The organism is Acinetobacter sp. CWB-G5, from assembly GCF_019209785.1.
Classification (GTDB): Bacteria; Pseudomonadota; Gammaproteobacteria; order Pseudomonadales; family Moraxellaceae; genus Acinetobacter; species Acinetobacter johnsonii.
Map to the genome: position 1 here is coordinate 346028 of NZ_JAHUTF010000003.1, position 57671 is coordinate 403698.

Consider the following 57671-nt stretch of genomic DNA (forward strand, 5'->3'; position numbering starts at 1 on the left):
TTTTAAAAGCAAAACAATCTAAAGCCTCTTAATGATGTCCAACCATAAAAAAGCCTGACATATGTCAGGCTTTTTTATGGCAATTGTTAAATTTTAAGTTGCTTCTGCGCAATCAAATGTTGCTGCGCACTATACCTTTGCTCTGGATCGGTACAGGCCACTTTAAGCCAATGACCATCGGCTTGTAGCTCCCAAGCATTCAAACAATCATTTAAGTAACTGATTAATCCGTCTTTATAAATCTGCTTTTTCAAAACGCGATCTAATATTGGAAAGCAGGTTTCAACACGCGAAAATAAATTACGTCCCATCCAGTCTGCGCTGGCACAGTACAGCTTTTTCTCACCGCCATGCTCAAAACAATACACACGGGTATGTTCCAGAAAACGGCCCACAATCGAACGCACACGAATATTCTCAGACATACCTTGGACCTGTGGAATCAAACAGCAGATCGAACGGATAACCAGATCAACCTGTACCCCCGCTTGTGACGCACGATACAGTGCAGCAATTAACTGAGGCTCTGTCAAAGCATTGACTTTGATGATGATACGCGCCTTTTGACCGACTTGCGCAAACTGAATTTCTTGCTCAATCAGTTTTAAAAGTTCACTGTGTAACGTAAAAGGCGCATGTAACAACGCCTTCAACTTGGCCATTTTGCCCATCCCCGTCAGTTCTTGGAACATACGGTGTACATCTTCACAAATATCAGGTTGTGTGGTCATCAACCCATAATCTGTATACATACGCGCATTACCCGCATGATAATTGCCTGTGCCCAGATGGGCATAACGGACCAACTGAGCATTTTCACGGCGTACGATCAAAATCATTTTGGCATGGGTTTTATAACCAACAATGCCATACACCACCACCGCTCCAGCTTCTTGCAAAATATTGGCCACGGTAATGTTCGACTCTTCATCAAAACGCGCACGCAACTCAATCACGGCTGTGACTTCCTTGCCATTTCGTGCTGCTTCTGCCAAGACCTGTACAATTTCCGAGTCAGGTCCACTGCGGTAGAGCGTTTGTTTAATTGCCAGCACATTTGGGTCTTTCGCTGCTTCTTTTAATAAACCAATCACAGGCTGAAAAGAATCAAAAGGATGATGCAGCAACACATCCTGTGCTTTTAAGGTATCAAAGGTACTTTTTTGTTTACGCAAAATTTTGGGAATAACGGGAATAAAAACTGGATGCTTTAATTCAGGTCGGTCACAACTGGTACTGAGACGTGAAAGATTGATTGGCCCATCAATGCGATAAAGCTCCTGCTCAGTTAAATCAAATTCCTTGAGCAAATAATCAATCACCGCTTCGGGACAGTCATCTTCGATTTCTAAACGCACCGCACGACCAAAACGGCGTGAAGACAGCTCATCTTTGAGTGCAACCGCCAAATCATCAACATCTTCCGACAAAATCAGATCGGCATTACGCGTCACACGAAAAGCATAACAACCTGTGGCTTTCATCCCCGGAAATAGATCACTGATGTGCTGCTGAATCATTGCGGTTAAAAAAATCTGCGTGTCGATATTGCCTGCCACGTTTTTCGGCATCTGAATTAAACGCGGTAATGAGCGCGGTGCAGGGACTATCGCCATCTCAATGCTCCGTCCAAAAGCATCTTTACCTTGTAAACTCACAATGAAATTCAGACTTTTATTCACGAGGCGAGGAAAAGGGTGTGACGGATCTAAGCTGATGGGGGTCAAAACGGGTTGAATTTCTTTGGCAAAATATTCTGCAATCCACGCTTTATGTTTTTCTAAAATATCTTGGAACTGGATGAACTGAATACCTTGCGCTTGTAACTCAGGCAAAATCGAATGATTTAACACTTCAAACTGTTTTTTGACGGCACGATGAATGGATTGGGACAGGTCTTCTAATATCACTTCAGTGGGAACAGCATCAGGGGTTCGTGCTATCACATTCATATCGCGTTGTTTCATCAAGCCCGCAATACGAATTTCAAAAAACTCATCTAAATTACGTGAAAAAATAATTAAAAAAGTTAAACGCTCCAGCACTGGCAAACTCGGATCTAATGCTTGTGCTAAAACCCGCTGATGAAACTCAAATAACGATAGCTCTCGGTTAAAATACGTCGCCGATGAATGCTGAAAATTATCCATACCCTCTCAATGCTGTTTGCAACAGTCTGTTATGAAGTGTTTGGCAGGGATGTTAGGTAGTCTTTATGACAGTTTAGTTACAACCTCATGCCAAATAGAAAATTCATCCTGACTTTATGCTTAAAGCTGCAACAGCGTACAGTATTCAAACCGACATATGTTCCTTTTCACTTTTTTCCTTGGCTGTAGCGTCTGCTTTCGCGGCCCAATAGCTGGCTATAATTGGCCCTGAAATGTTATGCCACAAACTAAAGATTGCGCTGGGTACCGCCGTAATTGGCGAAGCGGCAAAATGCACAGCAGCCAAAGCCACGCCTAGTCCTGAGTTTTGCATACCGACCTCAATCGAGACCGCTTTACAGTCTGCATGTGGCAAGTGAAACATTCGTGCTGCTCCAAAGCCAAGTAAATAACCAATCGCGTTATGTAACGCCACCACAGCTAAAATCAATAAGCCTGATTCTAAAATTTGTGCTTTTGAGCCGCCAATAATCGCTGCCACAATCAGCACAATTGCGACCACTGAAATTAAGGGCATCACCAAAATATAACTTTCGACTTTATGTTTCAGCACGGCGCGTATCACCAGCCCTAAAATAATCGGGAACAGAACCACCTGTAAAATTGAACTCAGCATCGACCATGCATTAATTTCAATCCATTGGCTGGCCAACAGATAGAAAATCGCGGGAGTCAGAACAGGTGCCAATAAGGTCGATACCGTAGTACATGCGACAGACGAAGCAGTATTGCCTTTCGCCATATAAGTAATCACATTGGATGCCGTGCCACCCGGACAGCAACCCACCAAAATCACCCCGATCGCAATTTCAGTCGGCAAGCGAAACAATAAACACAACAGATAAGCCACGCTTGGCATCACCACAAACTGAGCCACTACCCCAATTGCAACCGCTTTAGGGCTTTGCATCACCCCTTTAAAATCATCCAATGTCATGGTCATGCCCATACCAAACATGATTAGACCCAACATCCACGTGATATAAGCTTTCATCCAAACAAAAGTTTCAGGGCTCAGGAGCGCAATGCCTGCAAATAACACCACCCACAGGGCAAAGGTTTTTTGAATCCAAGCGGTAAATTTTAAAAAAGTGCCCATGACCTTTCCCTACTGCATGTTTTTATAATATCGATATTGGTGATTGAGGTGAGCCGATTGGATCAGCGCATCAATTCTCGGCATATTGTTGCACAATATCTTTGCAATACAGACGTTTCACACCATGGGCCAGCATCTCTTGCCATGCATGTTGTAAAGAGCCGTGTAAATCAATGCCTTTGGTCGCATCGGCAATCACATAGGTTTGAAAACCGAGTTTACAGGCATCTATTGCCGTCCATGCCACACAAAAGTCAGTTGCAATCCCAACAATAAACACGGTATCAATCCCACGCTCTCTTAAATAGCCTGCGAGTCCCGTCTGGGTTTTATGATCGGCTTCTAAAAAAGCAGAATAACTATCAATGTGCGCATGACATCCTTTACGAAGGATCAACTGCGCTTTGGCAAGGTCAAGATCGGGATGCAGTTCAGCATCCTGTGTGCCTTGTACACAGTGACGTGGCCAGAGTACTTGTGTGCCGTAGTCCAATTCAATGGTTTGAAAGGCTTGTTGATCGGGGTGATTGTCTGCAAAAGAAATATGATTTTCAGGATGCCAATCTTGAGTGAGTACAATAGTGTCAAAATAATCGCCAAGCTGATTAATTTTAGGAATAATTTGATCTGATCCTGCTACCGCCAAATTTCCACCAGGCGTAAAACCATTTTGTACATCCACCACAATCAATGCCATATTCTTCTGCATTCTTCTCTGTCCTTTTTGTTCTGCGCTCGAAGGCCAAGCTTAGCTTAATTTATAAAAACAGTATTCATCCTTGCGGGTCAAAATTAAATGACCGCAGCCTTGAGTGCAATGGGTATTGTGGCAAATTGAAGCGAAGATAGAATATAGAACAAAATACTGGGCATTGATCTATAACGTTAAAAGGACATGTCATCGCTGTTTAGAGAAAGTGTGTAAGCGTTAAAAGTGCTTCAATCCTGAACTTTATATCCAGATATTCAGTTTAATTGACTTCTAAGCCTCGATTGAGATGAAGAATCTCCTTTCTTTAAATACCTCAATCCATGGCCATAGGTTATGCAAAACGCCCTTTTCAGATGCAAAATGAAAAGCATTTCTTTGTCTACCATTTGAACAAGCTGTATTTTTGTAGCGAAAGATAAAGTTTTTATACACTTTGACTAAAGCATATTGTTCTTCATGTTGTGTTCGTTCATAATTTGCATAAGCATTATTCAATGCATCAGCGCTTTGAAAATGCTATAAATTAAAATACGCACCCATCCAATCTTATGTTTTTCTGGCCTAACTGGATGGACAAATAGGATATTTTTTTAAAATGACTCAGCAAGCACAGACCATCCAAGGCTCAATTGTCGCAATCGTCACCCCTATGTTTGAAGATGGCAGCGTAGATTGGAAGGGTCTAGAGAAGCTCGTTGAGTGGCACATCGCACAAGGCACAAATAGCATTGTTGCTGTCGGTACAACGGGTGAAGCGTCTACTCTAAGCATGAAAGAGCATACACAAGTGATTAAAGAAATCATTCGTGTCGCGAACAAACGCATCCCTATTATTGCGGGGACTGGCGCGAATTCAACGCGTGAAGCCATCGAGTTGACTAAAGAAGCCAAAGAACTCGGTGCAGATGCTGCTCTTCTGGTTACCCCTTATTATAATAAACCGACTCAAGAAGGCTTATATCAACACTATAAAGCTATTGCTGAAGCTGTTGATCTTCCTCAAATTCTGTATAACGTACCTGGTCGTACAGGTGTCGATATGGCGAATGAAACGGTCATTCGTTTGGCCGATATTCCTCAAATTGTGGGCATTAAAGATGCCACAGGTGATGTCCCTCGTGGCCAAGCACTGCTCGAAGGCCTTGCTGGCAAAGCGATGACCGTCTATTCAGGTGATGATGCAACGGCTTATCAACTGATTCTGTCGGGAGCAAAAGGTAATATTTCTGTGACTGCGAACGTTGCCCCAAAAGAAATGAGCGATGTTTGTGCGGCAGCACTGGCAGGCGAAGCTGAACAAGCTGAAAACCTAAATACCCAAGTTGCAAATTTACACGAAATTCTATTTTGCGAATCAAACCCAATTCCTGTGAAATGGGCACTTCATGAAATGGAGTTAATCGAAACGGGTATTCGTTTACCATTAACACCACTTGCAGAACAATATCGCACACCGCTCCGTGAAGCACTCACAACAGCGGGTGTCATTAAATAAAGAGCACATCAATATGCAGTTACGTTTAGGTCTTACTCTCGCACTTTCAGTTGTCAGTTTAGCGGGTTGTAGTTCCCTTGCAGTCAATAACGGTAGTTTGGACTATAAAGAAACAGCAACCTTAGAACCTCTTAAGTACCCTGAAGGCTCTATGGTTCGACCTGCAACGCCGTTGTATCCAGCTCCAACGGTTGAAGCACTCGCTCTTGAACACGCGCCTATACTTGAAAACAAGCGCGGAAACCGTTTTGCAATGCCGCGCCCTCAAGCTGCTCAAGTCATGTCGAATGCAGAATCAACGGAAACAGTTGATACAGCTGTGAGCCGCCCTCAATTGATTATTGACGGAAATAAGAATCCGCTGCTCAAAATTGAGGGAAATTCTGCTACAATTTGGCAATATACGCTTGCCACCCTCAGCAGCCTCAACCATCAAATTGTTGGTCAAAGCAAAAATGGTTATGAAGCAACCATTAAAATCGATCAACAGGTCTATGTGTTAAGACTAACCGCGGTCGGCAGCAGCAATAACCTCGCTGTGTTCAATGCCGATAACAGTTTTGCAGCGCCTGAAAAAGCCACAGAATTGTTAACCCAGATTTACCAAAATTGGCCAGCCTAGTCGTACTAGGCATTTTTTTTTGAAAAAGGTTCCCTCATGTTAAAACAAACCTTGCTCTATACTGGTAAAGCGAAATCTGTCTATGAAACAGACAGTGCAGACCACCTGATTTTAGTCTTTCGTGATGATGCTTCGGCATTCAATGGTGAAAAGATCGAACAACTAGATCGTAAAGGTAAGGTGAACAACCGTTTTAACGCCTTTATCATGGATAAATTGGCTGCGGCTGGCATTGAGACTCACTTTGAAAAACTTCTTTCTCCAACTGAAGTTCTAGTGAAAAAACTCAGCATGATCCCTGTTGAATGTGTAATTCGTAATTATGCAGCAGGTTCTTTATGCCGTCGCTTAGGTGTAGAAGAAGGTAAGGAATTAACCCCGCCGACTTTTGAATTATTTTTCAAAGATGATGCGCTTGGTGACCCAATGGTCAATGAGTCTCAAGCAATTGCTTTAGGTTGGGCAACTGCCGAGCAACTTGAGCAAATGAAAGTCCTCACTTACCAAGTAAACGAAGTGCTTAAAAACTTATTTGACCAAGGTGGCATGCTACTTGTGGACTTCAAACTTGAGTTTGGTGTATTCCACGACCGAATTGTTCTTGGTGATGAGTTCTCTCCAGACGGTTGTCGTCTATGGGACAAAGAAACCAAGAAAAAGCTCGACAAAGACCGTTTCCGCCAAGGTTTAGGCGGTGTGGTTGAAGCTTATGAAGAAGTTGCTGCACGTTTAGGTATCGACCTTTCTGATATCTAATCTGTTACAGATTCAAAAACCGAGCTTAATCGCTCGGTTTTTTTATGTTTCACATTTTAGATCAATGCCTTGTTATAACTGCAATACAAGCCTATAAGTTCTTTTTTAATCCCCCCTATACAACATAAATATTAAAGTTTCATGAAATTTTATTTATTTTTTTGTAAAATAGTCATTTCAATCACATGAAATGTCACATTTCTAATGATGCTTTTCTTGTATATCTCCTGATAGAAGGCCCTATGATTTATCAATTAGATGAACTGCAATGTATCGGACAAGGCTGTTCAAAAATGGTGTTTCAGCATCCTGAGGATGAAAACAAAATCATCAAAGTCATGAATCCAAATCGAGTGGATGAAGATGGTGGCTGGAAAGGACATGGCAAACTTAAACGTAGAATGTCGCAAGGCGTTTATCGCCAATTCCGCCGTGAATTATTGCAATATCTACAGCTATGTAAAAATCATTATAAAAATAATATCTTTAGCTTTCCTGTCGAAATGCCTTATGGTTTTGTGAAAACTTCTGTAGGCTTGGGTTTTGTGACTGAAAAAATTGTCTGCCCAAGTGGTGAAGGTATGACTTTATTTGAGTTATGCAAATCACATCAATTTGAGGAAAAACACGCCAAAGCTCTAGATGACTTTTTTCAGCTTTGCTGCGACTTACACATTATCTTCGGTGAGGTAAACATCGCAGGAATTATGTATACAGAGCAGCGAAATAATAAGCCCGAATTTGTCTTGGTCGATGGTATGGGTGAGAAATTATTTATTCCAATCCGGGCTATGAGCAAAAGAATTAATGCACATAATGTACGAAAAACTGAGCGAAAAATTCGCGCCCAAATGCAGCAAATGCTGAACTTAAAAGATGAGCTTCTTCCTCTAAGCTAATACCACTCCTTTAAGTTGCGTCATTCAAAAAGCCGAGCTTAAACGTTCGGTTTTTTTGTTTTCAGATCCAGTGCTATTGCAGTACTTCAGCTTACTTATAAGCTATTCAGCACTGAAAAATAGTCTTGTAAGACATTGATCCACTGTTAAAAAATCATCAATTCTGTACGCCATAGCGCACAAGACTTCAGGTATATTTCAACTATGTCTCACCTTCATTTTTTCATATGATAAAAACATATGAACAGGACGTTCTCAGATAAAAATTATTCCAACCGAAAAAATACCCTTATTTCCTCATCTCTCATGGCGACAAGATCCATCGATCCCCTAAGAGCCGAAAGCTGGTATAGATGTTGCTTTTATTCAAAAGTACTCAGTAGGGTAAGTTCTATCTTCGTCTTATTTCTTAGATTTGTTTTTTTACGGATGGCTATATTTAAAATGAAAAACTGGCAAAAAAAATTACTACTTTCCACTACATTCGTAGCCGTAGCACTGAGCAGTACTGTCCAAGCAAAAGAATGGAAAACCATTCGTTTTGGCACAGAATCCGCATATGCACCTTTTGAATATAAAACACCAGACAATAAGCTGGTCGGTTTTGACATCGACTTGGGCAATGCCATTTGTGCCAAATTAAAAGCCAAATGTGTATGGGTAGAAAACTCCTTTGATGGGATGATTCCTGCGCTCAAAGCGAAAAAGTTCGACGGTATTTTGTCTTCAATGACGGTTACTACGGATCGAGCAAAACAAATCGCCTTTAGTAATAAAATTTACAACACGCCTACCCGCATGGTTGCAAAGAAAGGCTCTCCTTTGCTCCCTACACCAACCTCTTTAAAAGGCAAACGTGTGGGTGTACAACAAGGCACCATTCAAGAAGGCTATGCAAAAGCCTATTGGGCGCCTAAGGGTGTAAATGTGATTCCTTATCCAAACCAAGACGTGCTTTACCAAGACATGGTTTCGGGACGTCTAGATGCAACATTACAAGATGCGATTATGGTCGATGCAGGTTTCCTAAAATCAGCGAAAGGCAAAGGCTTTGCTTTTGCAGGCAATAATGTGGTCGATGCCAAAACACTCGGTGTAGGTGCTGCAATCGGCTTACGTAAAGAAGATGTCGATCTTAAAAAGAATATTGATAAAGCGTTAGCTGAAATTATTGCCGACGGCACCTATAAGAAACTCGAGAAAAAATACTTCTCCTTCAGCATTTATTAATTTATAGGGTGTCGATTAAATACCGACACCCTATATATATTGCTGATTTATAAAATATTATATTTTTACTCGGAGAAACTGAGTATGTTTCTGTCTGGCTATGGTCCCGTATTACTCAGTGGCACTTGGATGACCATACAGCTTGCTTTGTTATCACTGGTACTTTCGATCATTATTGGATTGTTTGGGGCAAGTGCCAAACTTTCTCGTATTCAAATCTTACGTCATGTTGCAACCCTCTATACCACGCTCATTCGTAGTGTTCCTGATCTGGTGATCATGTTGTTGTTGTTCTATAGCCTGCAACTTGGATTGAACTCGATTACCGAATCGATTCATATGGAGCAGATTGACATCAATCCCTTTGTGGCAGGGGTGATTACCTTGGCCTTTATTTATGGCGCCTATTTTACTGAAACTTTCCGTGGCGCATTTCAAGCCGTCCCCAAAGGTCAACTTGAAGCTGCATATGCCTATGGCATGACCCCATTTCAAGTCTTCAGGCGTGTCCTCTTTCCACAAATGATGCGTTTTGCCTTACCAGGAATTGGCAATAACTGGCAAGTCCTGATTAAAGCCACCGCCTTGGTGTCCTTAATTGGTTTGACCGACATCGTCAAAATCACTCAGGATGCGGGTCGAAGCAGCATGCAAGTGTTCTATTTCAGTATCGTTGCAGCCGTCATTTATCTGGCCATTACCACCCTTTCGAATTTGATTCTCATGTGGCTAGAACGTCGTTATTCTGCTGGTGTGAAAAAGGGACAACTATGATTGAGATTATTCAACAATACTGGCAGTCCTACCTGTGGACCGATGGTTTTCAAATGACTGGAGTCGCCATGACCGCATGGTTATTGGTGCTTTCTATTGCAATTGGTTTTGTTCTGGCTGTGCCTTTGTCAATTGCTCGAGTTTCTGAGCATGCTTTTGTACGTGGACCTGTTTGGTTTTTTACTTATATTTTCCGTGGTACACCCTTATATGTGCAGCTACTGATTATTTATACTGGGATTTATAGTCTCGAATTTGTCCATGCCCATGAACGGCTCGATGAATTCTTTAGAGAAGGGCTTAATTGCACCATTTTAGCGTTTGCACTCAATACAGCAGCTTATACCACTGAAATTTTTGCAGGAGCGATACGTTCGATTCCCTACGGCGAAATTGAGGCTGCAAAAGCTTTTGGAATGTCGCCTTGGAAACGCTATACCCGCATTATTATTCCGTCGATGCTACGTCGAGCATTGCCGTTTTATGGTAATGAAGTCATTTTGATGCTGCACGCAACCACCATTGCCTTCACTGCAACCGTGCCTGATATTCTCAAAATTGCACGAGATGTCAATGCTGCCACTTATGCCACATTTGATGCCTTTGGCATTGCCGCTGTGCTATATGCCTGTCTGGCATTTATCCTCATTTGGATCTTTCGTAAATTGGAACAACGCTGGTTGGCGTTTTTAAAACCATCGAATCATTAGGAGAAACAATGGAAAATTCAGCAAAACTGGTGATTCGAGACCTTTGTAAAAGTTTTGGCGATCATGAAGTCTTAAAAGGGGTTTCCCTTGAGGCACATGCAGGTGATGTGATTAGCATTATTGGTTCCTCGGGTTCGGGTAAAAGTACCTTTCTTCGTTGCATCAATTTTCTAGAGCAACCGAGCCAAGGCAGCATTCAGCTCAATGGTGAACATTTAGAGACCACTTTAGATAAAAATGGTGATCTCAAAGCGACAAACTCTAAACAACTGCAAAAAATGCGTACCCAACTGATGATGGTCTTTCAACATTTCAATTTATGGTCGCATATGACGGTATTAGAAAATATTATTGAAGGACCCATTCATGTCTTGGGGCTAAAGCGGAGTGAGGCGGAAGAGCGTGCACGAAAATATTTAAGAAAAGTTGGGCTTACTGAAAGTGTCGAAAAGAAATATCCGTCTTTTTTGTCAGGAGGACAACAACAGCGTGTTGCAATTGCCCGTGCCTTAGCGATGGAACCTGAAGTGATGTTGTTTGATGAACCGACCAGTGCTCTAGACCCTGAACTGGTGGGTGAGGTGTTGAAAGTGATGCAAAGTTTGGCTGAAGAAGGCCGAACCATGATTGTGGTCACCCATGAAATGGGCTTCGCACGCCATGTGTCCAACCATGTCATTTTCTTAGATCAAGGCAAAATTGAAGAACAAGGTAATCCAAAAGAAGTTTTGATTCACCCTAAAAGTGAACGCCTGCAACAGTTTTTAGAGGGTAACTTTAAATAATTGAATAGCTTTCAAGAGCTTGTCTCAGCAATGATTCAACATTCAATGCTCTGTTGAAAAGATAAAGCGCCTCGTTTGATCTGATTCCGCGAAACTATATGCATTCAGATAAAAAACCGAGCAGTTTCGCTCGGTTTTTTAACTTCCCACCTAAGCATTTATAGATTGGTGTATCGATTTTTAGTGGTATCCATCACCAAAAAACTGGTGATCGAGCTAATGGATGGAATCGTTCCCAAAACATCAGTATGAAACTTTTTATAAGACTTGATGTCTGCCACTTCAACCCTGAGTAAATACTCGACCGAGCCTGTAATGGTATGACACTCTGTGACTTCATCCGTTGCAGTGATCACATCCTCAAACTGACTCAAGCTTTCTTTTGAGTGACAAGACAGCCCAATAGTCACATAAACCGTTAAACCAACACCCAAAAGCGAACGGTCAATCACGGCTTTATAGCCTCGGATCACACCAATTCTTTCTAACTCTTGCACGCGTCGTAAACAGGCCGATGGTGACAAACCCACGCGTTCTGCCAGTTTAATATTGGTTAAATGTGCATCGCGCTCAAGTTCACACAATATTTTTCGGTCTAATCGATCTAATTCAATCATTTGTTGCATAAAACTCAGTATTAACGATCAATATACAACCAAATTGTGATAAATCAACAATAAAATGATACTTATTTGATTACTCCATCCCCTTTATGAACGCTTCACTGTTTGTCTCTTATCTGCTGTTCTGTGTCGTAATGACCTGCACCCCTGGGCCCAATAATGCACTGGTCATGCTGTCTGGTGCACGATTTGGTATCCGTAAAACTCTACCTCTGGTTTTAGGTATTGCCTTTGGTGTGGCTGTGCAACTCTTCGCCATTGGCATCGGGTTAAATCAGGTGTTTCTGGCCCTGCCCCAGCTCCAAATTATTTTAAGTTTAATCGGCACAGCTTATATTCTGTGGCTCGCATGGAAAATTGCGTCCAGTGGGCCACTCAACATCGAATTAGAACAAAAACCATCGATGGGTTTTCTACAAGGGGCTCTTTTTCAGTGGGTCAATCCCAAAGCGTGGATGATCTCCATCAGCACCATTGCCACTTATTTTGCTTTAAACCATCATGTCAGTGATATTATTTATGCGGCCCTGATTTTAATGGTGGTTTCCATTCCATGTGTCGGGGTTTGGGCTGTCGGTGGTCTTTTTTTACGCAAATATCTGATGAAACCGCGCTTTGCCTTGAGCTTTAACATCACGATGGCAATCACCTTATTAGCCGCGGTGCTACCTGCGGCATTAAAATTGATGAATACGCACATCGGAACATAAAAACGCTACAGTGCTTAAAGAAAAAACTGCTCAATGAATGTGACTAAATCCTAAGCCCCAAAAACAAAAAAGCCTGATTTGTGCATCAGGCTTTTTTACTACTGCTGCTGTTGCTGTTCTTGTTGCCAACGGCGCTGCTGTAAACGCTCACCTTCAACCTCACGCTTATTGCGTGCCGACTCATACAGCTTGGCGCCTTTGAGCTCAGGGGGTAAATATTCTTGCATCACAAAATGCTCTGGATAGTTGTGCGGATATAAGTAGTCGACGCCATAGCCCTGCTCTTTCATCAACTTGGTCGGTGCATTTCTTAAATGCAGCGGCACAGGTAAATTCGCTGTTTTCTCGGCCAAATCCAACGCTTTGTTGATCGCAAGATAAGTACTGTTACTTTTGGCACTGGTCGCCAAATACACCGCACACTGCCCAAGAATAATTCGACACTCTGGCATACCCACCGCTTGAACAGAACGGAAGCATTCTCCAGCAAGCAGCAGTGCATTGGGGTTTGAGTTACCAATGTCCTCAGAGGCTGCAATCAACATCCGACGGGCAATAAAAACAGGATCTTCACCGCCTTTGAGCATACGTGCCATCCAATACAAAGTAGCATCAGGATCACTCCCTCGAATCGACTTAATAAAAGCCGATACCAAATCATAATGCTGCTCACCCGATTTGTCATAACGGGCGATATTTTGCTGTGCAACTTTGACCACTATTGCATTGGTCACGATATTTTCAACGTCAGGTTCGAAGGTGCCTGCAATCAGTTCAATTAAATTCAAGGCTTTGCGGGCATCACCTGCGGCAAACTGCACCAGTGCTTCAAATTCTTCAATCTGAATGTAACGCTCTTTTAAAAACGGATCGTTCTTAATCGCTTGCAGTAATAAAGTTTGAATCGCATCGGCATCGAGCGCATTTAAGGTATAGACCTGACAACGCGACAACAATGCACTGTTGACTTCAAAAGAAGGATTTTCGGTGGTGGCACCAATGAGGGTAATTTTGCCTTTCTCCACAGCATTCAGTAGGGCATCTTGCTGCGATTTGTTAAAGCGATGAATTTCATCAATAAACACCACAGGTGGCATTAAATCTCCGCCATCAGCAATGATCTCACGGAGCTCTTTGACCCCCGTATTAAGTGCAGATAAGCTGACAAAAGGTCGGTCGATCGCTTGTGCCAACAGTAAAGCAATCGTGGTTTTCCCCACGCCTGGCGGCCCCCAAAAAATGATCGATGGCAAATGCCCTTGATCGATCATTTGGCGGAGCGGTGCCTGCTCACCCAATAAGTGATCCTGCCCAATAATTTCAGATAAATCACGCGGGCGTAAACGTTCAGGCAGTGGAATATTGCTATCGGACATAGGGCTAGGACTTATCATGCGTTCATCGAATGCTTATGTTATGGCAAATTCAGGCGAATGACACAAGCTTTTCATGCAATTTGATGGTGCTTTTATCGACTAGCGAACCCAACGCACAATATAGTCTTCGATGTCATCATCCTGAATCTCTTCTTCAGAAATACAGCGTCCTGCCGCAGACTTTTTCGCTTTCAGAATACTTTGACGTGAGCCCGTGTTCAGATAGTGCCATCTGGGCAAATTTTTACCTTCATGCAGACGACGGTAAGCACAGCTCGGTGGTAACCAATGAATCGTGTCTAAAAGTTCGGGCGTGAGCTGGATACAATCGGGCACATGCTGCTTTCGGTTCGGATAATCCCGACAACTGGCCGTTTGACAGTCCAGCAGTTTACAGGCCACTTTGGTATAGGCGACTTCTTGGCTTTCTTCATCTTCAAGTTTCACCAGACAGCATAGACCACAACCATCACACAACGCTTCCCACTCTGCTGAACGTAGCTCAGTGAGCGCATAATGCTTCCAAAACTCTGGTCTTAATTCGTTGGACATAACCACTGCCAATAAAACTGAATGCACTATTATAACCTATAGTCACATGGCTTTCAGAGCTATCTAAAGTGTCAATATTTACATCATATTCATAAACTTAAAATACAAACAGAACACTTTTTAAACAAAAGCAACACAGTGTGTTCGAACCTTGTTTCTATACTAATAGAGTAATAAATAAGAACATCTATGGAGAAAAATTATGTTTCGTTGGGCGATTATCTTCGCAGTGATTGCACTGATTGCAAGTTTACTTGGTTTTGGCGGCGTAGCAGGTTTATCCAAAGACTTTGCGATTATTTTATTGGTGATTGCTGTGATTCTTGCGATTGTCGGATTTTTATCCCGTGGCAAAGTCTAAAGCACACCACTCTTAACGACAAAAAAGAAGGATTCAGATCCTTCTTTTTTTATATGTGCCTTTAAAAATAATTTCTCACATTTCTCATGTACATCGGAATATTTTTCAAATCCTTGTAAAAGTTTTTATGCTTTAATCAGAACAGATCATCTATCAGGATTTGAGCATGACAATCAGTATTCAAACTCGAGAAATTCAATATAACGCCGCCGATGGACAACGCTTAGTCGGTTATTTTGCAGCACCAAGCTCTCAAACACCGCATGCAGGTATCATCGTTGCACCCGAATGGTGGGGCCGAAATGAATATACTGAACAACGTGCTCGCGAACTGGCTGAACACGGTTATGCCGCACTGGCGATTGATATATACGGCGACAAAAATGTCACCACAGATGCGAAACAAGCCTATGAATGGATGATGCAAACTTTTGCCGATGCAGACACCATCGTCAACCGTGCGCAAGCAGGTTTAGATACGCTTGCAGCCCAGCCTGAAGTGAAGTCCACTCAACTGGCGGCGATTGGTTTTTGTTATGGCGGTAAAGTGGTTTTAGACTTAGCTCGCTCAGGTGCACCGCTTAAAGCAGTGGCGACTTTCCACGCGACATTGGCACCGAAAGCCCCCGCGGTCGAAGGTCAAATTCAGGGTGAAATTTTAGTTTTACATGGTGAGTTAGACAGCATGGTCACTTTGGATGATGTTGCCAGCTTCCGTGAAGAAATGCATGCTGCAAAAGTGGACCATGAAGTCATCATTTTTGAAGATGCGAAGCACGGTTTTAGCAATGCATTGGCCGATGAGCGTGCCAAAGCCAATGGCGTAGACTTGGGCTATAACCCAGAAGCAGAAAGACAAGGGCTAGATGCAATGTATGACTTGCTAGAACGCAATCTCAGTGCTTAACTAGAGCTGAGAATTCAAATATTTGATTTTTCAGATCCAACAGGATACATAATTAGATTTTAGAGGAGATAACAATGACTGAGACCCACTGCCAATATTGTAATTTTGATGAATATGACGTGCTTGATAAAAATGACTTTGGGGTAATTTTGCCCGAACCCAATGCATTGTCTAAAGGTCACTGTGTCATTATCCCTCTACGTCATGTGAGCTCATTTTTTGACATTACCGACAAAGAACGTAAAAGCTTAATGTCTTTGCTGGAACTGGCACGCAATGAACTGCAATTGCGTCATCAACCTTCAGGTTTTCATATTGGTTTTAATGATGGTGAAATATTTGGGAATGTGTCTGAACACTTACATATCCATATTATTCCACGCTACAAAGACCAAGAGCTAAAACTCGATGCACGTTGGGGCATGACGAAAGACTAAGTTTTTATGGTTTTAAATGGCGCGTAAGCGCCATTTTTTATGCGCAAAAAATCAGGCTCAGAAAAGACATTCAGTTATACTAAGCCGAATTTCTTGCTTGTGCCTCAGATGTCTCCTTTCTCTTTTTCAGATGCGTTACTAACTTGGTTCGATGTTCATGGTCGACATGACCTGCCATGGCAAGTGGCCGATGATCCCTACAAAGTCTGGGTGTCTGAAATTATGCTGCAACAGACCCAAGTCAAAACCGTGCTGCAATACTTCGAGCGTTTTATCGAACGCTTCCCAACGGTTGCAGCTTTAGGGACAGCATCATGGGATGAGGTCGCACCCTACTGGGCGGGTCTGGGCTACTATGCCCGTGCACGTAATCTACATAAAGCCGCAGGGGTTGTGGCACGTCAGGGGCACTTTCCTCAAACTTTAGAGGACTGGATTGAACTGCCAGGCATTGGTCCATCTACCGCAGGTGCGCTGATGTCTTTAGGTTTACGTCAGTACGGCGTCATTATGGATGGCAACGTAAAACGTGTGCTCGCGCGTTTTTTTGCCATTGAGGATGATCTAAGCAAACCTGTGCATGAACGCAGCATGTGGCAACTGGCCACTGAACTCTGTCCAACTGAACGTAACCACGACTATACCCAAGCCATCATGGATTTGGGGGCAACCGTCTGTACCCCTAAAAAACCGCTGTGTTTATACTGCCCAATGCAGCAACACTGTAAGGCCCATGCACAAGGGCTAGAAACTGAACTGCCTTTTAAGAAGCCCAAGAAAGCTGTACCTGTGAAGTCTGCCCAAGTTTTGGTGCTGCGTCATCACAATCAATGGCTGTGGCAACAGCGTCCCAATAGTGGACTGTGGGGCGGTTTATGGTGTTTACCTATTTTTGAAAATCGTGATGAACTCATGCAACTGTGCCAAAGTCTAGGACTGAAACAAGTCTCGCAACGCGCTGAAATTTCGCATAGTTTTACCCATTTCACTTGGCAACTGGAAGCGCTTTGCTTTGAAGTCGATGCCGATAAGCTCGAACATTTAAGTATAGAATTGGCCAGCACATGGCTAGACATACAAAACGTCACAGAAATGGGCATCCCAACTGCGATGAAAAAATTGATCTCGGCAATTCAACTGTGACATAGTTGGGTGATCGATTGGGTTCACCCTGAGACTCTAAAATTAGATCACTGAAATAATAAAGGATTGTTCGTGCGTAATTGTTTGCCCCGCCTTTCTGCGCTTGCCAGTTTAAGTTTTGTGATTCTGTTACTCGCAGCTTGCCGTACCACGCCGCCTGCGCCGAGTGGAAGCCAATTACCTGCCTCACAGGTCCAACAGCTTAAAAACATGCGTTTAGCTCAGCAGCTGCCTGTACCCGTTCAAGGTATTAAACGTCATGGACTCACAGATACTTGGGGTGCATCCCGCAGTAGCGGACGGACGCATGAAGGCATCGACATTCTGGCTCCACGTGGAACAAAAGTTTTTTCTGCCACAGAAGGTCTCGTTGCAGACTTACGCAATAACAATTTGGGTGGTAAAGTGGTTTGGATTATGGGGCCAGCAGGCACTTGGCATTACTACGCTCATCTTGATGACCATAAACGTGGCTTAAGTGTCGGCGACTATGTCAAAAAAGGCGACCTGATTGGCTATGTCGGCAATACCGGCAATGCTCGGCACACAGCCCCACATTTGCATTATGGACTTTATTTACAAGGTAAAGGCCGTGGTGCAGTAAATCCCTATCCTTATTTACGTTAACTTTAGGAATTTTTCATGTCAGAAGCGTTGATCAACCGTCTGGTCGAATTTGCTGAATCAGGCAATCAACAAAAAATCATCTTGGCTGGACAAAACCACCAAGGTTGGATCATGGAAATTACCGAAGATGCACTTTTAATCAGCACTGGATTTGCTGAAAAAACAGGAAAAGATGTTTGGATTAACTTTTCCGACCTCGAACACGCCCAATTGTTTTATTGGGACAATCAACACGACCAATGGGCACCCTTTACCCTATAAAAAGATCAGGAGCATGTTCATGACCACTCAACGCTGCGGATGGTGCTCCTCAGACCCACTTTACATCGACTACCATGATCATGAGTGGGGTAAACCGCTACATGATGAAAAGCAGTTATTTGCAATGCTCTGCCTCGAAGGTCAACAAGCGGGGCTGTCATGGATTACTGTCCTGAAAAAGCGTGAACATTATCATCGCCAGTTTTTTCAATATTCCATTGAACAGATTGCGGCTTTAAGTGATACAGACTTAGCCGAAAAAGTCCAAGATATCGGCTTAATTCGCCATATCGGGAAGCTGACCGCCATTCGTGACAATGCGATTGCATGGCAAGCCCTGAAACAACAAGGCATTAACCCCGTTGAGTGGCTCTGGAACTTTGTCGAGCAACACGCCATCAACAATGATGTCCCTGACTACCGTACAGCACCTGCACAGACATCTCAAAGCCAAAATATGTCTAAAACCCTAAAAAAACAGGGCTTTAAATTTGTCGGACCCACCACCTGCTATGCCTTTATGCAAGCGGTTGGCATGGTCAATGATCACGAAAACAGCTGTCATTTTAAGTAAAAGTACATAAAAAACAGGAAAATAAGGATATAGAATATGACGGATAATACCATTCGTGCCTATGCGGCAATGCAAGCAGGCGCAGCGTTACAACCCTATCAATTCGATGCGGGTGAACTGCAACCACATCAGGTCGAAGTCCAAGTCGAATATTGTGGATTGTGCCATTCCGATGTTTCGGTCATTAACAATGAATGGAACTCTTCGGTCTATCCCGTTGTCGCTGGTCATGAAATTATTGGCACCATCAGTCGCCTAGGCTCCGAAGCCAAAGGGCTTAAACTTGGACAGCGCGTCGGTATTGGCTGGACGGCAGAAAGCTGCCAACACTGTGACCCCTGTGTATCGGGTCAACAAGTACTCTGTACAGGTGGGTCAACAGCAACCATCGTCGGTCATGCAGGTGGCTTTGCCGATAAAGTTCGCGCCGGTTGGCAGTGGATTATTCCTTTACCTGAAGAGCTAGATCCTGAGTCAGCGGGTCCTTTATTGTGTGGCGGTATTACCGTTTTTGATCCAATTTTAAAACACCAAATTCAAGCCATTCACCATGTTGGCGTGATTGGCATCGGTGGTTTAGGGCATATGGCTATTAAGTTACTTCGAGGATGGGGCTGTGAAATTACGGCGTTTACCTCGAACCTCGACAAAACGGAAGAACTCAAGGCCATGGGTGCAGATCATGTGGTGAATAGCCGTGATGTGGATGCGCTTAAAACCCAGCGAGGCAAATTCGATCTATTGCTCAGTACGGTGAATGTCACGCTCAATTGGCCTGCCTATATCAGTACGTTGGCACCGAATGGCACGATCCATCTGCTAGGCTTGCCTCTGGAGCCCATCAAATTAAATGCAGGTAGCCTAATTGGTGGAGCAAAGTCTATCACGGGTTCACCCACTGGCTCACCTGCGGCATTACGTCAGCTACTCAAATTCGCTGCACGTAAAAACATTGCGCCACAAATTGAACTGTATCCTATGTCGCAGTTGAATGAAGCACTGGAACGGTTACATTCTGGAAAAGCCCGTTATCGTATCGTTCTCAAAGCCGATTTTTAATCCATAAGCGCCTCAAAACAGGCGCTTATTATACCGCTTGTTTGACCAATGTCGAACTACTGAGTTGCGCTTTCACCCAATCGGCCAACAAGGTGACTGTCGCGCGAATATCTGTTGAAATTTCATGACCTGCATTGAGGCGGATACAGTTTTTATAACGCTGCCCTTCACCAAAGACTTCTCCTGGCACTATATTGATGCCATGCTGCTGAGCAAAATAGTACATATCTAAACCGTCAATACACTCTGGCAGCTGTAACCACAGTGCATAGCCGCCTAAGGGCTGGTTGATACGCAACTCAACTCCGATAAAGGCATGCTGAATCATGTGTCGGTATTGCTCAACTTGCTGTTTCAAAATCGGCTTTAACTGCTGTAAATGCTCCCGATAAGCACGACTATAAATGAGATCGGCCAGGGCCAACTGCAAGGGTGTATTCACTGTGATATTTTGCATCAATAACGTAGCCTTCAAATGCGCTAAGCGCTGCGGAATACAGAACCAACCTACCCGATACGCAGTTGAAAGTGATTTGGAAACCGAACCACAGAAAATCACATAACCGTGCTGATCCCAATACTTAATCGGCAGCGGACGACTCGAGCTGAAACTACATTCACCATAAATATCATCCTCAATTACATAACATTGATAGCGCGCCGCCAGTTGTGCAATTTTTTCTTTTTCTGCATTGCTTAAGCAAAACCCCAAGGGATTTTGATAATTGGCCGTGAGTAAGCACGCTTTTGCGCCTGAACTTTGCATGACCTGCTCTAAACGTTCAAGATCAAAGCCTTGAGTATCGGCTGGAATTTCAATAATTTTTCGCTTTAACCCCGCCAGCATTTGCAACTGACCATTAAAATTTGGGGTCGGTACAATTACGCTGTCGCCTTCCTTGCTGAGGTGTTGGATCATCACCGACAACGCAGGCATACAGCCATTGCTGATGTAGATATCATCCTGCGAAATATAGAAACCATCTTCAGCCCAATGCTCAGACAAGGCCTGCCGCAAGCGAATATGACCTTGCTTATCGCTATATAAAAAATCTTCAGGTTGACTGTGTTTTAAAGCACGTTGAATGGAGCGGCGGAGTGCTTCTACAGGCACATGTTTTGGCGAAAGCTGAATCGCTCCCAAATGGATGAGACGGCTATTAATGGAAGACTGTTGAATTTCCAACTGTAGCTCTAAGTTAGAAATATCACGGGCTTGAGACTGAAAATCAGGATGCTGCGGTACAGGAATAGATGGGCTGGTATTTTTTTGATAACTGACAAAATAGCCAGACTTATTTTTCACATGAATATACCCCTGCGACTCGAGTAGTTCATAACAGCTCTTGGCCGTATTCAAGCTGACCTTTTGTAAGTTGGCAAATTGGCGTAACGACAACAGCTTTTGCCCTGCGGGTAATTCAGCATTTTGAATTTTTTCAAGCAACTGTGCAGCCAAGCTTTGATACTGAAATGCCATTCATCTGTACCTATTTTTTTAACTTTTATGTATCTGTATCCATTATGCCAACAGAATTATGCTTCTGTCATTCGTTCACAACCATAAATAGGCACTTTTATGAAAAAAATAATCATATCTCTCTTTTGCTTATTGAGCTTATCGGCTTGCCAACCGCCACATGTTTCACAGCAGGTACAACAGCAGCATTTTATTTGTAAAGCCCTGATTGAAGGGTTTCTGAAAACGCAAAATTTAACTGATTATCAGTTTTTAAGTTTAGCGCCGAGCTTGACTGAAACCTCGACCCAACGAACCTATCAATATCGGTTGAACAATGAACGTGAAATGCAGATGAACTTGCCCCGCCAGAAAAATTTACAGTTTCAATGTGACCAAAGCAGTGCTGAAAACTTCAAGATCTCACTCGCTGGTGAAGGAAATGCCATGCTCAGTTTAATTCAGTTAGACCTGCCTCAAGCTTCAACCTTAGAGCTGCTGAACGCTTATCAACAGCCTTAAGTTTTAAAACATAAAAAAGCCTGCATTACAGGCTTCTTCGTCTTTAAAATTAACGTAAGGCAGCTGGTAAATGGGCAGGAGTATCTTCTTGTTCCTGCAATTGATTTTTCATTTTTTGCAGCATTTGATAGGGTTGTTGTTGGACAAACATATTCACAAACTTCAGTGGTATCGATCCCTCAGGGTTGGCATAACCTGAGGTCGAAACCTTGACTTTATTTGGTCCCAGTTTCTGAAAGGTCCAATCGCCCTCATAATGATTGAGGCGCACATAATCTGGGTTTTTAAGAATGTTTTTATCAATCGCTTTATTTTTAATGCTAATGATGCCCTGATTGTCCTTGGTCATTTTCCCCTGCACCACCAAGTCGCGGTCTTTTAAAGGAAAAGGAAAATCGAGAACCATATACAGTTGAAACTCGCCTTTTTTATCATCGCGCGACAAGACTTTCACACTACCCATATACGGCACCCATTTCACCGCATGGTCAACATCTAAGATCAGTGATACTGCTTTTTCAATCGGCACATCAAACGTGGTTTCTGCCTTATATAAAAAGACTGGGTTTTGCGCATTTTGATAGGTCCAAACTTTAATATTATTTTTATGAATACTGAGTTTGGCTTGATCCATAGGTTTGGCCTGTGCTGTTGTCATCACGGCAACAACACAAGCCATATACATGACTTTTTTCATTCTATTCTTCGTCTTATTTTAGTTTTTTATCTTGTTTTTATGGCGAATGAAACAGGTTTTTAAACTTGAATGTCGTTAAAACCCAGTACATCTTTCATGTCATATTTACGTGCTTCACGTCCTACCACCCAAGCCGCAGCACGTACCGCACCCGAGGCAAAGTTCATACGGTTAGTCGCTTTATGGGTAATTTCAACACGCTCACCATCGGCAATAAACATAGCCGTATGTTCACCGACAATATCGCCGCCACGAATGGTTTGGAAACCAATACTTTGACGCTCACGAGGTCCTGTATGACCTTCACGGCAATACACTGCATCAGTTTTCAAGTCACGCCCTAAAGCACCCGCAATAGCCTCACCCATCATCAATGCGGTGCCTGATGGTGCATCGACTTTATGACGGTGATGCGCTTCAATCACTTCAATATCCACTGTGTCACCAAAGACTTTAGAAGCCAATTCCAACAGTTTAATCGAAACATTAACCCCCACAGAATAGTTCGCTGCATAGACCACAGGAGTCTGTGTAGCCGAGTCATCCAAATAAGCTTTTTGTTCGTCATTCATACCCGTGGTCCCAATGACAATGGCAACCCCAGCTTCACGACAAATTTTTAAATGCTGAACGGTCGCTACTGGTGCAGTGAAATCAATGATCACATCACAATCTTTCACTACCGCTTCCAGACTACCCACCACCTTCACGCCGAGGCTGCCAATACCTGCAAGCTCACCTGCATCTGTACCAACCAGTGAGCTTTCAGGGCGTTCCACTGCCGCAGCCAGTTGATAGCCTGCTTCGTGTACCGCTTGAATAAGGATGCGACCCATACGACCGCCGGCACCTAAGACACCAATGCGTGGAGCTGCTGACATAACATATTCCTAATCTAGCTTCAAAATTGCTCTTACTATAGCAAAACTGATTGCCCAGACTAAGGTTTGTTGGCCATTTTCATCGAAAAAATCGCTTTATTTTCAAACATGATTTCTCAAGCTTTTCACAAATTTGCAATCAATCTTACGCAGACTAGGTTCGCGTTTAAAAACAACTTTAAAATGAGGAAAGTAGAATGAAAGCAAAGGTACTTTTTCTAGCGATGGCGTTTGGGGGCAGTTGGGCACAGGTTCAGGCTGAACCCGCTGTTCAAGCAGGCGACACCTTAGAAAGTTTGTCACAGGTCAAGATCACTACTAGCACACATCCCAAAGCACAGGCCGAGCAACAAGTACCAACTGCTGCACCTATGGCTGAAGAAATGGTGTCGGTTGAAGAGATCGATCAACCTGAGCTGCCAACAGAAGCGCAATAACATAAAAAGAGCGGGAAAATATTCCCGCTCTTTTCAACACCAATTCAGACGTGCCGTATTCAATTAATCAAACAGTCGGTCAAAGAAAGACTTCTTCTTCGGTGAAGATTTGTGATCATCTCCATCTAAAGTTTCTTGCAACTCTTTTAACAGTTCACGTTGACGTGCTGTTAAGTTGACTGGCGTTTCAATCACGATACGGCAGAGTAAGTCACCTTGCATACTGGTACGTACAGGTTTAACCCCTTTGCCACGTAAACGGAACATTTTACCCGTTTGTGTGCCTTCAGGAATTTTCAAACTCACACGACCTTCGAGTGTCGGGATTTCAATTTCTTTACCCAAAGCAGCATCGGCAATGCTCACAGGGACATCCATATACAGGTCTGCACCATCACGTTGGAAGATTTCGTGCTCACGCACTACTACTTCTACGTACAAGTCGCCTGACTGACCATCACGAATCGCTTCGCCTTTGCCCGTTAAACGAACGCGGTCACCGTTGTCGACGCCCGCAGGAATCGTCACTTCTAAGGTTTGTTGACGGTCTTTAACACCTGAACCATGACAGGTATTACATGGGTTCTTAATGATCTTACCTTGACCACGACAGGTACTACAGGTCTGCTGTACAGAGAAGAAACCTTGCTGCATGCGAACCTGACCTGCTCCATGACAAGTTTTACAGGTTTCAACATCGTTCGGGTTTTTAGAGCCTTTACCGTCACAGGTTTCACACGGTGCTGGTGCAGTAAAGGTAATGGTTTTTTTCACCCCTCTTACTGCTTCTTCCAATGTCAGTTCCATTACATAACGTAAGTCAGAACCACGACGTGCACGCTGTTGACCACGACCACCGCCGCCACCAAAAGCGCCACCGAAAATGTCACCGAATTGACTGAAAATGTCTTCTGCGCTGAAACCACCACCGAAGCCGCCTCCGCCGCCCATACCACCTTCAAAGGCTTGATGCCCCATACGGTCATACATGCTGCGCTTTTCGCTATCCGATAAAATTTCATAAGCTTCAGCCGCTTCTTTAAATTTCTCTTCAGCTTCAGCATTGTCAGGGTTGCGGTCCGGATGATATTTCATCGCCAACTTACGGTAGGCTTTTTTAATTTCATCATCACTAGCGGTTTTAGCAACACCTAAAACCTCATAATAATCACGTTTAGCCATGTCTGGCGATGCTCCTCACGGAATTTATTTAATACTCAACTGTGGTCTGAAATTGGGTTCAAACCAAGTTTTACAAGGGGGTGTTTGAAAAAAAATCAGTAGAATTAGAAAACTGCTTTATTTTTCAAAAATTTAGATAGGCCTTTAAACCATGCATTTAGAAGGAAGAGAAATGCAATACAGCTAAAAACCACACCTGCAACCGTGCATCCAGTCACCCACAATGCACTGTCCCAAGTGAAGAAAATAAGAGGAATAAACCACAACGCTGCAAATAACGCCAAAATGCTATAAATCACAATATTGCGCATGACCCAAAGTGCTTGCGCTTGTAACCACACTTCGGCATGATCAATTTGCGTGACTTTTCGGGCATACCAATAGGAAAATGCGCCACTAATCACAGTAAACAAAGCCAAAAACATGAAGACATAAGAAATCGCGATAGAGCGGCGATACTTGGTTACATTGTCTTGCATCATGCGTTTAACCCCATTTGCCACATCGTTGGTTTTTTAATGTGTAGCAAAAAACTGCTTTATAAAAATGCCATAAATTTCAGGTGCTACTATATTGAAATTTTCAACGTTTCGCACCTGATATTGGCATAAATTTACAGCTTATGGCTAATTTTTTTTACTTTAAACCACTGCGCGTACAAGGCAGGTAAAAAGAACAGGGTTAATAGCGTCGCCACAATTAGTCCGCCCATGATCGCAACGGCCATAGGTCCAAAGAAAATACTTCTAGACAATGGGATCATCGCCAGAACAGCTGCCAATGCCGTCAGCACAATTGGACGACAACGTCGCACCGTCGCATCGATGATCGCATCCCATGATTCATGCCCCGCTTGAATGTCTTGCTCAATCTGATCAATCAAGATCAGCGAGTTACGCATGATCATGCCCGACAAGGCAATGGTGCCCAACATCGCAACAAAGCCAAAAGGTTTATTGAACAGTAGCAGGAACAACACCACGCCGATTAAACCTAAAGGTGCAGTGAGCAAGACAATCGTGGCACGAGACATACTGCGCAGTTGAATCATCAGCAAAGTCATGACTACGGCCAAGAACAAAGGCATACCCGCTGCAACCGATTTACCCCCACGCGCAGACTCTTCCACTGTGCCGCCGACTTCAACCAAATAGCCATTCGGCAGTTCCGCACGCAGCTGATTCATCTGCTCAGCCATTTCATCCACCACGGTGGCAGGCTGTAACTTGGTCCGAATATCTGCGCGTACCGTAATGGTCGGTAGGCGGTTACGATGCCAAATCAAACCTTCTTCAAAGCTATAATCAATTTTGGCAATTTGTGCCAACGGTACTGTTCCACCATTTGAGGTTGGAACGGCAAGGCTCGCCAATGATGCCACTTCAACCCGCTCGGCTTGATCGCCACGTAAACGGATTTCAATCAGTTCACGTTTCTCACGGTATTGGTTAATGGTGGCACCCGAAATTGAGCTGTTCAAGAAATTAGCCAAATCTAAACTCGATACCCCCATTTGGCGGGCACGGTCTTGATCAATCTCTAAATTGATCATCTTACTTGGTTCACCCCAGTCCAAATGTACATTTGTGGTGTTGGGGTTAGCACTCAGCATCGCTGCGACTTTATCCGCCCAAGCACGCACTTGAGTTAAGTCTTCACCCGACACGCGATATTGAAGTGGATAACCGACAGGTGGGCCATTTTCAAGTAAAGAGACGCGAGTACGCACATCGGGCAATAACTGGCGGATTTGGGTATCTAAGGATTTACGAATTTCATTGCGATCATCCAGTGAAGAGGCCAAGACCACAAACTGAGCAAAGCTGGCTTGCGGTAGCTGCTGATCGAGCGGTAAATAAAAACGTGGCGAGCCTGTGCCCACATATGCCACATAATTATCTATGCCTTCTTGCTTCGATAGGAACTGTTCAACTTTTTTCACTGCATTTTCAGTTGCCGTTAAAGATGCACCTTCTTCAAGTTTTAGGTCGACCAAAATCTCGGCACGATTTGAAGGCGGGAAAAACTGCTGTGGTACTAACTTAAACAGCAACACCGAGAGCACAAAAATAGCCACCGTCGTTGCAATGACCGTTTTGCGATAGGTCACACACAGATCGACCCAACGGCGAAAACCTTGATAGAACTTGGTTTGATAAGGATCATGATGCTCACCTGCATGATGCACCATCGGCTGAGGTTCTGGCTGTTTGCGCAAACGTGCCCACAGACGGCTATACCACGGCGCTTTTTGAATCAGCTCTTTATTAAAATCGGGCAGGAGTTTGTCACCCAAATAAGGTACAAAAAGCACCGCCGCAAACCATGACACAATTAAGGCAATGGTCACCACTTGGAAAATAGAACGAGTATATTCACCTGTACTGGACGCTGCCGTAGCAATCGGTAAGAAGCCCGCAGCGGTAATCAAAGTTCCCGTCAACATTGGGAAAGCCGTCGTTCGCCATGCATGCCCTGCTGCTTGTAGTCGGCTGTAGCCTTGTTCCATTTTGATCGCCATCATTTCCACGGCAATAATGGCGTCATCGACCAAGAGTCCGAGCGCCAGAATCAGCGCACCCAAAGAAATTTTATGCAGTCCAACATCAAAAATGTTCATGCCCGCAAAGGTCATGGCCAAAACCAGTGGAATAGATAATGCCACCACCAGTCCAGTACGGAAACCCAGCGAGAAAAAACTGACCAGCAAGACAATAATCACCGCTTCAGCCAAAACTTTCATGAACTCGTTGACACTACGCTTTACAGCAACAGGCTGATCTGAAACTTTTTTCAGCTCCATACCTAAAGGTAAGGTTTTTTGCAGCTTGGAAAACTCAGTTTCTAAGTTTTTACCCAAAGCCAAGATGTCGCCGCCTTTACGCATCGACACCGCAATACCAATGCCATTTTCCCCCATAAAGCGCATACGGGGTTGAGCAGGCTCACTAAAGCCACGATAGACATCAGCCACATCGCTCAGCTGGATAGTTTTTCCATTCACCAATAAAGGCATACGTTGCAGTTCTTCAACGCTCTTAATTTGCCCTGTGACTCGGAGTTGAATACGATCCGATTCTGTTTCAAAAAAGCCTGCACTGGCCATGGTATTTTGCTGTTGCAAAGCTTGTTGTACCGCTGTCACAGGAATGCCTAACTGCGCCGACTTGGTGTTGGAAATTTCAATCCAAATCTTTTGATCTTGCAGTCCGACCAAGTTGACCTTGGCGACATCTTTGACGCGTTGCAGTTGTAACTGTAAACGGTCGGCATATTCTTTCATCAGCGCATAATCGAAGTCTTTACCCGTCAGTACATAAATGTTGCCGAAAGTATCGCCGAATTCATCATTAAAGAATGGCCCTTGTACCCCATTTGGGAGCTGATGTTTGATGTCTCCAACCTTCTTGCGTACGTCATACCACACATCAGGTATCTCACTGGAGCGCATAGCATCTCGTGCCACGAAAGTCACCATCGACTCGCCAGGTCTGGAGTAGGCCATAATGCGCTCATACTTACCCGTGGTCATCAGCTCTTTTTCAATACGGTCGGTCACTTGTTCAGACACTTCACGCGCCGTTGCACCCGGCCAATAGGTCTGTACCACCATCACTTTAAAGGTAAAAGGTGGGTCTTCGCTTTGTGCAAGTTTGGAATAAGACACCACACCCACGATGCCCAGTAACAACATCAAATAAAGGACCAAGCCCTTATTCTTTAAGGCCCATTCCGACAGGTTATAGTTCATGCTTAACTCCCTGTCGCAATCTTGACCGTTTTATTGTCACGGCTAATCGGTTGAATTTTTTGTTTTTCACGCAGTAAATGCACCCCACCCACCACGACATAGTCCTTTGGCTGTAAACCTGAACGAATGGTAACGCTGTCTCGACCATACTCCCCCACACTGACAGGGACTTTACGAATGCTGTTATCAGCATTCACCACCCAGACATAGGCATTTTTGCCCGCAGCGGAAACACTGGCTAACGGTACACTCAACACATTGCTTTCAGTTGAACTGAAAAACACCCGAGCACTCTGTCCCAGTTGAATCGTATTTTGTCCTTCACGCAAAGCCACTTTGACACTAAAAGTACGTGACTGATCTGCGGCAGGCGAAATTTCACGGACGTAGGCAGCAAAACGTTCATCGGGTTTAGACCACAAAGTGACTAAGGCATCTTGTCCAACTTTAATCTGAGCAATGGCTTGTTCAGGCACACCAATCACCACCTCACGATCACCTGAAATGGCCAGTTGAAACGCGGGTTGCCCTGCTGAAATCACCTGCCCAATTTCAATATTACGCTCGGTAATCACACCGTTTTTATTGGCGATCAGTTGGTTATAACTGGTTTGGTTTTGCGTAACGTTATAATTGGCTTGTGCTTGTTTCAAGCTCGATAGTGCGGCTTTATATTGATTTTCAACGCTGTCGTACTGTGAACGACTCACCGCATTACTCGGTAACAATTGTTTAAAACGTTTGAGTTCATCTTGCGCATTTTTTTCAGCCGCTTGAGCACTTTCTAACTGTGCTTTGGCTGCATTTAATTGCAACTGGGCATCCTGTACATCTAAGCGCGCTAAAACTTGTCCGACTTTAACTTGGTCACCCACATCGACCAGACGCTCTGTGACTTGTCCCCCAACACGAAAGGACAGCGCGGTTTGTTGGCGGGCTTGCACTTCGCCTGCATAGCTTTTTTGTTCTAGATGCGTGGTATTCGGTTGGCTCACCATTACCAAAGGTACCGACTCTGGTTCAGTCGTGTCTTTGCTACATCCCCACAAGGTGATACTACACACCACCATCATACTTGCCACAAGGGTCTGAATTTTGCTCATGAAGTCTGCTCTTCTTCCATAACCACCAATTAATCAGGCACAATATCCAGACTTAACTTGGTTATTTTTTAATTAATATACTGCATAGTACACTAATTAAAGATATGCTCAGATGTAAATGACTTTTTGAACTTTTTTTAGGAAAATGTGTGCAAGCTTCAGCAGGACGTCCCAAGGATTTAGAAAAGCGGCAACGTATTTTGGAGGTGGCACGTCAGTTGTTTTTACAACATGGCTACCACGGCTCCAGCATGGACCATATTGCCAAGGACGCGCACGTCACCAAACTCACGGTGTATAACCATTTTCAGGACAAAGCCAATCTGTTCAGTTGTGCAATTGAGGAAACCTGTGAAAAGCTGATGCTGGGTCGTTCATTTCAATTGCAACGTGCCGAAGACTTTGTGCCCATGCTCGAACAAATTTGTGCACTATCGATGCATATTATTAACCTGCCTGAGGCCATCAAGCTGGAGCACCTACTATTACAGCTGGCCGCTGAACAAAACCCATTGCTAGAGAACTTCTATAAAGCCTCCCACCTCAAAATGCGGGCGATTTGGGAACAGTTCTTCGACCAAGCCCAAACCTTAGGCGTGCTTCAGTTTGAACAGGTCAACGAGGTCATCACCTTATTAATGTCTCTGCTGTTTGGATACCGTCACCAAGAAATGTTGTTGGGGATAAATGAAGTGCCCAATGCCGAACAACGCGAGCAACTGATTCGAGAAGCCATTGCGATTTTTTTATTAAAATATCCTTTAAAAAAACCTTAAGATTCGGTTAATTGAATTTATATTTTTTATAATTAATTCAAATACTTAGAATTAAAAAACCCTCTTTGCTTTAAAACAATTGCTTGCCCTAAGTTGTTCATTTGATTCTAAATTCAGCAATTAATCCCCTACTTTTGTCTGCCCCTACTTGGATTGTCATCGAATCGGGGTATAGTCAAATTAAGAACAACGAGGGAATAATAATCATGATTCAACAAATTGATGCTCCACTACGTGAAGATGTCCGATTACTCGGCAACCTATTGGGTGAAACCCTCAAGGAGCATGCAGGACAAGATTTGTTTAATCAGGTCGAGCAAATTCGGGCCTTATCCAAAGGGGCACGGGATGGGCAAGTTGAAGCCGAGAAGCAGCTGGAACAACTATTTTTCAGCCTTGAAGATGATGAAATTCTGCCGCTGACGCGTGCCTTTACCCACTTTTTGAACTTTGCCAATATTGCGGAGCAATACCATGTGGTCCGTAGCCGTCGTCAAAGTGAATTTGATGAGACCGAACCCTCTCCAAATCCGCTCGACCACCTCTTTGCTAAATTTAAAAATAACGACATTTCAACCGATACGCTGTTCCAGCAAATCTGTGATTTAAATATTGAACTGGTTCTGACCGCTCACCCCACTGAAGTTAGCCGCCGTACCCTGATCCAAAAATATGATGGTATCAACGATGCCTTATTTAAAATGGATCAGCAAAAACTGACCCCTCGTGAACGCCAAACAGTCCTTGAAGACTTAAAACAACTGATCTGTTCGGCGTGGCAGACCGATGAAATTCGTCAACACCGTCCAACTCCAGTCGATGAAGCAAAATGGGGCTTCACCACCATTGAGCAAACCTTATGGAATGCCGTCCCGAAGTTCATGCGTGAACTAGACGACATGGTGATTGAACACTGTGGCCAACGTCTGCCTTTACATGTGGCACCTGTACGTTTCGCTTCATGGATGGGTGGTGACCGTGATGGCAACCCGAATGTGACACACAACATTACTCAAGAAGTCCTGTGGCTATCGCGTTGGAAAGCGGCTGATCTTTACTTACGTGACATTGAAGATTTACGTTGGGAACTGTCGATTCAAAACTGTAGCGATGAACTGCGTCAAGCCTTGGGTCAAGACCATCCTGAACCCTACCGTGAATATTTACGCGATACCCGCGAACGGCTAAAAGCTACGCGCCATTGGCTCGCAGAAAAACTGCGCGGTGCCGATGCCGATGACAGCTTGGTGATTAAAGCCAAAGATGAACTGTTACAGCCTTTACTGCTGTGCTATCGCTCTTTGATTGCCAGCAACCTGCCTGAAATTGCCAATGGGAAATTGCTAGACTTTATCCATCGAGTGAACTGTTTCGGGATTGAACTGCTAAAACTGGATATTCGCCAAGAGTCAGGACGTCATCGCCAAGCGATTTCAGCCATTACTGAATATTTGGGTTTGGGTAATTTTGAAACGTGGACCGAACAAGCGCGCCAAAACTTCTTATTGCAAGAGCTACAAAGCAAACGTCCACTGTTGCCCAAGCATTTAAATGAACCTGCGCAAAGCTTAATTGAACAACCTGAAGTGCAAGAAGTATTTGCCACCATGCGTACTTTGGAAGCGCAGCCTCAAGAAAGTTTAGGTGCCTACATTATTTCGATGGCTGAATATCCTAGTGATGTGCTGGCGGTACTGCTTTTGCAAAAAGAAGCAGGCATCCAACATCCACTACGTGTGGTGCCATTGTTTGAAACATTGAAAGACTTAGATGGCGCCGCAGCCACCATGAATACCCTATTCAATATGCATTGGTATAAACAGCATATTCAGGGCAAACATGAAGTAATGATTGGCTATTCGGACTCGGCAAAAGACGCAGGCTTTATGTCAGCCAATTGGGCACAGTACCGTGCGCAAGAAGAATTAACCGCGATTGCAAAAACGCATGGCATACAACTCACACTATTTCATGGTCGTGGCGGTTCCATCAGCCGTGGCGGTGCGCCAACGCAACAAGCCCTGTTTTCACAGCCACCCGGTTCGATTTCAGGTGCAATTCGAGTCACTGAACAAGGTGAAATGATTCGCTTCAAGTTTGGCTTAGAAGGCATTGCGCTGCAAAACTTAGAGATTTATACCGCTGCCACTTTAGAAGCCACTTTACTTCCACCGCCCGTCCCAAAACCTGAGTGGCGCGAGTTGATGCACAGCATGACCGATTTGTCGGTACAAGTGTATCGTCAGACTGTGCGAGAAAACCCGCACTTCGTCAAATATTTACGCACCGTCACGCCAGAGCTTGAACTGCAAATGTTACCGCTTGGCTCACGTCCAGCAAAACGTAAAGTCACTGGCGGCATTGAGTCCTTACGTGCCATTCCTTGGGTATTTGCGTGGACACAGATTCGTTTGATGCTACCCGCTTGGTTAGGTACAGGCGCAGCAATTAACCAAGTGATTGATCAAGGACATAAAGCCACCTTAGATGAAATGCTGGTAGCTTGGCCGTATTTCCAAACCCTGATTGATATGTTGGAAATGGTGCTCTCAAAATCTGATGCTCATGTGGCGCTGTATTATGAGTCGCACCTGACCGATGATGAAGACTTAAAAGTGCTCGGTGAACATCTGCGTCAGCGCTTAAAGTATGCGGTGCAAACCCTGTTAGCGCTTAAAGGTGAGTCTAAACTCCTCAGCAGTAACGAGGTTTTAGATCAGTCGATGAGGGTACGCAAACCGTATTTATTGCCGCTGCATTTACTCCAAGCAGAGTTAATGAAACGTCGCCGCCGCTACCTAGAAGAGCGTCAGGAAACAAATACACCTGTAGATCATGCACTTATGGTGAGTATCGCAGGCATTGCAGCGGGTCTTCGTAACACAGGATAAAGTTTTAAGCCCGCTCCATTTAAAGCACATCACTATGATGTGCTTTTTTATTGACCGCATGGTCAAACCTTTTATAATTTTTTTTATCAATCCAATCATAAATATTTATGAATAAGCGATTGGCTAAATTTACCAATTAAACCTTGATTTATCATTATTTTTAAAAATTAAAAGTTTTACCATGCGGTAAAAAGTTCTGAAAAGTCATAAGATTAGTTTGAACAATTTTTTGTATCACTGATTAAATCTTCTAAAAAACAAGAGTATGATGTGCACAATTTATCTTTAGAGTGCTCAAAAAATGTCCAATTGGTTTCCCAAATGGCGCCCGTACGAAGGCAATATCGATGCACGTCCTGTTGGCACAAGTGAATACCTCCCTGCTTCACAAAGTGCAATTTTAGGTGTGCAGCATGCCTTTGCCATGTTTGGAGCAACGGTTCTTGCACCTTTCTTGATGGGCTTCGATCCCAACCTTGCTATTTTAATGTCCGGGATTTGTACCATCTTGTTCTTTATTATGACGGGTGGACGTGTTCCGAGCTATTTAGGTTCAAGTTTTGCCTTTATTGGGGTCGTGATTGCAGCAACGGGCTATACCGCATCGGGCACAGGCGCACTCAATCCAAACTTAGCTATGGCGGGCGGCGGTATTATTGCCTGCGGCGTGCTCTATACTTTGTTTGGTTTTATGGTCATGGCAACGGGCACTAAGTGGATTGAAAAACTGATGCCGCCTGTGGTGACAGGTGCTGTGGTGATGATTATTGGTCTCAACCTTGCCCCAGTGACGGTCAAAGGCGTTGCCGGCAATTCCTTTAATATGTGGATGGCGCTGGTTACCGTGTTATGTATGGGCTCAATTGCAGTCTTTACCCGAGGTTTATTGCAACGTCTCTTATTATTAATTGGTTTGTTACTGTCTTACTTGGTCTATTTCATCGTGACCAATGTTATGGGCTATGGCACAGCGATTAATTTTGCCCCGATTCAACAAGCCGCTTGGTTTGGTTTACCGACTTTTCATGCACCTGAATTTAATGCCAATGCCATGATGATCATTGCACCGATCGCATTAATTTTGGTGGCAGAGAACCTCGGTCACATCAAAGCCGTGAGTGCGATGACTGGTGAAAACCTAGATCCACACATTGGTAAAGCGTTTGTTGCCGATGGTGTCGCAACGACGTTAGCCGGTGGTGTCGGCGCTCCGGGCATGACCACCTATGGTGAAAACATTGGGGTCATGGCAGTCACACGAGTTTACTCGACTATCATTTTTGCCATTGCAGGTGTGTTTGCCATTTTCTTAGGTCTATCTCCGAAGTTTGGTGCCATCATCCATACCATTCCGACCGCGATTTTAACTGGTGCGTCGATTGTGGTGTTTGGTTTGATTACCATCGCAGGTGCAAAAATCTGGATTGAAAACAAAGTCGATTTTTCACAGAACAAAAACCTGATGGTCGCTGCAGTCACCATCATTTTAGGTACAGGTGATTTTGCCTTACAAATTGGCAACTTTAACTTGGGTGGTATTGGTACTGCTACGTTTGCAGCATTGTTCTTAAACTGGTTCTTCAGCTTAGGGCAAAAAGATTAATCTATCTGATATTTTGATTATCCATTGTTGATCGCAGCCTTCGGGCTGCTTTTTTTGGTCTAATGCTCTGACTCCTATTACACCTAAAGGGATGTCTCAAAACGCAAAAAGGACTAAGATAAAGCAACATTTTCCGCTTTGACCCTGCCATGCGCCTTGATTTTTTTGATCTGCAATTGTTTATCAATATCCTGAGTACAGGCAGTCTGACCAAGGGTGCAGAACGCTCCGCCATTTCTTTACAGGCCGCCAGTGAGCGAATTAAAAAATTAGAACACCATTTTGAAGTCAGTTTATTTACCCGCCATGCAACTGGGGTAAAAGCGACCCTTGCTGGACAAACCTTTGCGGAACATGCGCAGCACTTACTGCAACAACAGCAGCAATTACAACAAGCCATGCTGCCCTTTGCTCACAGTGCAACGAGCAACATTATATTGTGGTGCAACTCATCGGCGCAGAGTGAGTACTTACCGCATTTATTGCCGCAGTATTTGATGGAAAATCCGAAGCTCCATATTGAATTAAAAGAAGCCGAAACCAATGACATCATTCAGGCCCTCAGTACAGGCACGGCGCAGTTAGGACTGATCTCTGGTTTTTTTGATGCGGGACAGCTTGAAACTCAAGAGTTTGCTGAAGACCCGTTGGTACTGATCTGCCCAAGCCAGCATCCACTTGCCACTGCGGCACAACTAGAACTGGGAGAATTACTGCAACATCCGTTTGTGGGCCTCATGCCATATCACTCCTTACAACAGTCAATAGAAGCGCAAGCCAAACGCTTAGGCTGTGACATCCACTATCGTCTACGGGTGCCGAACTTTGCTGCAATCGCCCAAGTCGTTGCCAATGGCGTCGGCATTGCGATTATTCCCAAACGGGCAGCACTGCGTTTAAAAGCACAGTATGATTTTCAGCAAATTGAACTTTTAGGCAAATGGGCAAACCGCAAGTTGCTATTAGCAGCACGGTGTTTTGATCAGCTCCCCGCAGATTATCAACGCTTTAGTCAATTCCTCTTGAGCCAACATGACCAACTCATGCCGTATTAAAGCCAGCCCAGTTGATGTAAAACCATATAACTGCCAAATAAGACTAGGCCCACAAAAAACACCTTACGAAAGGCTTGCTCAGGGATGCGGTAGCGAATTTTAGTGCCCAACCACATTCCGAGCAATGCAGGCAGCAGTGCGATCAATGACAGTTGATAGTCAATGGGGGTGTCTTCAACAGGATTTAGATGTAAATACACCGCAAGACACAAAGTTGAAACGGTAAAGGCAAGGCCGAGCGATTGCACTAAATCATCCCGTTTCAAATGCAAGGACTGCAAATATGGCACCACGGGAATCACCACCACCCCTGTCGCCACCGTCAAAGCACCGCCTAAATAGCCCATGATCGGTGATAAATATTTTTCATACGGGGCTAAGTTGGGCATGTTTTTGGCAAACAAACCATATAGACCATAAATGGCCAGCATCCCGCCCAACAGCGCTTCACTTTGAAATTCGCCATGTCCAAGTGTAGGAAAAACACTCCAAACTGAACCAATGATCATGCCCACCAGCAACGGCCAAAAGCGTTGTACCAGTCGCAGTACACGCCCTTCTGCAAACAATTGCCAGAAGTTCGTAACCATGGAAGGGATAATCAGCAAAGTTGCCGCTTGAAATGGACTAATCACCAAAGATAAAAGTCCCATCGACACGGCGGGCAAACCCAGACCAATGGTACCCTTAATCATGCCTGCGACAGCAAAAACAAAAATAACAAAAGCAAGCATGACGCTTCTCTCTAAACACTTAGCGCCATGCTATAAAATTTAAATCTGGGCTCATATCACTGTTTTTAGAAGTAAGCCTCAATCAAAGATTGAGGCTTACTGGAAGGAATGGTCTGGACTCAACTGTTATTGAATCCAGATGTGATGCAGTGTGCTTCCGCTTAGTATTTGAAATTTAGGCTGAAGCGGAAAGTACGTGGATCGCCCCAATTGACCAATTGCGCATTTGGCGTGGTGCCGACTAAATACTCTTTATCAAACAGGTTTTTTACACTGAACTTTGCGCCCCAATTTTTCGCCTCATAACCGGCACTGACGTCATACAGCGTATAGCTCGATAGTGGCACATAAGAAGTTCCACGTTGTGCTGTACGCTCGCCTTGATAATTGGCACTGGCACCAATATTCCAGCCCAGTTGCTCATCCGCAAAGAAGTATTGGGTTGATAAAGAGGCGGCATTTTTAGGCACATGGTTAATTCGTTTGCCGATATCACTGGTGGTGGTACTTTCTGTCGTTTCCGCAGTAGGAATATAACTATAGGTTGCGGTCAAGTTCCATTGATCCGTCAACGCAGCGGATAACTCAGTCTCAAAACCTTTGGTTTTTTGTTCACCGATTTGCACAGAATAACCGAGGGTAGAATCCGACTCAGTCACGTTCTGACGGGTTAAATCATAATAAGCCACATAACCTTGCAGTCTTTGATTCAGCCCTTGGAACTTAACCCCAACCTCAAACTGCTCTCCCTCTTCAGGGTCCAATAGTGTTCCGCCAGCGCCAGTGTCGCTCACAGGAAAGAATGAGGTTGCATAACTCACATAGGGCGCAAACTTATCATTGATTTGATACATCAAGGACGCATTACCCGTGAAAGCGTTGTCCGAGTTTTTCAGCGTCGTATCATTAAAAAGGTCATCGACTTCGACCTGTGTCCAGTCATGACGACCCGATAAGCCCAAGATCCAATGATCATCAATTTTAAAATTATTACGCAGATATACGCCCATATATTGGGTATCTGTAATTTGATGCGATTTGGTCGTGGTCGCCTTTGCGATAGGGGTATAGATCGGATTATTGGCATTAAAGGATGACAAGCTGTTACTACGGCGCTCATAGTCACTGCGCTCATGCATCATGTCCAAACCAACCATCAAATCATATTGGGTTTTGTCCCAATCAAAATGACGCGACAGATTATGATCCAGCGCAAAATTCACATCGTCTTTAATCTGTCTTTCCACCGTCCGTTTGATGGTCGGTAAAGTGTTATTACTCCCCGCCAATACCGGATTGTTATCTGCATCGGTTTTGGTGACCGCAAAATTTTGTTTAAAGGTCCAGCCATTATCAAAATAATGCGCATAGTTCGAACCTAAGCGCAAAACATCGACCGTATTACTTAGATTCGGCGCACCAAAAAATAAGCTCTGTGAATAGTTTTTATAAGCGCCATTGCTATAGGGAATCCCCTGCTGGCGAATAAAATCCCGATACTGATAGCTGGCAATCACAGACAGTTCGTCTTTTTCACCTAAGTCAAAATTATAAGACGGTGCAATATAATAATTTTTATAATAAACATAATCGGTTGGATCATCTTGGTCAGAGGCATGACCCACCACACGAAACGCCCCTTTTTCGCTATCATTTGGCGCATAGTTGATATCAAATGTGCCATCCACAAAGGCATTGCTGCCATAGCTCACACTGCCCCGAGAAAAAGTTTCAGCTTCAGGACGTTTGGTGGTTAAGTTAACTAAGCCGCCCGGTAAGGCAAAGCCAAAACCGGTCGATGTCGGCCCTTTCACCACCTCAATCGACTGCAAGCCACTGATGTCTTCTGAACGTAGGGCATTATCAGAAGTTTGAATACGCAAGCCATCGACATAGGTCTGTGCGCTGGAAACCTGACCACGAATAATAAAATCATCCCAACCACGGCGACCATACTGTCCTGCGGTGACCCCCGCTACACCCTGCAAGGCTTCAGACAGTGTTTTCGCTTGTTTCTGTTCGAGTTGTTTTTCACTAATCACGCTGATCGATTGTGCTGTTTCAAACAGCGGTGCATCTGAACGCAAAACAGCTGATGCAGTTTTTGCTGCATATGCCGTTTTTTCATCTACATCTTGGGCTTCAAATTGCAAAGTCGGTAAAACTTGGGATGATGCTGTTTCCTGTGTCTCGCCCTGAGCAAACGCTGCTGTAGTCATCACGGCCAGAATGGATAAGCTCAAAGAAGAAATATGAAAATGCATAACATCGATCAACAGACAGAAAGAATGCCAATTATAATCATTTTCATTTGGAAGCCTATTTATTAATAAAATTTAACAATGAATTTAATTGTTAAACCTCATTAACATTATTAATAAGCACTTTAATAACTCAGCCTAAAAACACCATCGGCTTTAGGTTTCATGTGTCATTGGACTGTTTTGATCAATAAGAGGTATACAAAACTCAGCCTTCGCTTTCATCCACAGGGTCGGTTTTATATTGATCTTCCAGCACATTACTGAAAATACTTTCAATCATCCAGACGCGATACAAACTATTAAAGACATAGCTCTGCCCATCCACACGCAGTTCAATCACGGGGAAATCAGGCTGGGACTTCATTTCACAGAGCATGTCATTTTCTTGAAGCTTGGCTTCTACATCTTCGGTGATCAATGCTGTGATTTCCAATTCTTGCATCAGTTGATCAAAATGCGATTTAAAGGATAAATCTTTGCCTTGGGTCCAAACGGCTTTCAAAATCCGATACATGGCATCAATACGCTGCTCTTCGGGCACGCTATAAAATAACTGTGCCATCGCCAAAGTGGCTGCTTGCGTCGGACGGCAAAACGGTGTGAATTTGATTTCTGTCCGTTTGGATAAACGCGTTGCCAAACTCCAATCAAACCCATCTCGACCGTGATAACTGAGCGGGTAGACATTGAGCTGAATATTATAATAATCGGCCAGTTCTTCTTTAATATAGGCCAATAACAACCATGAAATTGGATCTTCCAACGCAACGTATAGGTCTAACTCTGGATCGAGCGCCTGAATTTCATTTAACTCTTCAGCATCACTAATCAAATGCTCACGCCAATCAATATGATTGATCAAGAAAATTGGGTTATCGGTAAATAATTTTTGTTGTTTTAAACGGCGTGTTAAACGCAGCAGATCATCGACGGCATGATACTGACGGTCACCGAGCTGGAAGTAACTGGCCAGTACCGCATCATCATTAAAAATACGTTCTGGAAAGTGTTGCTCTTGATGGTGACGGCTGGCCATCGCATATAAGGTGCGCAGCTTACCTTCTTGTTTTTGCCATAGCATGTGAAATACATCTTCCAGCAAATACAAAAAATCCTGCCCACGCAGCGGTGTATGCCGCAAGATGGTTTCCGCTTGGCTCAGCGCCTCTGGACTGGGTTGTTCTGGCGTTTCGTGAAAACTAAAACGGTGCTGGCGCGACAGAATTTTGGCATCATTTAAACAATAAGTTTGCCACTCCAAAGCCGACATTTGATTCGGGGGTTCAGCGGCTTGACTTGAAATGACCACCTTCAATGGTTTCAGTTCGTCCGCTAAAATTTCTTCAATTTGTGGTAACTGCTGAACCGCTAAATAGCTATATACATCGTCGAGGCGTAAATGAATACTCAAGCCTTGTTCAGTAGATACGACCGTTTGACGAATCGGTTTTTGGTAAAACCAACGCGATCGAATCGGATCGAACCATCGACGCAACAGTGACATGAGCAAAGCCTCTAAATTAAACCCTTGAAAGTACTACAAGGGTTTATATCAATTCACAGCAAAATGATCAATTAGACATCTAAATTTAGATCAGTTACCGCGCCTTTTTCCGCACCAGTGGTCAGTTTTGCAAACTTGGCCAAAGCCCCATAACGATAATTCGGCTGCGGTTTCACCCACGCAGCTTGACGCGCTGTGATCTCTTCTGCCGAAACATGCCACGTCATTTCGCGGGTTTCTGCATTAATCGATATTTTATCGCCATTTTGCACTAAACCAATTGGCCCCCCTTCATAGGCTTCTGGGGTGACATGACCAATGACAAAACCGTGACTACCTCCTGAGAAACGACCATCGGTGATCAGCGCCACTGATTTACCGAGACCTTTACCAATAATCGCAGAGGTCGGTTTCAGCATTTCTGGCATGCCCGGTCCACCTTTAGGCCCTTCACCACGAATCACCACCACTTCACCCGCTTGAACTTCGCCATCTAAAATACCACGCATTGCACCAATTTCACCTTCAAAGACACGTGCTGGTCCTTCAAAGTACAGGCCTTCTTTGCCAGTAATTTTAGCCACAGCACCTGTTGGAGACAGGTTACCTTTAAGCACTACCAAGTGAGAGTCTTTTTTAATTGGCGCGTCGAATGGTAAAATAATCTGCTGACCTTCTGGATAGTCTTCAACCTCAGCCAAATTTTCCGCCAAGGTCTTTCCAGTGACCGTTAAACATGAACCATCGAGCATGCCAGCATCCAACATGCGCTTCATCAGCGGTTGAATGCCCCCAATCGCGATCAACTCAGACATCAAATATTTGCCAGATGGACGCACATCGGCCACCACGGGAATATCTTGCCCGATACGGACAAAATCATCCAAACTCAGTTCAACCCCAGCGGTATGTGCCATCGCCAGTAAGTGCAGCACACCATTGGTCGAACCACCCAAGGCAATCAGCACTTTAATTGAGTTTTCAAATGCAGCTTTGGTCATAATGTCGCGTGGTTTCAGGTCTAAGCGCAGTAAATTCATCACCGCTTCACCTGCTTTTTGACAGTCGATCCGCTTGTCATCCGAAACCGCTTCTTGTGCAGAGGAGCCCGGCAAACTCATGCCCAAGGCTTCAATCGCAGAAGCCATCGAGTTTGCAGTGTACATGCCACCACATGAACCCGGACCCGGCAGTGCCACTTCTTCAATCTGCTTGACTTGAATGGCACTGATTTCACCTTTGGCGTGCTGACCCACAGCTTCAAAGACAGAAATCATGTCGGTATGCCCTGCACCCGGCTTGATTGTCCCACCATAAACAAACAAACCCGGACGGTTTAAACGTGCTAAGCCCATGATACAACCCGGCATATTTTTGTCACAGCCACCAATCGCGATCACCCCATCATAGGCCTGACAGCCCACTACGGCTTCTATCGAGTCTGCAATAATTTCACGGCTCAGCAATGAATACTTCATGCCTTCGGTGCCGTTAGAAATACCATCTGAAATGGTGATGGTGTTAAAAATAATGCCTTTACCGCCTGCCTGATTAACCCCTTTTTCAGCCTCACGTGCCAAACCATCGATATGCATATTACACGGCGTGACATTGGCCCAAGTAGATGCAATACCGACAAAGGGACGAGTAAAGTCTGAATCTTTAAAGCCTGTGGCACGCATCATGGAACGTGCGGGTGCATTTTCAATGCCTTCATAAACAGGAGCTGAATGTTCGCGGATATTGTCTTTACTCATTGTATTTGTCCTTAGCGATGGCTGCGTATTACTCTACAGTCTTGGCAATTTTTTCTGTTTTTATTGTATAGAAAGCAGGCTAGACATGAAAGCGACTCACTGGGAATTACATGAACCCATTTATTTTGTGGTTCTACCCAAATCAGGTCAAATGATGAAGCGACATGGATGTCGCTGTTTCACTGTATGGCAGAGACGCCATATCAGGGGAACAAAGGCATTTTGTTACTTTTGTGTCGTCAAAAGTAAAACCTCATCTACGCAATAACAGTGCAAACCGTACTGTAAATTGCGACTGTGCTATTTTCATCAATCAATAAAAAAGCACCCCAAATGGAGTGCTCTTTCTCATCATTCAAAGACTAGCAATTAAATGTCACGTACCGCACCTTTAGACGCACTGGTAGTATGCATTGCATAAGCTTTTAAGGCTTTAGAGACTTTACGTGGACGCTGTTCAGCAGGTTGCCAGCCTTTGGCTTCTTGCACTTCACGACGCGCAGCCATGGTTGCTTCATCCACGGCCAAGTGAATACTACGGTTTGGAATATCGATTTCAATACGGTCACCATCTTCAACCAAACCAATCGCACCGCCTTCAGCCGCTTCAGGAGACACGTGACCAATAGACAGACCTGATGAACCGCCCGAGAAACGACCATCGGTGAGTAAAGCACAGTCTTTACCAAGGCCTTTCGATTTTAAATAACTGGTTGGATACAACATTTCTTGCATACCCGGACCACCACGCGGACCTTCGTAACGAATGACGACTACATCACCAGCAGTGATTTTGCCACCTAGAATCGCTTCTACCGCAGCATCTTGGCTTTCAAAAACACGCGCGGTGCCGTTAAATTTCAAGATGGAATCATCCACCCCTGCGGTTTTCACAATACAGCCTTCAAGGGCAATGTTGCCGTACAGAACAGCCAAACCACCATCTTGAGAGAAAGCGTGTTCAGCATTACGAATCACGCCATTGTTACGGTCACCATCTAAACGAGAGTAGTAACGGTCTTGTGAGAATGCAGTTTGCGTCGGCACACCACCCGGTGCTGAACGGAAGAATTGATACACTTCTTCATCTTCAGTACGGATGATGTCCCACTTGTCCAAAGCATCTTTTAAGGTTTTTTCATGCACAGTGGGTACAGACGTATCCAATAAACCTGCACGGTCTAACTCACCCAAGATCGACATGATACCACCTGCACGATGGACATCTTCCATGTGCACATCTTGTTTTGCAGGTGCAACTTTACACAGCACAGGAACTTTACGTGACAAACGGTCAATATCGGTCATCGTAAAGTCAACTTCAGCTTCGTGTGCAGCTGCCAACAAGTGCAAAACGGTATTGGTTGAACCGCCCATTGAAATATCAAGCGTCATGGCATTTTCAAAGGCTGCTTTAGTGGCAATTGAACGTGGCAACAAGCTGTAATCGTTTTGTTCGTAATGACGTTTGGTAATTTCAACGATCAAATGACCAGCGCGTTCGAATAATTTTTTACGATTCGCATGGGTCGCTAAGGTTGAACCATTGCCCGGAAGGGATAGGCCCAAAGCTTCGGTTAAACAGTTCATTGAGTTTGCAGTAAACATACCTGAACATGAACCACACGTTGGACAAGCTGAACGTTCGTATTCCGCCACTTCTTCATCGGTGAAACTATCATCTGCTGCGACAATCATGGCATCAACAAGGTCAATCGCGTGTTCATTTCCACGGATTTTTACTTTACCCGCTTCCATCGGCCCACCAGAGACGAACACCACAGGAATATTCAGGCGCATAGACGCCATCAACATGCCCGGGGTAATTTTGTCACAGTTCGAAATACACACCATCGCATCAGCACAGTGTGCATTGACCATGTATTCCACCGAGTCCGCAATCAAGTCACGTGAAGGCAATGAATACAGCATGCCATCGTGGCCCATCGCGATCCCATCATCAACGGCAATGGTATTAAATTCTTTAGCTACGCCACCTGCCGCCTCAATTTGGCGTGCTACAAGTTGACCTAAGTCTTTTAAATGAACGTGACCCGGTACAAATTGAGTGAATGAGTTGACTACCGCAATAATCGGCTTACCAAAGTCTTCGTCTTTCATCCCCGTTGCGCGCCATAAGCCACGCGCACCCGCCATGTTTCTTCCGTGTGTTGATGTTTTTGAACGATAGTCAGGCATTGTACTTTTCCAACATAGTTGTGCTTGAGATGAATGTCCACATTCACTCTGGCTAAAATCTGAGTTCTGAGAGTGTCAAACTGTCAAAAATTTAAACATAGCATATTCGCATTCTGCGTAAATCTCGTTTTTAGGCATCTCGACCTAAATTACCGAAGGCAGTAAGTTTGCGCGCTACATTTTAACCGATGAGCTGACATTCAATTGCATATGGAAACTACTATAACGCGTTCAATCGCCTTGCAATACAAAACTTCTATGAATAATTTTTAAATTTTGCATGAGTTTTATTTATATGAAATACAGATTTTGAGTGATGTGCCAGCAAGGATCCTTGCGCTATTTTTTGAATAAAACTCTCGCACATCATCTAGTTAGAACTACTCTATCGGCTTTTTATGCAGGATAAATCTGTAGCTGCTCGAGTTTTGCTATAATTGTTTTAATCTTCTCCTTTTTTCCGAGTATTTCTTGAAAATCATCTTTGCAGGCACGCCCGAATTTGCGGCTGTGGCATTAGACGCTCTCCTAAAAACAGAACATGAAATTGTAGCCGTCTATACGCAACCTGACCGTAAAGCAGGTCGTGGGCAGAAACTTACCGCTTCAGCCGTGAAGCAGTTGGCTTTAGCGCATGATATTCCTGTCTATCAACCACTGCATTTTAAGTCTTCAACCGAAGAAGGTCTGGCTGCTCAAGCTGAACTCAAGGCCTTAAATGCAGATGTCATGGTGGTGGCTGCTTATGGCCTGATTTTGCCGCAAGTGGTTTTGGATACGCCTAAATATGGCTGTTTGAACATTCACGGTTCACTGTTGCCCCGCTGGCGGGGTGCAGCGCCTATTCAACGCGCAATTTCTACTGGAGATACCGAAACTGGGGTCACCATTATGAAAATGGCCGCAGGTTTGGATACGGGCGATATGATGTATAAAACCTACTGCCCCATTGAAGCCACAGATACCTCCGCAAGCTTGCATGACAAATTGGCACAACAAGGGGCCGAGGCGACGGTCAAAGTTTTAGCCTCTGAAAGCACATTGCAGCACTATTTAGACAACCGCGAAGTGCAAGATGAAGCTTTGACAGTCTATGCACACAAACTCTCTAAGGCTGAAGCGCAAATTGATTGGACTTCAACAGCGGTACAAATCGACCGTAATATTCGTGCATTTAACCCATGGCCTGTCGCATTTATCGCACTGGATGAAAGCAATAATCTGCGCGTTTGGGGTTCGATGTTGTCTCAAGAAAATGCCCAAGCTCAAGCTGCAGGCACCATTTTAGCCATTGATAAACATGGTGTTCATGTGGCTTGTGGCGATGAACACGCGGTGTGTTTAAGCTCTCTGCAATGGCCGGGTGGTAAACCCCTAAATGCCGTACAAATTTTACAAACCCAAAAACTGAATATTGGACAAATTTTATAATGAAACAATCTCCCCACGCCTCAGGTAAGACTCTAAACTTACGTGCTCAGGTTGTTAAAACGTTATTGGCTGTCCAAAATGGTCAATCACTGGCATCGGTGCTTCAGCAACACATGGCGATTGTGTCTGACAAAGACCGTGCCTTGTACCATGAATTAGTTCTTGGCTGCTTACGTCAATGGCATGCACTTAAACAAGTGACTTTACCGTTGTTGACTAAGCCACTGGAAAACCAAGTCGTTGAAACCTGTTTATATGTAGGTTTATACCAATTGCTATGTACCCGCGTTGCAGCACATGCCGCGATTTCTGAAACGGTAGAAGCAGTCAAACAATTGGGTATGGAAAGCTTAAGTGGTGTGGTGAATGCTATTTTGCGCCGTGCAACACGTGAAACGGAACAGTTCTACGATGTTCTAGAACAAGCCTCGAATCTGCCAAGTTGGTTATCCAAACGTTTGAAAAAGGACTGGGGCGAGCAACTGGCTGAAATCAGCTACGAGCTGAAACAAGTTGCACCCTTAACCTTAAGAGTGAACACCTTACAAGTCAGCCGTGACGAATATCTTGAAATTTTAGAAGATGAAGGCATTGAAGCCCATGCCTGTGAACTTTCAAATGTCGGCATTGTGTTGGATGACAGTCTTCATATCCCAAGCCTACCGGGTTTTGAAGTAGGTGGTTTTTCAGTACAAGATGAACATGCTCAACTCTGTGCAACATTGTTACCTGACTTGAACGGCAAATTCGTGATTGATGCCTGTGCAGCACCTGGCGGCAAGACAGCGCATATTTTAGAGATGTATCAGCCGAAAAAACTGATTGCACTCGACCAAGATGAAAAACGCTTAAAACGTGTCTCTGAAAACTTAGAGCGTTTGGCTTTAAATGAAAAGTATGTCGACATTATCACTGCCGATGCAGTGAAATGGACATCGCCTGAACTGGCGGATTGTATCGTACTGGATGCACCTTGCTCTGCCATTGGGGTGATCCGTCGCCATCCCGATATCCGTTTACTGCGTCAGTCAGGGGATATTGCCAAAACGGTACAGCTGCAAAAGCAGATTCTTGAAAATATGTGGCAACAGCTCAAAGTGGGCGGCACATTGTTATACATCACCTGCTCGATTTTGAAAGCCGAAAATGAACAGCAAATGGTCGACTTCTTTGCTGAACATACGGATACGAAAGAAATTAAAATTGATGCCGATTGGGGTATTGAGCAGATTTATGGTCGCCAACTACTCCCACAAGTAGGGCGTGGCGATGGTTTTTATTATTGTCGCATTGAAAAGATTTAAAAATAAAAGGAGCTGAAAGGCTCCTTTTTTCATGTGTGTACTGATTGCAGTTGCTGCAATTTTTCTAAAAAGCGAACTGCGTTAAGTTAAAGTGTGCCACAGTTTTCAGATAAATAAGTGGCTTGATCCATCAAACGTTCTGCTGAAGCAAAAATCTCACGCGAATGATGCCAACCTAATTCACGGTACTCAGCAGCTGCCCAAACCAAATTCACTTCAGCTTGTGCAAGTTCTTTATAGGCACATTGAAACCCAGTCTGTGTTTTTAGGGTTGCGGCACGCGTCCATAAATCACGGCGCATCAGTTGGGAAAACGCTAGCATTGCTGTTTCTACACTTAACGTTGCACGCTGATCTGCATATACAATCTCTAAAACCTGCTGATAGATCAGATCAATATTTTGACGCTTCGCTTTTTCACTATATTCATGGTCAGCATAACTCAGCCATGTTCGTGCTTTTTCTAACTGGTACTTGTCTCGTACGTCCGTCGCTTGCCCAAATGCAGTGTGCAATTGCTCATGCACATGTTGCTGCGAAACTGGATAACTTGAGCTGACAGGGACCTCTGCAGCATGCGCCACCACCGTACCCAAAGCCAGAAGCCACAATACATGTTTAGCATAGTGTTTCAACATTATTTAGGCTCCAAGGCTTTATTGACTGAAGGCTTATTTTTGTTAAATAGGTTTTCGTCAAATTTGAAGCGGAAACGGAAATATGCACCATCCATCGTTGTATCACTATCGATCAGATCTTTATCTTGATAGCCCACAAAGTTATATCCACCTGAAACCCAAAGGTTCGACGCTAGTAGATAACCCACTTCAACCCCTGCCATCAACTTGGTTCCATCCGAAACACTGTTCCACATCACGCCAGCATTCACTCCTGCATCCCAACGCTCATTAATGTCGTACATAAAACGACTGTTGAGCATTTGAGTCATACCACTGGTTTGCAGTAGATCATAAGTTTCATCCAAATATTTAACCGCATATTGCCCAGATACATGCACCGAACGTGTTGGATGATAATTCATATGATGAGACATGATATAAACATTGCGCTCATATGGATCATTCAGCGTTGTTTCATTTTTCTCGTAGCGATATTCAATTTTGCTCAATGAGTCAAAACGATTGGTTGCCAAATCACGATATGCAGCACCGACCTGAACACGGTCAATCACGCGATCGCCAGAATCTGCAGACTTATTGTCGGTAATATTCAAAACATTTTTAGCCAATAAAGTCACTTCGTCTGAATACTTGTATGCTGTACCTAAAGTATTTAAATAGCTATCACTTTGATTAGACCAGCGCCCTTCTATACGTGCCACATTTTTCCAGCGTGGATTGGAAAGGTGTTCAAAGCCCAAAGTCGCCGCAGTGGACTCTAGTGAATCTTTATTTTCACCTTCAAAGACTTTTACTTTTTCAAAACTGGTATTAAAGAATAGACCTTCTTTAAGCTGCCAACGATTACGCACACCCATCGCGGCTTCAGCTTCACGTGCGCTCATACCATCACGTACACGATATTCACTAAACACAGAGCCATCACGCATATATTCACTGTCTAAACCAAAAACGGTGGTATTACGTTTTTGCGTGTCATTGAGTTCGTATAATCCGCCTATACTTGAAATGAACTCATGGCGCGCATAGGCATGAATATTTTTATAAACTTGTGCATCACCGCCCACAGCAAATACACGGCGGTCACTATCCGCGATGTCTTGCTCATATTCTAGGAAAGCACTTGAACCATCAAAAGGGAGTGCTGTTTTTAATTTGGCGCGCACAGTGGTGCCGTCATATGGCGTTTCAACACTTTGGGTTGAAGCACTGGCTGCATTGGCTGACTCATTATAATAACGTGCACCCAGCTCTAAACTTACAATACGGTTAATCGCTTTCTCAATCGAAGCGCTCACGCCATGGCGAACACCTTCATTCACGCTATCTTCAGTTCTTACCGCTTCAACACGTAAAATACCAAACTGATCTAAACGTGCATTGAGTTTGACTGCACTTTCTTTGCGCCCTGAACTGATTGAAGACGCCGCATTACGGAAACCTTCATCTGCTTGTTGATGGTAAGCACGTAAATCGACCTTGTCATTTTTGTATTCCAATTCAACGCGTGCCGCTGTGCCATCACCAGATGTGTCTGTACTATTTGACGCATTCACATCTGTCAATTGGTCAAGGTTTAGGGCATCGTGGTCAGAATATGCATATTCCGCAATCAGTTTGGTCTTATCATTCCAATGAATGACGGTATTGGCACTGGCAATTTTCTCTTGATCCATAGGATCATCATTTTGAATATAAGAGCCACCCACCGTCACTTTGTCATTGAGTTTATAATGGCCATTCACGCCAGCAACGGTATATTCCTGCCCCCCTTGATCCGACTCTACCGTAATCCGTAGATAAACAGGATTCAGGTTTTCATCAATACTGCTCAACGGTGAGGTCAGGTAAATACTGTTGGTATAGGTATCTACTTGGTAGTCGCTGAAGCGATTTAAAGTACGCTGCGCAATAATCAAACCTGGATTGTTACGATCACGAACAATCACTTCCACCTTTTCACTATTTTCTAAAATATCGTCGGTATCAATACCTAAAGAATATGGGCCAGAAACCCCCATTGCACGTAATTCATTCACGATTTGCGTTGCATTGGTTCGTGCTGCGAAGCCCGAAACTTGGTAACGATCCCCTTCAACAGTTGACTTCAGACCTGTCAATGAACGGCTGTATTGCCCCAGTGAAAGCCCTTCGTCATTTTCAGTACGTGTAACATAGTCCCCATACATGGCATAAGAACGTCCCTTATCCACACGGACATACAGTTTACTGGTGGACTGCGCATCAAACCCTTTTGCCGATGCATCACCATACACGGGGTAATATTCATCTGGGCGAATATCACGGAATAGACGCTGATTATTTTCTTTGCTTGAGTCGTAAGCTAAAGTCAGTAAATAATCCCCACGTACCTTGCCTTTCAGGAACAAGGCTGCACGGCCACGAATGGCAGTTTCACCATCGCCTGAACTGGATAAATCATTCAGTTCTTCTTCAAAGCCATCTTGAGTCGAACTCTGTGATAAATTTTTTGGGTCGAATTTGTTCATTGCAAATGAACCTTCGATAATCCCCGCAACCAACATTGGGCGTAATTCTGCTAAAAAGCGAACTGGAACAGTCTGCTCATAAATACCACTACGAATACGCAGCACACCTGAACCTGCTTCTAATGGCGCAAGGACTGGGATCACCAGTGAGCCACCTTCAGCAAAAACTTGAATACCCGGTTTATCTGGATCTAAATCTTTGAGTTGAACCGTTCCCACCGATGTTTCTATCGTAATTGGGGTACGTGTTGCAACAGCCGTGCCATTGCGGTCAAGCACCTTAACAACAACTTGATAAACGTCTTTGCCATTGGCATAAACCACTTGTTCTACAGGCTGTGCAGCCAGTTGACTCATTGCATCTGGTGCGATTACTGTCACTTGCTGTTGGTCACGTAAATTGCCAAAGCTGTCGTACTGGCGAACTGCAACTGTGTTTTTGCCTGCAAGTAGCGGCACACCAATAAAGTCTAAACCAGCAACACCATGCTCCTGATAAGCTGCTTTTTTACCAATACGTTTTTCAGAAATTTGCTCATCATTCACAAATAAACGGATGTCGGTTCCTAAAGCACCTTTCACCTGAATGGTTGCTTGTTGTGAAGGTAGTACTTGCTGTTCATTTAAGTTCAAAATTGCAAGTTGGTTCGACTCAGAACGTTGTAGTTCTTGCTCTAAATCTAAAATCGTTGGTGTTTTAACGGGTTCAACTTGAACCGTTTTAACGTCTTTAATCTGTTCTTTTTTATATTCAATATTACAGTTTGCCGAAGCCCCTGAAGCACTAATACAACCACTTGCAGGCTGACCTTGAACATCAGTCACATAACTGCTCTGTGCATCTACGTTTAAATCTTGGCGTAAGGTTTGCTCAAGTGCATCAAGTTGTGCATCAATTTTGCTACGACGGACTTCAATTTGTGTTGCCAATGCCTGACTACATTCGCCTGCGGTATCTGCAATCGCGAAATCGGCACGGTGCAATTCACCACGTTTTAGGTCCACAAATCGGCTGGCTGGATCACCCGCTTGACGGTTACTAATCAGTACCAATTCGGCATTATTCGGTAAAGTGGTATTGTCGACTTTCAGGACATGCGTAATTGGTTTAATGCCATAGAAGTTATATTTCCCTTCACGGTCAGTGACCACAAAGTTCCCATCTTCCATGTAAATACGAACGCCCGGTACGCCCAGCTCACCTGCATCTTGCACTCCATTGCGGTTACAATCGGTAAAGACTTTACCTACCACAAAACCATCTGGACTAAATACTCCCGGTGTCACTTTGACTGCCGCTTGCGCTTCATTTGAAGTCGTATTTTTATTGTCTTGCGCATAAACACGGTTAATCCCATCGCCACTTAAAGCATTTGGCCCAACATACACACGATATTGAACTTTCGCTTCTTGTTTCGGTGTCAGTGTCCCTAAACCTAAAGTTAAATAAGGACCTTTGCCACCCTGAGGGTCTTTACTCTTTTGACCATTGACCCGTGTAGTGCCTGACACATACACAAAGCCACGTGGCAAAGTATCTTTCATATTGACGTCATACAGTGTTGAGTCACCCATATTGGCAACCGTCACCATATAATCTTTAAAGTCACCAATCTCAGCTGTTTTATCGCCCACTACTTCTTTTTTAATGACCAATTTGTCATTAATTGGCGTCACAATATCAACTGGGTCGATTGGGATATCAATATTGAGTGCAGCATCACCTGTTTTTAAAGTGAAGTTTCCGCCATAAGACCATGACGCATCAACCACACGCTGATCAAAATTATTATAAATGGTTTTATCACTGGTAAATTTATAGCGGGTTCCACCTGCAATCGTAGAGGTGTCGATATATAAGCTATAAGTACCATTATCAACATAAGGGTAAATAAACTCACCATCACTATTGGTTACCTGCTTTGCAGGAATAGCAACTTTGTCCCCTGTGGTTTCATCTAGTTTATAAGCAACATTTTCAGCAGGTTTACCATTGGCATCCAATAAAGTAACGGTTGCACCCGCAACAGGTTGATTGGTTTTGGCATCAAAAACCACACCATATGGATCAATGAGTACATTGGTATCTACATCACTGATACTGGTTGTGGAGTTACCATTTTCATCCAAGCAATCCGTTAAGCTAACAACCACTTGATCACGCTTAACCGTTTGTAAAATCTGATCATTCTGCTGTGCTGTCGCAGACTCCTGCGTAGGTAATGAAAAACGGAATATGCCTGTGTTGATGCCTGTTTCAACACCCTGTACATATTCAACATCACCAGTTTTCGTCGATTGAACTTTGATTTTAACTTTGTCTACACTGCTGCGCGTGGCATTACACATGGCACTATTTGCAGCAATATACAACGGCTTAGTTAAACTGCCAGTCGCTAAAATATTAGAATAATCTTTGCTGTTATTAGTGATGGAAGGGCGTCCACCCACCGTGGTGACCACTTCATTCGACAGAGTCTTTTTAATATTTGAGACTAGGCCATGCTCAACACTAAAGATGTTGGAAATCGATGTACGACTAATATTAGGGTTCATCGTCACAACCAGTTCAACCGTTTCAGTCGCATTGGCTGCTAACGCTTGCGGATAAGCCACCACTAAAGTATTGATGAGTGATTTATCATTCGGGATCTGCTGGGTAAATTTATCTTGCCCTAATGGATATAGCACTAAAGCTTTTGAGTTATTTGCTTTTGCTGATTTAAACGTGGTGTTGGCTGGTAACTCGTCCAATAACACCACAGCATTAATGGTTTGCCCATCGACCTCAATCGGCTTAGTACCCGAGTTGCGCGTAGAGGTATTTTTTACGTTTAAGCTATAAGTTAAATCGTAAGACTGACCCGCTTTGGGTTCGAAACTACTTTTATCGACAGCCTTGGTTGCCGTTAACTGAGGTAAAAAACTAATTAAGCCGTTAACAGCATCTGCAATAGCTGTTGGATCCTGAATGACATATGCACGCAGTGGTAAATCAACTTGTTGACTATCATTCAAAGAGCTCGATGAATCAGCGATGACCCATAGGTCAACTTTTTGACCGCTTTCTAAACTCAAATGCCCTGTCACCAATAAGTCTGAACGATCAAACTCACCATTTTGATTACTGTCGACATAAATTTTTATATTGGATAATTCTGGAACCGAATTTTTATCAATTGAAATATCGGCTTGTGTATTACTGTGATTAGTTAAAGTGTTTAACCAAATAACTTTTGCACCCGCATTGATTTCCTGACGAGCTGGTGAAGTCAGACTAATGACATATTGGGGATTAATCGTCACTTGAACAGTATTGGAAACGGCCTGACCAATCAAACCGTCCTTTTGTACAAAACTGGCATACGCAGTATTGGTGATATTTTGCCCAGCAGCAGGCATCACAGCATAAGCATGATTTACCAAAGCCATAGCGGTTGCTAAGCTTGAGAAAATGAGCTTGATCTTATGATTATATAGCGGCTGAACTCGTTTAATCACGAAAATACCCCAATACCAAGTAAAACAAGGTTAAGGGATAGGCATTTTGACAATGCCTATCCACAAAAATAGTTATTAATGTTATGTCTTAATTATTGTCCATCGACCTTAACGCTGAACTTCATTGTGACCGTTTCAGAAGGTGCTAAAGCAAACTCAGTTGATTTCAAATTGTTTGCTGTATTCGATACCGTACCTTTTGATGCAGGATCTAGTGCAGCTGCTGGTGTTGTACCTAAAGTGGTATAACTTGGCACAGCATCCGTGATCACAACTTTAGTTACTGCTTGGTTACCATCATTCACCGCCTTAATTTGGTAAATGATACAAGCACCTGGTTTTGCTTGAAGCGTCGATGTTCCGAAATTGCCTTCTTCAGCGCCATTACAATCAGCGTCTAGCGCTTGTAATTTTTCCAAACGGACTTGACCAATGTTCACTGTAGTTTTATCAGTTACAGTGACAGCAGCTGGGGCAGCAATACTGTTCAACTCACCTGTCGGAGTGATGGTTACAATAGATAGATCGGCCTGACCCGCAGTTGCATTACTTGGTGCTTCAACTTTCACCAAAATACTGACGCTTTCATTTGGCGAAAGACCATCTGCACCATTCGTCGCTGTTAGCCACGCATTAAGATCAGCACCAGTAACCAACTCACTCGCGTCGGCAACACCATTATTGTTTTTGTCCACATAAACTGAGGTTACAAAGCCACTATTTGATGGGTCATGCGTGATTGCAAATGGAAGTGTACTTCCCCCTGTCACCCCTTCTACAACGTTACCGTTGTTGGTCAAAGTATGCTTATAAACAATCGTACCGCCTGGAGCGACCTGACCTTGTTGATCAGCTAAGAACGACAGTCCACGAACAGCTTCTACAACAAGACGATCTTTCATCTTGTCAGTTAAGCCAGTTGCAGGAGAGTTAATCGTGAAGACAATATCTTGGCTATTTGCAGGTGTTGCATCGGTTGATGGCGTCACTTTGGCACAGAAATAAGCCGTTGCATTTGGCTGAATTGCACCTGTGTTGGTCACTTTAGTTGAAGAACATACACCAGTTGAGTCAGCAACAAAGTACTCAACAGTCCAACCTGATGGTAATGGTTGATCAGTACCAAAGTTATAATTGTCTGCAGTTGAACCACCATTGGTCACAGCTATCGGGAATGTTCCTGCAACACCAGGTTTAGTCGTTACTGTCGTTACAATATTAGCCGCAACATATGCACCTTCACCTGTAAGTGCAGTATCATTTTCTATATAGTCTTTATTACCCTTACCATTACTCAAATCGACTTTAGAAGTAGTGATGTCAGTAATACGTAAAGTGATCTTATCTGATAGAGTGCCATGTACAGGTGTAATGGTTAAGATTGTATCTAGGCCAGGAGCTGTAATTGGCCCTGTATACCCATTAGGCAAAGTAATACGTGCAGAAATTTCAAGATGACCACCTGAAGCCAATGGACCACTATCTACACTTGCGTCACCATTGGTATCCGTTAATGGTGTATTACCATCTGACTTTAACAATTCAACGATAGAACCTGCTGGTAGCTTAGATTTATCGACTTTAATGTTATATGTCTCAGTCACATTACCTAGGTTATGAATCCAAATATCTTCAGTTGAGCTTGAAGCACCAAATAAGATAGGTGAACCTTGAACAGCAGTGGTAGAGATTAAGTCATCTTTAGAACCCGCAACTTCAGCATCTGAGTAAGGGTCTGTTGCTAAATCATTGATCGTACCAATATAAGTCGACTGAACTGTGACATCATACGGGTTAGTAGGTTGAGGACTTTCTGTACCTGGACCATCTGGGTCAAATGTTGCAATGTTGGTAATTTTACCCGCTGGTGCGCTTGCGTTGACTGTTACTTGGAATGTTAATTTTCCTGTGCTGTTACGTGGTACTGATGCCAATACCAATTGCGCTTTACCATTGGTAAATTCGTACTTCGCTGCTGTTTCGTCACCAGTAGCATCTGTCAATGCCGCTGTTTGACCACTCCAACGCGCAGACCCAGCAACGTACGTCACACCTGCTGGCAGGATATCTTCAATGGTTAAATTTGTTGCGTCAGCATTACCTGTGTTTTTATAGGTCAACTCATAAGTCACCGTATCACCACGAGTTACAGCAGTAACATTGGCAGATTTTGTGACTTGAATCACCGCGCCGCCCACGATTTTCACTGTATCCGTGTTAACTTTGATATCACTTGAACCGATGAACGTACTTTCTGCTGATAAAGTCAATTTACCCAAGTCATTTGCCTGAGCTGTTGATGCCGTTGTACCCACAACCACTAAACCTGCAGACTCACCCGCATTTAAGGTAATAACCTGCCCCATTAAATTGGTGTTGTTATCAGGCACGCCGTCTTTGTTCGCATCTAAATAAATCGCAATATTTGAGAAATCAAATGCATCACCAGCGATGTTTGCCAAACTTAATGTGAACTTATCTGTTCCATTACCAGTGTTGGTCAAGACGTGTGATAGAGTCACCACACCGTTCGGATTCGCAGTCGCACTACGGTCTTGTTCAAGTGTGAAACTACCCACTTGTAAAACAGTCGTTTTGACTTCATTCGAAGTGACAGTGCGTGTGGTCGACGTACCATCCACATACGATGCTGTTGCAATGTTACTAATGTTCGTACCCGCAGCTGGTGCAGCTGCATATGTGGTGCCTGTAGCAAAGAAAGCAAACCCACCTAAGACTGTCGCAATTGACAAATAAAGGTTATTTCGCTTTGTTGTTTTCAAATTCATAGACATGAAAGTCCCCCGACTCCATCGGAATGATGTGTGTAAAATTTAGAAATTAATCGTTTGAAGTATTTACTTTGGCTTGTGCACTAACCGTTACGGACTTTTTTGCTGGTAACTCTGCAATCTGCCACTGTAAAGCACGGTATTCTTTCAATGGAATATTGACCAACTTGCCATCTACTTTTTTCTTTAATGGCATTGCTGCAAAGTTGACACCATCCGTGCTTCCCAATGCACCAGAAGGCAAACTTTCACCCAAATATTGGGTATCGGCTGGAATCGGTAATGTCGCCTTTAAGCTTTTGATATTACCTGTCGTGTTGTTGGTATAAGTCGCACGATACTCAATCACATCCTGCGGTTTAATTGAGTCTGCAGCTTTAAATTGTGCATTCCCCTTATTGTCTACAACTTTTTTAAACGCTTTAAGCTGAACAGAGACAGGCTCATTATTGGTCGCTGCAGTTGCCACCATCGCACTGGCAGCAACCCCAACAAACATCAAACTAATTGTCATTTTTTTCAGCATAGAATTTTTGTTTAACATGATTTTATCCACTGCGAACCAATGCGAACTTTTTGTGACACTAATCACTTTTTTATAAATTAATGCAACAAATCTCAAAGCAATATTAAACAAAAATCACACAAACAACCATACATTATTTAAAAAAAATGTTAACTAGTTCACCTTAGGTTGTTTTCAATAGATACAAAAAATCACACAACAACAACCAAATCACTGATATTTATTATATTTTTATTCTAAAACCAAATTACATAATGAAACATTTGTA

The 57671-nt window shown here is 43.8% G+C and carries 48 protein-coding genes (1 of these 48 cut by a window edge); 26 read left to right on the forward strand and 22 right to left on the reverse strand.

Features of this window, described 5'->3' with window-relative positions; genetic code table 11:
* Nucleotides 1-32, forward strand: the end of a protein-coding gene (locus KVY11_RS08475; RefSeq protein WP_183173446.1) for a hypothetical protein. Its footprint begins 1222 nt before the window's first position; the window shows 32 of its 1254 coding nt (coding positions 1223-1254); the start codon falls outside the window, past its left edge; the stop codon is at nucleotides 30-32.
* 54 nt (nucleotides 33-86) lie between these two features.
* Here KVY11_RS08475 and ppk1 read toward each other — a convergent pair whose 3' ends face one another.
* From ppk1 to pncA, 3 genes are all read right to left on the reverse strand, one after another.
* The gene (gene ppk1 / locus KVY11_RS08480; protein WP_218288653.1) at nucleotides 87-2150 is read right to left on the reverse strand and encodes a polyphosphate kinase 1; all 2064 of its coding nucleotides are present in this window, start codon (nucleotides 2148-2150) and stop codon (nucleotides 87-89) included.
* A 145-nt stretch (nucleotides 2151-2295) separates the two neighbouring features.
* The gene (locus tag KVY11_RS08485; protein WP_218288654.1) at nucleotides 2296-3270 is read right to left on the reverse strand and encodes a bile acid:sodium symporter family protein; all 975 of its coding nucleotides are present in this window, start codon (nucleotides 3268-3270) and stop codon (nucleotides 2296-2298) included.
* 70 nt (nucleotides 3271-3340) lie between these two features.
* A complete protein-coding gene (pncA, locus tag KVY11_RS08490) occupies nucleotides 3341-3979 on the reverse strand; it encodes a bifunctional nicotinamidase/pyrazinamidase (RefSeq protein WP_218288655.1) in 639 nt (212 codons plus the stop codon).
* Between the two features lie 598 nt (nucleotides 3980-4577).
* On the opposite strand from pncA, the gene dapA reads away from it, so the two are divergent.
* The 8 genes from dapA (at nucleotide 4578) to KVY11_RS08530 (ending at nucleotide 11253) form a co-directional block, all read left to right on the forward strand.
* Entirely contained in the window at nucleotides 4578-5477 is a 900-nt protein-coding gene (gene dapA, locus KVY11_RS08495) for a 4-hydroxy-tetrahydrodipicolinate synthase (RefSeq protein ID WP_039890664.1), read from the forward strand.
* A gap of 13 nt (nucleotides 5478-5490) precedes the next feature.
* The gene (locus tag KVY11_RS08500; RefSeq protein ID WP_168158759.1) at nucleotides 5491-6099 is read left to right on the forward strand and encodes a lipoprotein-34 precursor (NlpB); all 609 of its coding nucleotides are present in this window, start codon (nucleotides 5491-5493) and stop codon (nucleotides 6097-6099) included.
* Nucleotides 6100-6135: 36 nt separating this feature from the next.
* Nucleotides 6136-6855: a phosphoribosylaminoimidazolesuccinocarboxamide synthase gene (gene purC / locus KVY11_RS08505; protein WP_004691818.1), complete on the forward strand. Its 720-nt coding sequence runs from the start codon at nucleotides 6136-6138 to the stop codon at nucleotides 6853-6855.
* Between the two features lie 242 nt (nucleotides 6856-7097).
* A complete protein-coding gene (locus KVY11_RS08510) occupies nucleotides 7098-7754 on the forward strand; it encodes a YrbL family protein (RefSeq protein ID WP_159152755.1) in 657 nt (218 codons plus the stop codon).
* Between the two features lie 444 nt (nucleotides 7755-8198).
* Nucleotides 8199-8984: an ABC transporter substrate-binding protein gene (locus KVY11_RS08515; RefSeq protein ID WP_218288656.1), complete on the forward strand. Its 786-nt coding sequence runs from the start codon at nucleotides 8199-8201 to the stop codon at nucleotides 8982-8984.
* An 84-nt stretch (nucleotides 8985-9068) separates the two neighbouring features.
* Nucleotides 9069-9758 (forward strand): ABC transporter permease, encoded by a 690-nt coding sequence (locus KVY11_RS08520; RefSeq protein ID WP_004691820.1) that lies wholly within the window; start codon nucleotides 9069-9071, stop codon nucleotides 9756-9758.
* Nucleotides 9755-10468 (forward strand): ABC transporter permease, encoded by a 714-nt coding sequence (locus tag KVY11_RS08525; protein WP_004691821.1) that lies wholly within the window; start codon nucleotides 9755-9757, stop codon nucleotides 10466-10468. The genes KVY11_RS08520 and KVY11_RS08525 overlap by 4 nt, the downstream gene beginning before the upstream one ends.
* An 8-nt stretch (nucleotides 10469-10476) precedes the next feature.
* Nucleotides 10477-11253 carry an ABC transporter ATP-binding protein gene (locus tag KVY11_RS08530; protein ID WP_218288657.1) on the forward strand — a complete coding sequence of 259 codons (777 nt, stop codon included), beginning with the start codon at nucleotides 10477-10479 and terminating at the stop codon, nucleotides 11251-11253.
* 158 nt (nucleotides 11254-11411) lie between these two features.
* Here KVY11_RS08530 and KVY11_RS08535 read toward each other — a convergent pair whose 3' ends face one another.
* Nucleotides 11412-11879 (reverse strand): Lrp/AsnC family transcriptional regulator, encoded by a 468-nt coding sequence (locus KVY11_RS08535; RefSeq protein ID WP_228254617.1) that lies wholly within the window; start codon nucleotides 11877-11879, stop codon nucleotides 11412-11414.
* 86 nt (nucleotides 11880-11965) lie between these two features.
* Here KVY11_RS08535 and KVY11_RS08540 point away from each other — a divergent pair, with 86 nt between their 5' ends.
* Nucleotides 11966-12586, forward strand: coding sequence for a LysE family translocator (locus tag KVY11_RS08540; RefSeq protein WP_218288658.1), 621 nt, complete (start codon nucleotides 11966-11968; stop codon nucleotides 12584-12586).
* A 98-nt stretch (nucleotides 12587-12684) separates the two neighbouring features.
* Here KVY11_RS08540 and KVY11_RS08545 read toward each other — a convergent pair whose 3' ends face one another.
* On the reverse strand, nucleotides 12685-13962 hold the full coding sequence (locus tag KVY11_RS08545) for a replication-associated recombination protein A (RefSeq protein WP_168158763.1): 1278 nt from the start codon (nucleotides 13960-13962) through the stop codon (nucleotides 12685-12687).
* Between the two features lie 99 nt (nucleotides 13963-14061).
* Nucleotides 14062-14514 carry a YcgN family cysteine cluster protein gene (locus KVY11_RS08550; RefSeq protein WP_039890724.1) on the reverse strand — a complete coding sequence of 151 codons (453 nt, stop codon included), beginning with the start codon at nucleotides 14512-14514 and terminating at the stop codon, nucleotides 14062-14064.
* 202 nt (nucleotides 14515-14716) lie between these two features.
* On the opposite strand from KVY11_RS08550, the gene KVY11_RS08555 reads away from it, so the two are divergent.
* From KVY11_RS08555 to KVY11_RS08590, 8 genes are all read left to right on the forward strand, one after another.
* Complete coding sequence (locus KVY11_RS08555; RefSeq protein ID WP_004647174.1) at nucleotides 14717-14875, forward strand: DUF1328 domain-containing protein; 159 nt, start codon at nucleotides 14717-14719, stop codon at nucleotides 14873-14875.
* A gap of 166 nt (nucleotides 14876-15041) precedes the next feature.
* Nucleotides 15042-15782: a dienelactone hydrolase family protein gene (locus tag KVY11_RS08560; protein ID WP_218288659.1), complete on the forward strand. Its 741-nt coding sequence runs from the start codon at nucleotides 15042-15044 to the stop codon at nucleotides 15780-15782.
* Between the two features lie 74 nt (nucleotides 15783-15856).
* Nucleotides 15857-16219 (forward strand): HIT family protein, encoded by a 363-nt coding sequence (locus tag KVY11_RS08565; protein ID WP_004691832.1) that lies wholly within the window; start codon nucleotides 15857-15859, stop codon nucleotides 16217-16219.
* A gap of 108 nt (nucleotides 16220-16327) precedes the next feature.
* Nucleotides 16328-17362 carry an A/G-specific adenine glycosylase gene (gene mutY, locus KVY11_RS08570; RefSeq protein ID WP_218288660.1) on the forward strand — a complete coding sequence of 345 codons (1035 nt, stop codon included), beginning with the start codon at nucleotides 16328-16330 and terminating at the stop codon, nucleotides 17360-17362.
* A gap of 84 nt (nucleotides 17363-17446) precedes the next feature.
* Nucleotides 17447-17989: a M23 family metallopeptidase gene (locus KVY11_RS08575; protein WP_171522851.1), complete on the forward strand. Its 543-nt coding sequence runs from the start codon at nucleotides 17447-17449 to the stop codon at nucleotides 17987-17989.
* A 15-nt stretch (nucleotides 17990-18004) separates the two neighbouring features.
* Nucleotides 18005-18250, forward strand: coding sequence for a hypothetical protein (locus KVY11_RS08580; RefSeq protein ID WP_004691836.1), 246 nt, complete (start codon nucleotides 18005-18007; stop codon nucleotides 18248-18250).
* A gap of 19 nt (nucleotides 18251-18269) precedes the next feature.
* Nucleotides 18270-18824 (forward strand): DNA-3-methyladenine glycosylase I, encoded by a 555-nt coding sequence (locus KVY11_RS08585; protein WP_201706932.1) that lies wholly within the window; start codon nucleotides 18270-18272, stop codon nucleotides 18822-18824.
* Between the two features lie 36 nt (nucleotides 18825-18860).
* Entirely contained in the window at nucleotides 18861-19883 is a 1023-nt protein-coding gene (locus tag KVY11_RS08590; RefSeq protein ID WP_005401446.1) for an NAD(P)-dependent alcohol dehydrogenase, read from the forward strand.
* A gap of 28 nt (nucleotides 19884-19911) precedes the next feature.
* Here the strand turns inward: KVY11_RS08590 and KVY11_RS08595 are convergent, their stop codons facing one another.
* Complete coding sequence (locus KVY11_RS08595; RefSeq protein WP_218288661.1) at nucleotides 19912-21363, reverse strand: PLP-dependent aminotransferase family protein; 1452 nt, start codon at nucleotides 21361-21363, stop codon at nucleotides 19912-19914.
* 99 nt (nucleotides 21364-21462) lie between these two features.
* Between KVY11_RS08595 and KVY11_RS08600 the strand changes: the two genes are divergently transcribed.
* Nucleotides 21463-21864: a hypothetical protein gene (locus KVY11_RS08600; protein ID WP_131230897.1), complete on the forward strand. Its 402-nt coding sequence runs from the start codon at nucleotides 21463-21465 to the stop codon at nucleotides 21862-21864.
* A gap of 49 nt (nucleotides 21865-21913) precedes the next feature.
* Here the strand turns inward: KVY11_RS08600 and KVY11_RS08605 are convergent, their stop codons facing one another.
* Nucleotides 21914-22561: an START domain-containing protein gene (locus KVY11_RS08605; RefSeq protein ID WP_218288662.1), complete on the reverse strand. Its 648-nt coding sequence runs from the start codon at nucleotides 22559-22561 to the stop codon at nucleotides 21914-21916.
* Nucleotides 22562-22620: 59 nt separating this feature from the next.
* On the reverse strand, nucleotides 22621-23442 hold the full coding sequence (dapB, locus tag KVY11_RS08610) for a 4-hydroxy-tetrahydrodipicolinate reductase (RefSeq protein ID WP_062031806.1): 822 nt from the start codon (nucleotides 23440-23442) through the stop codon (nucleotides 22621-22623).
* 197 nt (nucleotides 23443-23639) lie between these two features.
* Here dapB and KVY11_RS08615 point away from each other — a divergent pair, with 197 nt between their 5' ends.
* Nucleotides 23640-23879, forward strand: a complete 240-nt coding sequence (locus KVY11_RS08615) for a hypothetical protein (RefSeq protein ID WP_218288663.1) — start codon at nucleotides 23640-23642, stop codon at nucleotides 23877-23879.
* Between the two features lie 63 nt (nucleotides 23880-23942).
* On the opposite strand, the gene dnaJ is transcribed toward KVY11_RS08615, so the two are convergent.
* The 4 genes from dnaJ to KVY11_RS08635 all read right to left on the reverse strand — a co-directional run bounded on the left by dnaJ (nucleotide 23943) and on the right by KVY11_RS08635 (nucleotide 29915).
* A complete protein-coding gene (gene dnaJ, locus KVY11_RS08620; RefSeq protein WP_004978425.1) occupies nucleotides 23943-25061 on the reverse strand; it encodes a molecular chaperone DnaJ in 1119 nt (372 codons plus the stop codon).
* A gap of 104 nt (nucleotides 25062-25165) precedes the next feature.
* The gene (locus tag KVY11_RS08625; RefSeq protein ID WP_004691852.1) at nucleotides 25166-25543 is read right to left on the reverse strand and encodes a hypothetical protein; all 378 of its coding nucleotides are present in this window, start codon (nucleotides 25541-25543) and stop codon (nucleotides 25166-25168) included.
* A gap of 131 nt (nucleotides 25544-25674) precedes the next feature.
* The gene (locus KVY11_RS08630) at nucleotides 25675-28812 is read right to left on the reverse strand and encodes an efflux RND transporter permease subunit (protein ID WP_218288664.1); all 3138 of its coding nucleotides are present in this window, start codon (nucleotides 28810-28812) and stop codon (nucleotides 25675-25677) included.
* 2 nt (nucleotides 28813-28814) lie between these two features.
* On the reverse strand, nucleotides 28815-29915 hold the full coding sequence (locus tag KVY11_RS08635) for an efflux RND transporter periplasmic adaptor subunit (RefSeq protein ID WP_114392632.1): 1101 nt from the start codon (nucleotides 29913-29915) through the stop codon (nucleotides 28815-28817).
* A 149-nt stretch (nucleotides 29916-30064) separates the two neighbouring features.
* On the opposite strand from KVY11_RS08635, the gene KVY11_RS08640 reads away from it, so the two are divergent.
* The 4 genes from KVY11_RS08640 to KVY11_RS08655 all read left to right on the forward strand — a co-directional run bounded on the left by KVY11_RS08640 (nucleotide 30065) and on the right by KVY11_RS08655 (nucleotide 36240).
* Nucleotides 30065-30691: a TetR/AcrR family transcriptional regulator gene (locus KVY11_RS08640; RefSeq protein WP_218288665.1), complete on the forward strand. Its 627-nt coding sequence runs from the start codon at nucleotides 30065-30067 to the stop codon at nucleotides 30689-30691.
* Nucleotides 30692-30897: 206 nt separating this feature from the next.
* The gene (ppc, locus tag KVY11_RS08645) at nucleotides 30898-33582 is read left to right on the forward strand and encodes a phosphoenolpyruvate carboxylase (RefSeq protein WP_218288666.1); all 2685 of its coding nucleotides are present in this window, start codon (nucleotides 30898-30900) and stop codon (nucleotides 33580-33582) included.
* 301 nt (nucleotides 33583-33883) lie between these two features.
* The gene (locus KVY11_RS08650) at nucleotides 33884-35185 is read left to right on the forward strand and encodes a solute carrier family 23 protein (protein ID WP_058951473.1); all 1302 of its coding nucleotides are present in this window, start codon (nucleotides 33884-33886) and stop codon (nucleotides 35183-35185) included.
* Between the two features lie 149 nt (nucleotides 35186-35334).
* Nucleotides 35335-36240: a LysR family transcriptional regulator gene (locus KVY11_RS08655; RefSeq protein WP_218288667.1), complete on the forward strand. Its 906-nt coding sequence runs from the start codon at nucleotides 35335-35337 to the stop codon at nucleotides 36238-36240.
* Here the strand turns inward: KVY11_RS08655 and KVY11_RS08660 are convergent.
* The 5 genes from KVY11_RS08660 to ilvD (KVY11_RS08680) all read right to left on the reverse strand — a co-directional run bounded on the left by KVY11_RS08660 (nucleotide 36237) and on the right by ilvD (KVY11_RS08680) (nucleotide 44698).
* Nucleotides 36237-36974 (reverse strand): sulfite exporter TauE/SafE family protein, encoded by a 738-nt coding sequence (locus KVY11_RS08660; protein WP_062031789.1) that lies wholly within the window; start codon nucleotides 36972-36974, stop codon nucleotides 36237-36239. The genes KVY11_RS08655 and KVY11_RS08660 overlap by 4 nt on opposite strands.
* A 161-nt stretch (nucleotides 36975-37135) precedes the next feature.
* Nucleotides 37136-39238, reverse strand: a complete 2103-nt coding sequence (locus tag KVY11_RS08665; RefSeq protein ID WP_218288668.1) for a TonB-dependent siderophore receptor — start codon at nucleotides 39236-39238, stop codon at nucleotides 37136-37138.
* 205 nt (nucleotides 39239-39443) lie between these two features.
* Nucleotides 39444-40742: a hypothetical protein gene (locus KVY11_RS08670; RefSeq protein ID WP_125281423.1), complete on the reverse strand. Its 1299-nt coding sequence runs from the start codon at nucleotides 40740-40742 to the stop codon at nucleotides 39444-39446.
* 71 nt (nucleotides 40743-40813) lie between these two features.
* Nucleotides 40814-42499 (reverse strand): dihydroxy-acid dehydratase, encoded by a 1686-nt coding sequence (ilvD, locus tag KVY11_RS08675; RefSeq protein WP_218288669.1) that lies wholly within the window; start codon nucleotides 42497-42499, stop codon nucleotides 40814-40816.
* A 369-nt stretch (nucleotides 42500-42868) separates the two neighbouring features.
* Nucleotides 42869-44698, reverse strand: coding sequence for a dihydroxy-acid dehydratase (ilvD, locus tag KVY11_RS08680; protein WP_218288670.1), 1830 nt, complete (start codon nucleotides 44696-44698; stop codon nucleotides 42869-42871).
* A gap of 471 nt (nucleotides 44699-45169) precedes the next feature.
* Between ilvD (KVY11_RS08680) and fmt the strand changes: the two genes are divergently transcribed.
* Nucleotides 45170-46129, forward strand: coding sequence for a methionyl-tRNA formyltransferase (gene fmt, locus KVY11_RS08685; protein ID WP_218288671.1), 960 nt, complete (start codon nucleotides 45170-45172; stop codon nucleotides 46127-46129).
* Nucleotides 46129-47433: a 16S rRNA (cytosine(967)-C(5))-methyltransferase RsmB gene (rsmB, locus tag KVY11_RS08690; protein ID WP_218288672.1), complete on the forward strand. Its 1305-nt coding sequence runs from the start codon at nucleotides 46129-46131 to the stop codon at nucleotides 47431-47433. The genes fmt and rsmB overlap by 1 nt, the downstream gene beginning before the upstream one ends.
* 86 nt (nucleotides 47434-47519) lie before the next feature.
* Here the strand turns inward: rsmB and KVY11_RS08695 are convergent, their stop codons facing one another.
* The 4 genes from KVY11_RS08695 to KVY11_RS08710 all read right to left on the reverse strand — a co-directional run bounded on the left by KVY11_RS08695 (nucleotide 47520) and on the right by KVY11_RS08710 (nucleotide 57421).
* Nucleotides 47520-48071 carry a hypothetical protein gene (locus KVY11_RS08695; RefSeq protein ID WP_168158779.1) on the reverse strand — a complete coding sequence of 184 codons (552 nt, stop codon included), beginning with the start codon at nucleotides 48069-48071 and terminating at the stop codon, nucleotides 47520-47522.
* Nucleotides 48071-54016, reverse strand: coding sequence for an SdrD B-like domain-containing protein (locus tag KVY11_RS08700; RefSeq protein WP_256350725.1), 5946 nt, complete (start codon nucleotides 54014-54016; stop codon nucleotides 48071-48073). The genes KVY11_RS08695 and KVY11_RS08700 overlap by 1 nt, the downstream gene beginning before the upstream one ends.
* A gap of 161 nt (nucleotides 54017-54177) precedes the next feature.
* Nucleotides 54178-56880, reverse strand: coding sequence for a DUF11 domain-containing protein (locus tag KVY11_RS08705; protein ID WP_218288673.1), 2703 nt, complete (start codon nucleotides 56878-56880; stop codon nucleotides 54178-54180).
* A 46-nt stretch (nucleotides 56881-56926) separates the two neighbouring features.
* Nucleotides 56927-57421, reverse strand: a complete 495-nt coding sequence (locus tag KVY11_RS08710; RefSeq protein WP_218288674.1) for a hypothetical protein — start codon at nucleotides 57419-57421, stop codon at nucleotides 56927-56929.
* Nucleotides 57422-57671 lie beyond the last annotated feature (250 nt).

What these genes read in the sequence shown, in the direction of transcription:
- ppk1 (WP_218288653.1), bottom strand. Translation starts at nt 2,150, where the DNA reads ATGGATAATTTTCAGCATTCATCGGCGACGTATTTTAACCGAGAGCTA.
- KVY11_RS08485 (WP_218288654.1), bottom strand. Translation starts at nt 3,270, where the DNA reads ATGGGCACTTTTTTAAAATTTACCGCTTGGATTCAAAAAACCTTTGCC.
- pncA (WP_218288655.1), bottom strand. Translation starts at nt 3,979, where the DNA reads ATGCAGAAGAATATGGCATTGATTGTGGTGGATGTACAAAATGGTTTT.
- dapA (WP_039890664.1), top strand. Translation starts at nt 4,578, where the DNA reads ATGACTCAGCAAGCACAGACCATCCAAGGCTCAATTGTCGCAATCGTC.
- KVY11_RS08500 (WP_168158759.1), top strand. Translation starts at nt 5,491, where the DNA reads ATGCAGTTACGTTTAGGTCTTACTCTCGCACTTTCAGTTGTCAGTTTA.
- purC (WP_004691818.1), top strand. Translation starts at nt 6,136, where the DNA reads ATGTTAAAACAAACCTTGCTCTATACTGGTAAAGCGAAATCTGTCTAT.
- KVY11_RS08510 (WP_159152755.1), top strand. Translation starts at nt 7,098, where the DNA reads ATGATTTATCAATTAGATGAACTGCAATGTATCGGACAAGGCTGTTCA.
- KVY11_RS08515 (WP_218288656.1), top strand. Translation starts at nt 8,199, where the DNA reads ATGAAAAACTGGCAAAAAAAATTACTACTTTCCACTACATTCGTAGCC.
- KVY11_RS08520 (WP_004691820.1), top strand. Translation starts at nt 9,069, where the DNA reads ATGTTTCTGTCTGGCTATGGTCCCGTATTACTCAGTGGCACTTGGATG.
- KVY11_RS08525 (WP_004691821.1), top strand. Translation starts at nt 9,755, where the DNA reads ATGATTGAGATTATTCAACAATACTGGCAGTCCTACCTGTGGACCGAT.
- KVY11_RS08530 (WP_218288657.1), top strand. Translation starts at nt 10,477, where the DNA reads ATGGAAAATTCAGCAAAACTGGTGATTCGAGACCTTTGTAAAAGTTTT.
- KVY11_RS08535 (WP_228254617.1), bottom strand. Translation starts at nt 11,879, where the DNA reads ATGCAACAAATGATTGAATTAGATCGATTAGACCGAAAAATATTGTGT.
- KVY11_RS08540 (WP_218288658.1), top strand. Translation starts at nt 11,966, where the DNA reads ATGAACGCTTCACTGTTTGTCTCTTATCTGCTGTTCTGTGTCGTAATG.
- KVY11_RS08545 (WP_168158763.1), bottom strand. Translation starts at nt 13,962, where the DNA reads ATGTCCGATAGCAATATTCCACTGCCTGAACGTTTACGCCCGCGTGAT.
- KVY11_RS08550 (WP_039890724.1), bottom strand. Translation starts at nt 14,514, where the DNA reads ATGTCCAACGAATTAAGACCAGAGTTTTGGAAGCATTATGCGCTCACT.
- KVY11_RS08555 (WP_004647174.1), top strand. Translation starts at nt 14,717, where the DNA reads ATGTTTCGTTGGGCGATTATCTTCGCAGTGATTGCACTGATTGCAAGT.
- KVY11_RS08560 (WP_218288659.1), top strand. Translation starts at nt 15,042, where the DNA reads ATGACAATCAGTATTCAAACTCGAGAAATTCAATATAACGCCGCCGAT.
- KVY11_RS08565 (WP_004691832.1), top strand. Translation starts at nt 15,857, where the DNA reads ATGACTGAGACCCACTGCCAATATTGTAATTTTGATGAATATGACGTG.
- mutY (WP_218288660.1), top strand. Translation starts at nt 16,328, where the DNA reads ATGTCTCCTTTCTCTTTTTCAGATGCGTTACTAACTTGGTTCGATGTT.
- KVY11_RS08580 (WP_004691836.1), top strand. Translation starts at nt 18,005, where the DNA reads ATGTCAGAAGCGTTGATCAACCGTCTGGTCGAATTTGCTGAATCAGGC.
- KVY11_RS08585 (WP_201706932.1), top strand. Translation starts at nt 18,270, where the DNA reads ATGACCACTCAACGCTGCGGATGGTGCTCCTCAGACCCACTTTACATC.
- KVY11_RS08590 (WP_005401446.1), top strand. Translation starts at nt 18,861, where the DNA reads ATGACGGATAATACCATTCGTGCCTATGCGGCAATGCAAGCAGGCGCA.
- KVY11_RS08595 (WP_218288661.1), bottom strand. Translation starts at nt 21,363, where the DNA reads ATGGCATTTCAGTATCAAAGCTTGGCTGCACAGTTGCTTGAAAAAATT.
- KVY11_RS08600 (WP_131230897.1), top strand. Translation starts at nt 21,463, where the DNA reads ATGAAAAAAATAATCATATCTCTCTTTTGCTTATTGAGCTTATCGGCT.
- KVY11_RS08605 (WP_218288662.1), bottom strand. Translation starts at nt 22,561, where the DNA reads ATGAAAAAAGTCATGTATATGGCTTGTGTTGTTGCCGTGATGACAACA.
- dapB (WP_062031806.1), bottom strand. Translation starts at nt 23,442, where the DNA reads ATGTCAGCAGCTCCACGCATTGGTGTCTTAGGTGCCGGCGGTCGTATG.
- KVY11_RS08615 (WP_218288663.1), top strand. Translation starts at nt 23,640, where the DNA reads ATGAAAGCAAAGGTACTTTTTCTAGCGATGGCGTTTGGGGGCAGTTGG.
- dnaJ (WP_004978425.1), bottom strand. Translation starts at nt 25,061, where the DNA reads ATGGCTAAACGTGATTATTATGAGGTTTTAGGTGTTGCTAAAACCGCT.
- KVY11_RS08625 (WP_004691852.1), bottom strand. Translation starts at nt 25,543, where the DNA reads ATGATGCAAGACAATGTAACCAAGTATCGCCGCTCTATCGCGATTTCT.
- KVY11_RS08630 (WP_218288664.1), bottom strand. Translation starts at nt 28,812, where the DNA reads ATGAACTATAACCTGTCGGAATGGGCCTTAAAGAATAAGGGCTTGGTC.
- KVY11_RS08635 (WP_114392632.1), bottom strand. Translation starts at nt 29,915, where the DNA reads ATGAGCAAAATTCAGACCCTTGTGGCAAGTATGATGGTGGTGTGTAGT.
- ppc (WP_218288666.1), top strand. Translation starts at nt 30,898, where the DNA reads ATGATTCAACAAATTGATGCTCCACTACGTGAAGATGTCCGATTACTC.
- KVY11_RS08650 (WP_058951473.1), top strand. Translation starts at nt 33,884, where the DNA reads ATGTCCAATTGGTTTCCCAAATGGCGCCCGTACGAAGGCAATATCGAT.
- KVY11_RS08655 (WP_218288667.1), top strand. Translation starts at nt 35,335, where the DNA reads ATGCGCCTTGATTTTTTTGATCTGCAATTGTTTATCAATATCCTGAGT.
- KVY11_RS08660 (WP_062031789.1), bottom strand. Translation starts at nt 36,974, where the DNA reads ATGCTTGCTTTTGTTATTTTTGTTTTTGCTGTCGCAGGCATGATTAAG.
- KVY11_RS08665 (WP_218288668.1), bottom strand. Translation starts at nt 39,238, where the DNA reads ATGCATTTTCATATTTCTTCTTTGAGCTTATCCATTCTGGCCGTGATG.
- KVY11_RS08670 (WP_125281423.1), bottom strand. Translation starts at nt 40,742, where the DNA reads ATGTCACTGTTGCGTCGATGGTTCGATCCGATTCGATCGCGTTGGTTT.
- ilvD (WP_218288669.1), bottom strand. Translation starts at nt 42,499, where the DNA reads ATGAGTAAAGACAATATCCGCGAACATTCAGCTCCTGTTTATGAAGGC.
- ilvD (WP_218288670.1), bottom strand. Translation starts at nt 44,698, where the DNA reads ATGCCTGACTATCGTTCAAAAACATCAACACACGGAAGAAACATGGCG.
- rsmB (WP_218288672.1), top strand. Translation starts at nt 46,129, where the DNA reads ATGAAACAATCTCCCCACGCCTCAGGTAAGACTCTAAACTTACGTGCT.
- KVY11_RS08695 (WP_168158779.1), bottom strand. Translation starts at nt 48,071, where the DNA reads ATGTTGAAACACTATGCTAAACATGTATTGTGGCTTCTGGCTTTGGGT.
- KVY11_RS08700 (WP_256350725.1), bottom strand. Translation starts at nt 54,016, where the DNA reads ATGGCTTTGGTAAATCATGCTTATGCTGTGATGCCTGCTGCTGGGCAA.
- KVY11_RS08705 (WP_218288673.1), bottom strand. Translation starts at nt 56,880, where the DNA reads ATGTCTATGAATTTGAAAACAACAAAGCGAAATAACCTTTATTTGTCA.
- KVY11_RS08710 (WP_218288674.1), bottom strand. Translation starts at nt 57,421, where the DNA reads ATGTTAAACAAAAATTCTATGCTGAAAAAAATGACAATTAGTTTGATG.